Origin of the sequence: Nonomuraea sp. B1E8, from assembly GCF_039871515.1 — a bacterium.
Lineage (GTDB): Bacteria > Actinomycetota > Actinomycetes > Streptosporangiales > Streptosporangiaceae > Nonomuraea.
The window spans coordinates 1,520,379-1,578,049 of the sequence record NZ_JBDPLS010000001.1; the positions used below are offsets into that span (position 1 = coordinate 1,520,379).

Consider the following 57,671-nt stretch of genomic DNA (forward strand, 5'->3'; position numbering starts at 1 on the left):
GCACCGAGTGATGCGGCAGCCCCGGCGTGCGCCCCTCCACCCCGGCCAGCAGCAGCAGCGCGGACGACGAGCGTCCCAGCCGCGCGATGCGGCGCAGCCGCCGGCGGTCCGGCAGCAGGCGCGCGTACAGGGCGGCGGCGTCGGTGTTCGCCACCACGACGTCGGAGCGCACGCGCTCCCCGCTCGCCAGCCGTACCCCCGTGACGCGGGAACCGCCGGCCTCGACGGCGGCGACCGGCTCCGACAGGAACACCTGCACACCTGCCGTCTTCAGCAGCAGGGCCAGGTCGTCGGCCAGCCGGGCCAGGCCACCGGGCGTGTACCAGACACCCTGCCCGTGCTCCAGCGCCGGCACGCACCCCAGCGCGGCGGGCGCGAGGTAGGGGCTCGACCCGGCGTAGGTGGCGTAGCGGCCGGTGTACTGGCGCAGGCGGGCGTCACGGAAGTAGCGGCGGGCCAGCCCGTCCAGCGTACGCGCGGGCGCCACGGCCAGCAGGTCGGACAGCCTGGCCTGGCCGGGCGGGCGGATCAGCGGCCCGGCGAACACCGTCCGGTGCGCGGCCCGCAGGCAGCCCCGCGCCCAGCCGTGGAAGGCGCGCCAGCTCGGTCCCTCCCCCGGGGCCAGCCGCTCCACCTCGGCTGCCATCCGTTCCGGGTCCCGCGGCGCGTCCAGCACCGTGCCGTCGGCGAACCGGTAGCGGCACAGCAGCTCCGGTTCGACGAGCTCGCGCCGCAGCCCCAGCTCGCGGAACAGCTCCGGCATGGTGAGCAGCGAAGGCCCGAGGGAGAAGGCGAACCCGTCCCGGCGGTGCTCGGCCAGCTTGCCGCCCAGCCGCGCGGACCGCTCGTACAGCCGGACCTCGTGCCCCTGCCTGGCCAGCAGCAGCGCGCACACCATGCCGCCGACGCCGCCGCCGATCACCGTCACCTCTGCCATGACCGCCTCCAGGCCAGCGCGGCGAACGCGCCCATCGTGATCCCTCCGGTCGCCGCCACCAGCGGGTCGGTGGGCTCGAACACCGCCGCGAAGGCGACCGTCTCCATCACCGCCATGACCGTGTAGAGCGCGAGCAGCCCCCGCCCTGGCCCGGCGTCGCCGCACACGCGTCCGACGACCAGCATGACCAGCGCCGACACCAGCAGCCAGCCCGCGAAGTTGCTCAGCGGGATGCCGCGGTACGAGCCGCCGTCGGCCCACGTCCACATCCCGAGCCGGACCATCTGCGGGTCGAGGAACAGGTCCCACGCGGTCAGCGCGCCCGCGCCCGCGACGGCCCGCGCCCACCTCCCCGCCGGCGCGACGGCGGCCGCCACCGCGTACGCCGCCAGCCCCATGCCGCCCCAGGCCAGCGCCACCACGACGGGGACGCCGCCGACCTGCGGCCACAGCACGTCGCTGTAGCGGTAGACGCCGAACGGGAATCCGGTCAGCACCCCGGCCACCTCGGCCGCGTACCCGGTGAGCACCGCCGCGCCGAACGCGGCCACCGCCCTGGCCGTCCCCCACGTGCCGGCCGCGAAGGCCACGGCACACGCCGCCAGCAGCACCACGATCAGCCCGGTGTACCGCTCCGGCCGCGCGTCCAGCCCGGACGCCACCTGCATGGTCATCATGGCGAGCAGCGACAGCACGCCGAGCGCGCGTGCCGGCCGCAGGGCCGCACCCGTCACCCGTTCGCCTGACGTCTGTTCCACACGCTGTCTTCCGGAGCGGCCGCATTCACGATGCACGTGCCCGGACGCGTGCCAAGCGAGCCTCATGGCCGTGCGAGCTTCAGGGCAAGATTCGCTCCCCCCGCGGTGGGTGTCAGCCGGTCGTGGTGGGGGCGGGCTTTCCCGGGCACGTGGTGGTGCGCCTGCCGGTCTCGAAGTAGGCGACGATCTTCTCGGCACAGCCGGGCACCTGCGGGGCCGAGCCGTGGACGTCGTCGTCGATGGTCACCAGGGTTCCGCCGATGGCCGCGCGCATGGCGCGCGCCCACTCGTACGGTGTCACGGTCTCGTAGCGGTGACCCGACAGCATCAGCGAGCCGCCGGTGGGCCGCACCTTCGGCGTCTTCGCGGGCAACGGCCACCCCGCGCAGCTGTGCACGAAGTTGCCCGTCCGGCCGGTCACCGGATAGTGCTTGAGACGCTGCTGGTAGGCCTTCCAGTTCGGCTGGAACGTGCTCGCGGTCGGATCCTCGTTGCAGTGGAACGCGCGGCCGGCCGTCCTGTCAGTCCCCCCGTCCCCGCCCCCGTCCTTGCCCGGCTTGCCGAACGCCTCCTTGACCGCCGGGGGCGCGGCCTGGCCCTTGGCGTCGGCGAGTTCCTTGAGCACCTGGGCCATCCTGGGCCACTGGCCGCTGGGCCGGCCCGCGGCCCGGGAGATCAGCCCGCCGTCCACGGTGAGGTCGATGTCGGTGAAGGTCAGCGGTTCGGCGTCGTACCGCTTGACCATGTTCTCCACCGCGGAGACCACCTGCCGTTTCGACGTGCCGAGCCCGTAGGTGTCGTCGCGTTCGGCCATCCAGGCGGCCATGCGCTCGAAGTTGCGGTCGACGGCGTCGGTGTGGGTCTTCGTCCAGAAGCCCTTCCAGATGTCGGGCGGGGTCACGCTGTCCAGCCACATCCGGCCCACCCTGGTGGGGTACATGGTCCGCATGACGGCGCCGAGCCACGTGCCCCAGGAGACGCCGAAGAAGTTGATCTTCCGCTCGCCCAGGGCGGCGCGGATCCGGTCGATGTCACGGGCCACGTTGGGGGTGGTGAGCTGCCTGAGGAACGCGGGATCCCGCTGGACGCACTGCTTGCTCCAGGCGACCATGTCGGCGTAGGCCTTCTTGGCGTGCTCCTTGGTGATCGGTCCCGGCGCGGGCGTGCCGCGCGGGATGTCGGGACAGGAGACCTTGGTGCTGCGGTCGATGCCGCGCGGGTCGATCCCTATCAGGTCGTAGCGCTCGTTGAGCGCTTTGGCGCCCCTCATGGCGAGGTTGATGGACATCAGGTAGCCGGAGCCGCCCGGCCCTCCCGGGTTGAGCGCGATGCTGCCCAGGCGGTTCTTCTGGTCGGAGGCCTTCAGCCTGGTCAGGGCCACGGTGATCTGCTTGCCGTCCGGGTCGCCGTAGTCCTGGGGGACGCGGATCGTGCCGCAGTCCGTACGGGCGAGCAGCCGCCTGAACTCGGCGAACTGATCCTCCTTGAGGCCCTGCTTGCGGAGGTCCTCGTCCGAGAATTCCTGACATTTCTGCCAGGTGATGGATGAGGGCTTGGGCTTGGAGTCGGCGGCGGCGGGCACGCCGACCGTGAGGGAGCTCATCAGCAGGGCTCCCGAGAACAGCCCGCGGGCCGCTGTCGCACGGTTCACTGATCGAGGTCCTTTCGGCGGAGGGACGACCTGGCGGGGCCCGCGAAGGCCGCACATGCCGGATCTTCGGCGGTTCCGCTCCTTTATGCACCACCGGCTGTTTCCCCGGCGTTTCCGTCTGCGGGCACGTCAGTCGTCGAGCTCGCGGAGCTCGCGGCGCAGCCGGTGCAACCGCAGCGCCAGCTGCACTTCCAGCGTGTGGTCCGGGCTGTTCCAGTCCATGCCGAGCAGGCGCCTGACCCGGTCGAGGCGCTGGGTGACGGTGTTCGGGTGGATGTGCAGCCGTTTGGCGCTGGCGACCAGGCTCTGCCCGGTGGCGAAGTAGGTTCCGAGCGTCTCCATCAGCGCGGTGGACCGCTGCTCGTCGTGCCGGATGACCGGCCCGAGGGTGCGTTCCACGAAGCGCGCCGCCGACGCGCCGTCGCCGAGCAGCAGTCCGGCGTACCCGAGGTCGTCGGCCGTGGCGGCGGCTCCCACCCGTTCGAGCCGGAGCAGGGCCTGTACGCAGGCCAGCGCCTCCGCGTACGCGCTGGGCAGGTCGGCCGGGTCGTCGACCGGTCCCGCGGCGCCGGCGGTGACCGGCGAGCCCAGCCGCGTGGTCAGCGACCGTGCTATCTGGCGGCCGGTCAGCGACGGGTCGTCGGACGGGACGACCAGGATCGCCTGGCCGTCCCGCACCGTGCTCAGGCCGTCGCGGGCGGCCGCGAGGTCGGACGCCACGGAGGCGAGGCTCTGCCGGTTCTCCGCCCGGATGTGCGCGACGACGACGGCATGCCGCTTCTGGGGCTGGTAGCCGATCCGCAGGGCCCGCTCGGCCAGCGACGAGTACGTGCGCGGGGTGGGCGTGAGGAGGTCGTCCAGCAACTCGCCGCGCACCCTGGCCTCCGCGGCGGCGAGGTTGCGGCTGAACAGCTGGAGCAACGACGCGACGACGGCCGCCCGGGCGAGCAGCCGCCTGTCCAGGTCGCCGACCTCGGACGGTGCGCCCGGCGGCCCCCACACCAGGGTGCCGAGGTTCTCGGTGCCGGCGACGAGGCCGGTGACCCAGTACGTCCCGTCGTGGGCGACGGCGGAGCGGCCCGCGGCCCCGCCCGCGGCGGCGGACATCGCCCGCAGCACCTCATGGGAGGCCCCGGGGGTCCAGGCGACGGGCGTCTCGAACTCGTCGAAGATGGCGAGCACGCCGCCGAGCTGGTCGCCCGCCGCGGCCACGACCTCCTGCACGCCGCCGCCCCGGAGCACGATGGCCATGCTCTGGTCGTGCGCGGCGACCGCCCTTTCCTGGTCGACCGTACGTTGCCGCAGAGCCTCGTTCTCCCGCCGGAGCGCCGCCAGGGTCTGCTCCTGCTCGTGTCTCGACCGCGCCTGCTCGATGGCGGTCGCGGCGAGGGTGGCGAAGGAGCCGAGCAGAGCGATGGCGTCGTGGGAGAACCACCCCGGCGTGCGGTTGGAGGCGAACAGCACCCCGATGACGGCGCTGGTGCGCAGCGGCACGCCGACGATCGACACCTGCCGCTCCGCCCTGACCGAGGTGTCGACCGCCGGGTCGTGCGTCAGCCGTTCGTCGCTGAAGTAGTCGGGCGTCGAGAACGGCGTGCCCGTGGCGGCGACCCTGCCGCCGATGCCGATCCCGAACGGGATCCTGACGTCCTTCCACGCCGAGGAGGTCGCGCCGACCATCACCTGCATGCAGGTCGCCCGGCCCTCGTTGTCGTTGAGGCTGAGGTAGGCCATGTCGCAGCCGAGCAGCCGCTGTGCCTGGCTCACGATCAGGCTGAGGATCGTGTCGGGGTCGCTGCGGTCCTCCGCCAGCTCCTTCGCGCACTCGACCAGCGCACGCTGCTGTTCGTGGCGGCTGCGCCGCTTCTCCAGCGTGTCGCGGAGCTGGAGCGCGAGCGTGTGCTCGGCGTGCAGATCCGCTATCTCGGCGGGTGAGGCGGCGCCGGCCACCGCGTCGTGCAGGACCTCGTCGTAGTGGGGCAGCGGGGCCCCGTCCACGAGAAGCTGGAGGAAACTGCGCCTGTTCACACCCTTGCCCATCGTTGTAGCACTCGCGCTTCCACAATGGGCACTAGTCAAGTCCCGCGGATCGCCAATTACCAGGCTGCTGCGGAGATAGGTGATTTCACGGGGCGCTCACCCATGCAACGGGCAGGCTTTCACGGTCAGGCCGGGGTGTCGACCGACTTCCTGGGCTCGGCGGGCACGTCCGCGGGCGCGTCGGGCGTACGCCGGGAGGCCAGCAGGTGGCGGGCCGTTCCCCAGATGCCACGGCGGAACAGCAGCACGACCACGATGAAGATCGTGCCGGTGATGATCCCGGTCTCGGCGAACCCGGCGGTGGCCAGGAAGTCCTGGAGCTGGACGATCAGAGCCGCGCCGACGGCGCCGCCCCACAGCGTGCCGATCCCGCCGAGGATCACCATCATCACGGCCTGCCCGGAGGTGGTCCAGTAGACGCCTTCGAGCGAGGCGAAGCCGTGGCCGATGGCGAAGACTCCCCCGGCCGTCCCGGCGAGCGCGGCGGACAGGACGAACGCCTGCAGCTTGTAGCGGTCGACCGGGTAGCCGAGGGCGCGGGCCCGGTCCGGGTTGGCGCGGATGGACACCAGCACCCGGCCGAACGGCGAGCGTACGATGCGCCAGGCGACGAACAACCCGGCCAGCACGAACGGCAGGCCCGCGTAGTAGAAGAAGAACGAGTCGGACAGGTCGAGCCCGAACAACTCCCGGGGGATCCCCTGCAGGCCGTTCTCCCCGCCCGTGACGTCCCGCCACTGGTTGGCCACGAAATAGATCATCTGGGCGAAGGCCAGGGTGACCATGGCGAAATAGATGCCGCTGAGCCGTACGGACAGGAATCCGATCGGGAGCGCCAGCAGTGCCGTGAACGCCGCGCCGCCCGCGATCGCGACCGGGAACGGCAGCCCGCTGTGCAGCGCGATCAGGCCCGTGCAGTACGCCGACCCGCCCCAGAACGCGGCGTGCCCGAACGACAGCAGCCCGGTGAAGCCCAGCAGCAGGTCCACCGACGCGGCGAACAGCGCCCAGCAGGCGATGTCGAGCGCCACCGGCGGGTAGATCAGCCAGGGCAGGGCGAAGGCGGCGACGAGCCCGGCCGCCAGGAGCAGCCATCCGCCCCGGCCCGAGCGGGCCAGCCTGGTCAGGATCACCGGAACGCCTCCTCGCGTCCGAACAGCCCGGCCGGGCGCCACAACAGCACGACGGCCATGAGGATGAACACCAGGATCTGGGAGAGCGCCGGCACGTACAGGTTGCCGAGGGCCGACACCAGCCCGACGGCGAAGCCCGCGGCGACCGAGCCGAACACCGAGCCGAGACCGCCGATCACCACGACCGCGAAGACGGTGATGATGAGGTCGGCGCCCATGAGCGGGTTGACCGCCCGCATCGGCGCGGCCAGCACCCCGGCGAACGCGGCCAGCGCGATGCCGAAGCCGAACACCGGGGTCACCCACCGGCCGACGTCGATGCCGAGCGCCCGGGTCAGCTCGGGCCGCTCGGTCGCGGCCCGCACGATCATCCCGACGCGGGTACGGGTGAGCACCAGCCACACCGCGACGCACATCAGCACCGACACGGCCAGCACGAACACCTGGTAGGCGGGGTAGGTGAACAGCCCCAGGTCGACCGTGCCGTCCAGGGCCCGCGGCCTCGGGTACGGCTGCGAGCTCACCCCGTACTCCCGTTTCACCAGGTCCTGCAGGATGAGCGCGAGACCGAAGGTGAACAGGAAGCCGTAGAGCGGGTCGAGCGGCGTCAGCCGCCGGATGAACAGCCGTTCCAGCACGATCCCCGCGACGCCCAGCAGCGGCGGCACCAGCAGCAGGGACACCCAGAAGTTCAGGCCGAACGCGTCGAGCGCGACGAACGCCCCGAAGGCGCCGAGCATGTAGAACGCGCCGTGGGCCAGGTTGACCACGCCGAGCATGCCGAAGATGACGGACAGGCCGAGGGCGAGCAGAGCGTAGAAGGCTCCGCCCACCAGCCCGTTGAACGCCTGCTGGAGCACGCCGGCCGCCTACAGCTTGCAGGCGGGGTCGGGCTGCGGCTGGAACGCCTCCGACGCCGGGATGGTCTTGAGCACCTTCACGTAGTCGTACGGCTCCTTGACCTCGCTGGACGGCTTGACCTGCGACAGGTACGCGTCGTGCAGCAGCAGGTGGTCCTGGGCGCGGATGGTGGCGTTGCGGGCGAACATGTCCTCGATCTTGTGGCCTTCGAGCTGCTTGACCACCTCGTCGGAGTTGTCGGTGCCGCCGCGCTGCACGGCCTCGAGGTACTGCAGGGCGGCCGAATAGTTGGCCGCCATGTTGGCGGTGGGCCGTTTGCCGGTCTTGGCGTGGAACTTGTCGGCCCAGGCGCGGGACTGCTCGTCGGCGTTCCAGTACCACATGTCGGTGTAGCGGGTCCCGGCCAGGGCGTCCGCGCCGAGCGAGTGGATGTCGCTGAGGGCCAGCAGCCCGACCGCGAGCCCGACACCCTTGTCGCGCAGTTTGTACTCGTTGTACTGCTTCACCAGGTTGACCAGGTCACCGCCGGCCTGCATCGTGCCGATCACCTGCGGCTTGGGGTCCAGATTCGGCGCCTTGAGCAGGAACGTGGAGAAGTTGTCGTTGGGGAACGGCGTCGGGTCGGACTCGACCACGGTGCCGCCGGCCGCGTTGATCGCCGTGCTGAAGGTCTTCTGCATGTCCTGCCCGAACGCGTAGTCGGGGTAGACGATGTACCAGTTCTTGGAGCCGTCCTTGGTGACCTCGGTGCCGGTGCCGTGGGCCAGCATGTAGCTGTTGTAGCCGTAGTGGAAGGTGTACTTGTTGCACTGCTTGCCCTCCAGCTCGGTGCTGGCGGCGCCGACGTCGATGAACACCTTCTTCTTGTTCTTGGCGATGGTGGCGACGGCGAACGCGGCCGAGGAGGTCGGCACGTCGAGGATCACGTCGGCCTGCTGCCGGTCGTAGAGCTCCTGCGCCTTGGAGTTGGCGATCTCCGGCTTGTTCTGGTGGTCGGCGTCCTTCACCTCGATGCTCTTGGCCACCGCCTTGTCCCCATATTTCGCCTGATGGTCGGCCACCGCCATCTTGACGGCCTCGATCGTCAGGCGCCCGGAGGTGTCGGCGTAGATGCCCGACTGGTCGTTCAGCACGGCCAGCACCACCTTGCCGTCACTGATCTTCTCGTCACCACCGCCAGGACCGCCTCCGCACCCGGCCAGCAGCAGCCCCGTGGCGGCCAGGCAGCCGCTCCAGCCCGTGACTCTCATTCAGGGTCTCCTCTGTCTCCCAGCGGGGTGGTCGTCAGATTCCGAGGTATTCGAGCAGCTCGTGCTCGCGCTCGCGGACCTGGTCGTTGTCCAGCGACTCGACGATCCGGCCCTCGGCGAGCAGGTAGTGGCGGTCGGCGACGGTGGCGGCGAAGTGCACGTTCTGCTCGATCAGCAGCACGGTCACCCCGGCCGCCTTGACCTCGCGCAGGATCTCGCCGATCTGCTGGACGATCAGCGGCGACAGGCCCTCGGTCGGCTCGTCGCACAACAGCAGCCTGGCGCCCGTCCGCAACACGCGGGCCAGCGCGAGCATCTGCTGCTCGCCGCCCGACAACTTCGTCCCTGGGAAGCGGCGCCGCTCGCGCAGCGGCGGGAACGTCTCGTACACCCGCTTCAGCGACCACGGCTCCCGGCTCCCCTTGGTCACGGGCGGGAGCAGCAGGTTCTCCTCCACCGACAAGGTGGCGTACACGCCCCGGTCGTCGGGGACGAAGCCCAGGCCGCGGCGGGCCCTGCGGTGCGGGGCCAGGCCCGTGATGTCCTCGCCGGACAACGAGATCGTGCCCGCGGTCCTGCCGTACGCGCCGTGCAGCCCCATCAGGCAGCGCAGCAGCGTGGTCTTGCCGGCGCCGTTGCGGCCGACCAGCGTGACGATCTCACCCTCGTCGACCCGCATCGACACCTCGCGCAGGGCCTGCGCCTCGCCGTACCAGGCCGACAGCCCGTCAACGCGCAGCATGAGAGTCTCCGAGGTAGGCGGTGATGACCCGCGGGTCGTGGCGGATCTCGGCGTAGGGGCCTTCGGCCAGCACCTTGCCGTGCTGCAGGACGGTCACCCGGTCGGCGAGGCTGGCCACCACGTTCATGTTGTGCTCGACCAGGACCACGGTGCGGCCCGCACGAATCTTGCGGACGAGCTCGCACGTACGGTCGACGTCCTCCACGCCCATCCCGGCGGTCGGCTCGTCGAGCAGGAGCACCTTGGGATCGAGGGCCAGGGCGAGCGCCAGCTCCAGCGCGCGTTTGCTCCCGTACGGCAGCGAACCCGCCGGGACGTCGCCGTGGCCGGACAACCCGACCTGGTCGAGCAGCTCCTCCGCGCGCTCCGCGAAGCGGGCCAGCGCCCGGTCGGAACGCCAGAACCGCCAGCCGAGACCGGTGGGACTCGCCAGCGCCAGCTCCACGTGCTGGTGCGGGGTCAGCTCGGCGAACAGGCTGGTGATCTGGAACGAGCGCGCCACGCCCAGCCGGGTGATCGCCTCGGGGCTGCGCCCGGCCAACTCCCGGCCGCCCGCCAGCAGCACGCTGCCCGCGGTCGGCTTCAGGAAGCCGGTGAGCAGGTTGAACAGGGTGGTCTTGCCGGCGCCGTTGGGTCCCACCAGCGCGTGCACGCTGCCCTCGGCCACGTCCAGGTCCACGCCGTCCACGGCGAGGAAGCCGCGGAACTCCCTGCTCAGCCCGCGCACCTTCAGGACGGGGACGGATCCGCCCGGGGCGGCACCGTGCCCGCTCCCCACCGGATCTGCTCCCATGCGCCCTCCTCGCGCGTCAGGACGTGACCCGAGTCACGCTCAGGCCGCCGTAACCGTGAACGCTAAGTGGGAGCCGGGCCGGTGGACCAGGTGAGACGGACACACATTCCGGCAGCCCGCTATGAGCTGGCGCACACCCCATGGGGAGACCGCGGGCCGCGTCCGTGTCTCACGCCGGTTGCGGTTCGCTCTCCCGGCTCCTGACCGGTCTCGTCACCTGCTTGGCCACGCAGGAAGGCAGCCCCGCCACGGCACCCGCCGCGCGGCGCTGGTAGTCGCTGGGCGGCACGCCGACCAGCTCGGTGAAGCGGGTGCTGAAGGTGCCCAGCGACGTGCAGCCGACCGCGAAGCAGACCTCGGTGACGCTGAGATCGCCACGGCGCAGCAGCGCCATCGCGCGCTCGATGCGACGCGTCATCAGATAGGCGTACGGGGACTCGCCGTAGGCGAGCCGGAACTGGCGGCTGAGGTGCCCGGCCGACATGTGCGCGTCGCGGGCCAGCGCCTCGACGTTCAGCGGCTGCGCGTAGTCCCTGTCGATGCGGTCGCGGACGCGGCGCAGTCGCGCGAGGTCCTTCAGGCGCGCCGCCGCGGTGAGAGCGCGCCCCCATGCGGGATGGCACATGAGCAAACCCCTTTCGTCGAGCGGCTCAGCGCACCTGCTGGATGCGGACCAGGTTGCCCGCGGGATCGCGGAAGGCGCAGTCGCGGACACCGTACGACTGCTCCGTCGGCTCCTGGACGACCTCGGCGGCGCCGGCCTGCACCTTCTCGAAGACGCCGTCGAGGTCACGGGTGGCCAGCAGGATCCAGCCGTAGGTGCCCTTGGCCATCATCTCGAGGATGGTGCGGCGCTCGTCCTCGGTGATGCCGGGGTCGGCGGCCGGCGGCGCCAGCAGGATGGACGTGCCGGGCTGGCCGGGCGGGCCGACCGTGATCCAGCGCATCTTGCCCTGCCCGACGTCGCTGCGCACCTCGAAGCCGAGAGTGTCGCGGTAGAAGGCCAGGGAGGCCTCCGGGTCGTCGTGCGGAAGAAAGGTCGTGTGAATGGTGACGTCCATGGCGCCACGTTAACCACGGCCGGGCGACCTGCGCTTCTCCAATCCTGACCGGGCGTCCGGCCTCAGGGCGCGGTGCGCAGGCGTACGGGGCCGAACAGGCCCGTGACGCGCTGGCCGGCGAAGACGAAGTGCGTGGGGCTGACCTCGTCGAAATAGGGGGCCAGCGTGCCCAGCACCAGCACCTCGACGACATTGTCGCCGTCGTCCAGCTCGACGTCGAAGACGTACGGCGAGCACACCCTGATCCCGCACGGGCGGCCGTTCACCGTGACCTCCGCCGTGCCCCTGACGCGGCCGAGGTCGAGCTCGCCCGGCCCGGCCTGGGCGGTGACGGTGGCGCGGTAGCGCACGCCGCCGCTGTAGCCGGCCAGGCCGCGCTCCTCCCAGTCGCCGAGCCGCATCCGGCCAGGACCGCAGGTGAAGCGCACGGGGCCGGTGAACGCGGCGCCCGACTGGCGCCCGGGGACCGTGGTCACGCGCAGCTCGCCGCCGTCCACGACGCACTCGACGCCGTCCGCGACGTCCACGGAGACGCCGGTCATGCCCGGGGGCGGGTCGAGGAGGAAACGTTCGGTCCTGGGTCGGGCGCCTGGCGCGGTGAACGCGGCGGCGGGGGCGGAGGGGCGGCCGTCGAGCCAGCCCGCCTCCGGCAGCGGATGCGGGCGGACCCGCGACCACAGGGCTGCGGGGTCACCCTGCTGGCGGCGGCGTACCCGGGGGCGGGGCGTCCAGCCGGGGCCGGAGACGGCCAGGCCGTCGGCCAGCACCCAGCCGTCCGACTCGATCCTGATCGTGTTGTCGCCGGGGCGCAGCAGGCGGGCCACGTCGTAGCGGCGTACGCGCGGGATGTCGGCCTCCGCGTACGGGTCGAAGCCGCCCTGGCGCCCCGCCTCCACACCGTTCACCAGCACCCGGCAGAACGCGGTCGAGGAGACCTGGAGCGGCGACCCGCCTCCCTCCTGGACGTGCACCGTGGTCTCCAGGGGCGTGCCGGCGATCCACTCGGGTCGTGCGGCGTCGCCGGGGTCGTCCACCAGGCAGGCGTAGGCCCGCAGGTCGTGCTCCTCGTCCGGGACGAGCGCCAGCTCCAGCAGGTGGTCGCCGGGCGCGACGGGTGAGAGCGTGACGGCGGCGTAACCGGCGTCGTCGAGCGGCCGCTCCTCGCCGTCGAGCCGGAGGGTCTTGGCGGCGCCCGCGCCGATCGCGAGCCAGACGGGAGCACCCTCCGGCACGGTGAGTACGCTGCGGAAGCGCGCCTCGGCGCCGGCCGCGACCCGGCCGAACGCGAGGAACTCCACCGGCACGTGCCCCTTGGGGCCCAGGGTCTCCCGGTGGACGGGGTCCTTGTGCAGGCCCCGCGACGTCGACCACACCGAGGGCGTCCACGGGCCGTCGCCGACGCGCTGCTCCCCGCGCGGGCCGAACGTCACGTGCACAGGCTCCCCGCCGGGCCTGCGCAACGACCAGCGTTCAACGCAGGCACCGGTGCCACCGCCGACGTCGGCGGCGGACGCGGCGGCGGTTGCCGTGGTGAGACCGAAGTCCGACCAGGTGTCGTCCATGGTCGGGACGAGCTCGACGTCCCACTCGTCCCCGAGGTCCACCTCCACCGGGTACGCGGGCCGCGGCGGCGCCGGCTCGGCGTGCGTGCCGTCGAACACCAGCAGCGCGGCGGGCCCGTCGTCGAACGGCACGACCACCTCCACCGCGTCGCCGTCGCGCGTGTGCGGCAGCGCGACGGGATCGCCGCCGGCGAAGGGCCGGGCCAGCCGCGGCGTCCCCGACACGCCCCTGACGGTGACGCGCATCTCGCGGGCGTACCTGGCGGGGTCGAAGTCGATGTCGGCGTCCAGCCAGCCGAGCTCGACGCCGCGCCGCTCGGGCCGTCCGACGCCGATCCTGCTGGCCATCGGGAAAGTCGCCGTCAGGAACACCAGCGTGGTGTCACCGGCCTCGCGCACCAGCGCGGGCACCGGAGCCTCCACCCGGCGCGGCAGCCCGGCCAGCGCGTCACCCAGGCGGTCCGGGGACGGGACGAAGCGGGCCGCCCCGCCCAGCGGATCCGTGCCGACGGAGACGACCAGCCCGCCGTCCGCGGCGAACGCGGCGAGCCGGGCGGCGACGTCCTCGTCGAGCACGGTGACGGCGGGCAGCACGACGGCCCGGTACGCCTCGCTGGACACGGCGAGCCGCCCGTCCTCGACCGTCGCCCGCCGTACGGAGTCCTCGTCGATGACGTCGGCGTCGAAGCCGAGCCGGTCCAGAACGCCCGGCCTGGTGGCGAACCACGCCATGTCGCCGACGATCTCCCGGTACACCTCCTGCGCCCGCTCGGCCGGAGCCCGTGCCCCCGGACCGGCGGCCTGGACGGTGGCCGTGGGGAGGAGGACGGCGACGTCGCAGGCGTGGCGGCCCTGCGACAGGGCGGCGCACAACCGGGTGACGGCGTCGGCGAAGACCCGGTGGTGCCGCCAGTACGGCTGCCGCCAGTCCGTGGCCGGCGGCGCCCACTCCCACCAGCCGCGCCTGGTCGTGTAGTAGACCGCGTGCGGGTTGTACAGCGTGGCCCCGGCCCGCAGCCACGGCAGCAGCCAGTCGAAGGTCTCCTCCAGCGTGCCGCCCCAGCCGCTGGAGTGGAACGCCTCGATCCAGGTGCGCGGCCGGCCGTAGAGGTGGGCGAGCGAGGCGTGCAGGCGGGCGTCGCCGTGGTGGTCGGATCCGGGCGCGCCGAACCAGCGGTGGGTGCGGGCGTAGTCGGCGTACAGCTCCACCCCGGCCACCGGGTGCCCGGCGCGGGCCGGGTCCTGCTGGTCACAACCGTTGAGCAGCCCGTGCCGCGCGTGCCACTCGCCCAGCGGCCGGAAGAACGCCTCCTCGGCCAGCTCGGCGCGGGTGCGCTGGTACGCCTGCCAGTCCGGATCGGCCGGCGAGAACTCCGCGCCCCGCCTGACGCGGTACTCCTCGGCGAAGCGGGCGGACCAGGTGGGCAGGGTCGGCAGCTCGTCCTGGAACGACCCGGCGATCACCCGGCCGAACCAGTGCCCGGCGCGCCGCTCGAACTCGCCGTGCACCCGGTCGAGCAGCACCGCGCACGCCTCGCGCGACAGGTAGTCGAAGCCGCGCAGCGTGACCGACCCGTCGGGGTTCAGCCACTGCCCGGCGAACGACGGATGTTCCTGGACCAGCCGGGCCTGCAGGTCGGCGCCGGAGAAGCCGAGCTGGTCGTAGAACCACAGGTACGCCCCCAGCTCGTACGCGTCGGCGCACACCTGGTCGAACAACTCCCACCACGGCTCCGACAGGAACGGCGGGTCGTCGGCGTCGGCGCCGAAGGCAGGCCCCGACGGGGCGAGGTTGAGGATGACGAGGTTGTGCACTCCCCCGTCCACCAGGCGTTCCATCTGCATGCGGAGCCGGTCGCGGCGCAGCGGCTCGCCGCTCCACCACCAGATGGCCGCCGGGGAGTACTCCCTGGGAGGCGGGTCGCCGTTCATCCTTTGAGCCCGCTGGCGAAGCCCTTGATGACGTACCGCTGCAGCGCCAGGAAGACCACCACGATCGGCACCGCGCCGAGCACGAGCCCGGCGAAGACGAGGCCGTGCTGGGAGACGTACTGGCCGACGAAGGCGAAGACACTGACCGGGACGGTCTCGTAGCCGGAGCCGCCGAGGTAGACGAGCGGCGTGAAGAAGTCGTTCCAGATGAAGACGGCGTTGAGGATCAGCACGGTGCCGGTGATGGGCCGCAGCAGGGGGAAGACGACGCGGGTGAACGCCGTCAGGTGGGAGGCGCCGTCGATCTGCGCGGCGGCGGCGTACTCGCGGGGCAGGGCCCGGATGAAGCCGGTGTAGAGGAAGACGGTGAACGGCAGCTGGATGCCGGTGTAGAAGAGGATCATCCCGGCGTGCGTGCCGATCAGCCCGAGGTCGTTCACCAGCTCATAGAGCGGGATCATGCCGAGCTGGAAGGGCAGCACGATGCCGAGCAGGAAGAGCACGTAGAGGCCGTAGCCGAGGCGGGTCCGCACCCGGGCCAGGAAATAGGCGGCGAACGAGCCGAGCGCGATGAGCGCGACCAGGCTGGCCACGGTGACGACGGTGCTGTTGACGAGGGACGGGCCGAGGGCGGCGGCCGTCCACGCGGAGCCGTAGTTGTCGAACGTGGGCGGGTCGGGCAGCGCCAGCGGCGAGCGCGAGATCTGCCCGGGGTCCTTCAACGACAGCGAGACCAGGGTGTAGACGGGGAACAGGAACGCCACCGCCACGGCGATCATGACGATTTCCAGCAGGAACGTCTTCCTCACGCGGTCACCTCCCGGCGGCGCAGGTAATAGACCTGGACGAGCGAGACGGCGGCCACGAACAGTGCGAGCACGAGGGCGACCGCGGTGCTGTAGCCGAACTTGCCGAACACGAACGCCTGCTTGTACAGCACGGTCGACAGGGTCTCGGTGGCGTAGCCGGGGCCGCCGTTGGTGGCGGCGAAGACCTGGTCGAAGAGCTTGAGCCCGCCGATCGTGGACAACATCAGGTTGATCGTCACGGCGGGGGCCAGCAGCGGCCAGGTGACGTAGCGGAAACGCTGGAGGGAGCCCGCGCCGTCGATCATGGCGGCCTCGTGCAGCTCCTTGGGCACGCCCTCCAGCCCGGCCAGGAAGATGACCATGGAATATCCGGCGTACTGCCACACGACCATGCCGGCGATCGACCACAACGCCATCGACGGGTCGCCCAGCCAGTCGACGTGCAGGCCGAGCAGCCCGTTGAGGCCGGCGGACGGGTCGGGGTTGTAGATGTACTTCCACAGGAACGCCACCATGACCGGGCTGACCACGACCGGCGCGAAGAAGATCACGCGGAGCAGGGCCCGGCTTCTGAGCTTGGCGTGCACGCCGAGCGCCAGCAGCAGCCCGACGCCGTTCTGCACGGCCACGGTGGCCACGGTCAGCAGCAGCGTGTTGCCGATCGAGCCCATGGCCTGGTCGTCGCCGAGCAACGTGCGGAAGTTGGCCAGGCCGACGAAGGACATGTCCTGGCCGATGCCGCTCCAGTCCGTGAACGCGTACACCACGCCGCTGACCGCCGGGTAGAGCACGACCAGCGCGTAGACCGCGAGCGCGGGCGCGGCGAACAACCACGACGGGGCGGACGCGGTGAAACGGCGGCGGGAGGAACTCGCGGTCACTTCCGGTACGCCTCGTCCATCTTCTTCAGCGCCTCGTCGATGGTCGACTCGCCGGCCAGCAGCTCCTGGACGACGGCGAAGTGCACCGGCTGCACCTCGGCGTTGGGCCAGCGCTGGTCCATGAACGGCACCGCGCGGTCCTTGGTGAACGGCAGGAACGACTCGACGGCCGGGTCGATGGTCGAGGAGTCGTCCTGCGTGAGCGGGATGGCGGAGATCGCCTTGGCCCAGGCGTTGATGTTCTCCTGCTTGCCGAGGAAGTCGATGAACGCCTTGGCCTCCTCGACGTTCCTGCCCTTGGCGGCGGCTCCGAGGCCGACGACGACGCCGGCGGGGATCCACACGGAGCCGGCGTCGTCGGCGCCCGGCACGGGGAACATCGACAGGTCGTCGGGCGAGGAGGCCGCCTTGCGGAAGTCGGGCAGGACGGCGGAGACCTGGACGGCCATGCCCGCCTTGCCGCCGGCCACCATGGAGGTCTGCTGCTCGAACGTGGTGCCGTTGGGGTTGTCGTTGAAGTAGCCGCGTTTCTGCAGCTCCAGGTACATCTCCATGGCGTCCTGCCAGCCGGATCCGGCGAAGGTCGCCTGCCCGGCGAGCTGCTTGTCGTCGAACGTCGGGTCCTTGGCGTAGACGGTCGAGGGCACCAGCGCGTACGTGATGAGCTGGGTGACCCACGGCGTCTGCGCGCCCAGCGCGATCGGCACCACGCCGGCCTTCTTCAGCTTGTCGCAGGCGGCGAGGAACTCGTTCCACGTGGTGGGCGGGGCGTCGATGCCCGCCTTGTCGAAGGCCTTCTTGTTGTAGACGGCGCCGATGACCGACGAGCCGGCGGAGTAGATGTAGGTCTTGCCGTCGAGCTGGAAGGCGGGCTTGAACCCGGCGGGGACGGTCGCCGCCCACGGCTGGGCGGACAGGTCGGCCAGCAGCCCGGCCTCGGCGATCTGGCTCATCGACATCGCGCTGCCGTTGCCGGGGTAGACGACGTGCAGGTCGGGGGCGTTGCCGGCGCCGAGTTGGGTGCGCAGGGAGGTCTGCACCTGGTCGGTGGGAGCGTAGGAGGCGGTGATGCGCACCGCGGGCTTGGCCTTCTGGTAGGCGCCGACGAGTTCGTCCATCGGCGTTTTCTGGTCGGCCACGCCGATGAACTTCAGCTCCGTCGTGGCGCCGCCGCCGGTCGTCGCCGTGGTCTCTGGCCTGGTGGAGCACGCGGTGGCCGTGGCGGCCACGGCCAGGCCGCCCATCATGCGCAGGAACTGCCCGCGGCTCACCCTGGCGTCGTGCAGAAGGCCGGTCATGTCCCGCCCACCTCCATGACCTGGCTGTTAACTTAACAGCCATATTTGTTAAAAGTGATAGATGTGGGGAGGGTACGAGTCGCCCAAGTTGGGTGTCAAGGTTAGGATTCGCAGCCGTCGAAAGGGTGAGAGGGCTCCCGGTGGATTCGCGTCAGCACACCTCAAGCAAGTCCGCCCGGTGGCGGGGCATGGCCGAGCAGATCGTGCGCCAGGGCTCGGCCTCGGTGACGGAGCTCGCCGAGAGCTTCGGCGTCAGCGTGATGACCGTGCACCGCGACCTCGACGAGCTGGAGCGCCAGGGCATGGTGCGCAAGGTCAGAGGCGGGGTCACCGCCCAGGCCAGCAACGTGTGGGAGAGCAACATCGCCTACCGGCTCCAGGCCCACACCGCCGAGAAGGACGCGATCGCCCGGGTGGTGGCGGGGATGATCGAGCCCGGCGGGTCCGTCATGCTCGACGACTCGACGACGGCGCTGGCCGTGGCCCGCCATCTCGGCGACCTGGCGCCGCTGACCGTGGTGACGAACTTCCTCGAGGCGATCAGGCTGCTGGCCGGCAGCCCCGACATCCGGCTCATCGCGCTGGGCGGGGAATACCGTGCCACCCACGACTCCTTCCTCGGCCTGGGCTGCGTCGACGCCGTCGAGGCGGTGAGCGTCGACGTGGTCGTGGTCTCCACCTCCGCCGTCTCCGACGAGTACGCCTTCCACCAGGAGCAGGAGATCGTCCTGGTGAAGCGGGCGATGTTGCGCGCGGGCGCCCGCCGCATCCTGGCGGTCGACGGCTCCAAGCTCGCCCGGGTGGCGCTGCACCGGGTCGCGCCGCTGGACGACTTCGACGCGATCGTCGTCGACTCGGCCGCCCCTGCCGACCTGCTCCAGCGGCTGCGCGACCGGCACGCCAACGTCCAGGTGGCGCAAATATAACGCGATCGCGCGTTATTTATCACTTGAGTCTTGTTAAGAAGTGCGGTTGCTTGTTACAAAGTGAGGGCTTTCACCCCCCAGCTCAGGAAGCGGCATGGATCATCCCTCACGTCGATCCTTCCTCGGCCTCGGCGGCGCCGCGTTCGCCCTGGCCTTCACCACGAACCTGGCCGACCCCTCCACCGCGCAGACGACCACCGTCCGCGGTGACTACCCCTTCAAGCTCGGCGTCGCCTCGGGCGACCCCCTGCCCGACCGGGTCATCCTCTGGACGCGGCTGGCGCCCGAGCCGCTGGAGCCGCTCGGCGGGCTGCCGTACAACAAGATCAGGGTTGACTGGGAGATCGCGGAGGACGAGGCGTTCACCCGGCCCGCCCGCCGCGGCTCCACCTGGGCCACCCCCGAATACGGTCACTCGGTCCACGTGGACGCCAAGGGCCTGCGCCCCGGCCGCGACTACTTCTACCGCTTCCGCGCCGGCGGCGAGATCAGCCCGGTGGGCCGGACCAGGACCGCGCCCGCGCCCGGCGGCGACCCGGAGTCGCTGCGGCTGGCCTTCGCCTCGTGCGCGCTGTGGCAGGACGGCTACTACACCGCCTACCGCCACCTCGCCGACGAGAACCCCGACGTGGTCTTCCACCTGGGCGACTACATCTACGAGTACGGCATCGTGCCGACCGGCGGCAACCGCCGGGTCCCGGTGCCCGAGCAGTACCGCGTGCAGTGCGACACCCTCGACCGCTTCCGCATCCAGTACGGCCTCTACAAGAGCGACCCCGACCTGCAGGCCGCCCACCACCGGGCGCCGTGGATCGTCACCTGGGACGACCACGAGGTGCTCGACAACTGGGCCGGCCCGCACGGCCCCGGCGGCGAGGTGACCGAGCAGGACTACCTGGTGATCCGCGCCAACGCCTTCCGTGCCTTCTGGGAGAACCTGCCCGTCCGCGTGCCCGCCGTGCAGGGCCCGGACGCCCGCATCTACCGCAGGTACACCTTCGGCGACCTGGCCGAGTTCAACGTGCTCGACACCCGTCAATACCGCGACGACCAGGTGTGCGGCGACGGGCAGCAGGTCGACTGCGCCGACCGCCTCGAACCGGCCAGGCAGATGCTCGGCGCCGAGCAGGAGCGGTGGTTACTCGACGGCATGGGCGCCTCCCGCGCCCGGTGGAACGTGCTCGCCCAGCAGATCGCCATGATGCGGCTCGACTTCGACCCGGGCCCCGCCCAGAAGCTCAGCATGGACCTGTGGGACGGCTACAAGGCCGCCAAGGACCGCCTGATCAACGGCATGATCGAGCGCGAGGTCAGCAACCCGGTGGTGCTGACCGGCGACATCCACTACAACCTGGCCGGCGAGCTCAAGCAGAACTTCGACGACCCCTCCTCCCCCACGGCCGGGGTGGAGTTCGTCTGCACCTCCGTCAGCAGCGGCGGCAACGGCAACCCTGACACCGGCCTGCCGCCGGGCGGCACCGACCCGATCAACCCGCACCTGCGCTTCTCCAGCTACCAGCGCGGCTACGTCTCCTGCGAGGTCACCCGCGACCAGTGGCGGGCCGACTTCAAGGTCGTCCCGTACGTCGACCGCCCCGGCGCCCCCGTCTCCACCAGGGCGAGCCTCGTCACGCTCGACGGCGCCCCCGGCCTGCAGGCGCTCTAGGAAGGAACGATCATGCGTCATCTCGCCGCCGCGCTCACCGTCGCCACCGCCGCCGTCACGCTCACCACGGGAGCCGCCTGGAACCCCGCCACAACCGCCGGGAAGCCCTCCGCGACCGCTGGCAAGCCCTCCGCGACCGCCGGGAAGCCCTCCGCGACCGGTGGTGAGCCCTCCGCCGACCTCACCCCCGTCGCGGGCGCCGACCGGCTCGTCGCCGCGCTCGGCGTGGACCCGGCCTGCCCCGCCAAGATCGAGATCGGCATGCGCAGCGACGCGAGGAAACCCGCGTACGCCACGATGGACGTCGAGATCGACCCGCCGCTGACCGCCTCCCGCACGATGCTGACCAGCTACCTGCCACCCGGGTACGAGCTCGGCGCGAAACTGCTGGTCGCCGTCCCGCCCGAAACCAAGGAGGGCACGTACGAGCTGCGGCTGCGCACCCGCGCCGAGACGCTGGAGGTGCCGGTCGACGTCGTGCCCCTCGACAGGCTCGACAACGGCGGCAACCTCGCGCTGCACCGCCCCGTCACCGCCTCCTCCCAGCACACCAACGCCAACTACCCGCCGTGCAGCGTCGCCGACGGCGACACCTCCTCCAACGGCTGGGCCGGCGGCAACGGCTGGAACGACGCCACCGGCCGGGCCTGGCCCGACACCATCGCGGTCGCGCTGGGCGGGCCGAAGCAGGTCTCCCGCGTCGACCTGTACACCCTCGACACCGAGCGTTACCCGGCATCGCGCAACGGGCTGCGCGACTGGGACGTCCAGGCCCAGGTGGACGGCGAGTGGCGGACGGTCGCGCAGGTGCGCGGCAACACCGCCGGCAACGTGCGCTCGGACTTCGCGCCCGTCACCGCGGACGCCGTCCGCATCGTCGCGCTCGCCTCCAACGGCGCCAACGACTACACGCGCATCATCGAGGTCGAGGTCCGCTGACGACCTCCTCCTATGGCGCCTCGGCGGGGGTGGCGGGCACGACCTGGCACGCCGGCCACCTCGACACGATCCGCGAGCTGCTCGACGGGAAGAAGGGCTGCTACTAGAGGCCGAGGGCCTCGGCCGGCTCGGCGATGATGCGCTGGATGATCATCCCGGCCGCCCCCAGCACCGCCGCGTCCGGGCCGGTCTGCGAGACCACGAGGGCGGGCGGGTCGTCGCGCATGTGCGCCAGCCTGGCCCCCAGCCCGTCGGCCACGGGCCCCTCCAGCCACCGGAACAGCGGCGCGAAGACGCCGCCGAGCACGATCATGCCCGGGTCGAGGAGGTGCACGGCCGAGGTGAGCGCCACGCCGAGGGCGTGCCCGGCCCGCTCGCACGTCTCCAGCGCCCGCGGGTCGCCCGACTCCAGCCGCGACACCAGCGCGGCGACCGAGTCCAGCTCCCCGAGCAGCGTGTCCTGACCGGCGTAGACCTCCAGGCAGCCGCGGCCGCCGCACCGGCACGCGGGCCCGTCGGGCACGACGACGACGTGGCCCAGCTCGCCCGCCAGCCCGAACGTGCCCCTGAACAGGCTGCCGGCCACCACGAGCCCGGCGCCGACGCCGATCTCGCCCGAGACGTAGAGGAAGTCCGTCTCCCGCGCGCCGAACCACAACTCGCCGAGCGCCGCCAGGTTGGCCTCGTTGTCGATGGCGAACGGCAGGTCGACCACGTCGGTCACCCGTACGTCCCGCCAGCCGAGGTGCGGCGCGCTGCGCAGCGTCTCGCCCTCGACGGTGCCGGGCACGGCGAGCGCGGCGCCGATGACCCGCAGCCCGGCCGCCTCGGCCTCGCCGATGGTCTCCTTGGCCAGGTCGCGCAGTTCCTGCAGGATGCGCGCGGGGTCGGAGTTGCGGTTGTCGGCCGGGAGGGTGCGGCGCAGGCGTACGGTGCGGGTGAGGTCGACCACGCAGGCCGCCAGATAGTCGATGTTGATCTCCAGCCCCAGCGTGGCCACCCGGTGGCCGCTCAGGCTCACGGCGACCCCCGGGCGGCCTCGCTCGCCGCCCCTGACGGCGCCGCGTTCGGTCACCACCCCCGCCTCCAGCAGGTCGGCGACGAGGCTGGACACGGTGGTCTTGGTGAGCCCGGTCAGCTCGGCGAGCGCGGCGCGGGTGTGCGGCCCCGACCGGTGGATCTCCCCGAGTACGACGGCCAGGTTCCGGGCACGCATGGAATCATGCCGGACCCCTCTTGACGCCACCATGCTCACCTCCTCAGGATTATGTACAGATTATGGACTAAAGGCCAAAGGACGCACCATGACCGCATTCACGCCCACCCCCGACGACCGCTTCACCTTCGGCCTCTGGACCGTCGGATGGCAGGCCCGCGACCCGTTCGGCGACGCCTCCAGGCCGCCGCTCGACCCGGTCGAGAGCGTGCACCGCCTGGCCGAGCTCGGCGCGCACGGCGTCACCTTCCACGACGACGACCTCCTCGCGGTCGAACCCGACCGGGAGAAGGCCATCGCGGCGTTCAGGAAGGCCCTCGACGAGACCGGCATGAAGGTGCCGATGGCCACCACCAACCTGTTCACGCACCCGGTCTTCAAGGACGGCGCCTTCACCAGCAACGACCGCGACGTGCGGCGCTACGCCCTGCGCAAGGTCATGCGCAACATCGACCTGGCCGCCTCGCTGGGCGCGAAGACGTACGTGTGCTGGGGCGGCCGCGAGGGTGCCGAGTCCGACGCCGCCAAGGACGTCAAGGCGGCCATGGAGCGCTACAAGGAGGGCCTGGACCTGCTCTGCTCGTACGTCCGCGACCGCGGCTACGACCTGCGCTTCGCCCTGGAGCCCAAGCCCAACGAGCCCCGCGGCGACATCCTGCTGCCCACGATCGGCCACGCCCTGGCGCTGATCAACGAGCTGGAGCACCCCGAGATGGTGGGCCTCAACCCCGAGGTCGGCCACGAGCAGATGGCCGGGCTCAACTTCGTGCACGGCATCGCCCAGGCGCTGTGGCACGGCAAGCTGTTCCACATCGACCTCAACGGCCAGCACGGGCCGAAGTACGACCAGGACCTGATCTTCGGCCACGGCGACCTCAAGAGCGCGTTCTTCCTGGTCGACCTGCTGGAGAACGGCGGCTACGACGGCCCCCGGCACTTCGACTACAAGCCGCTGCGCACCGAGGACCGCGAGGACGTGTGGGTCTCGGCGGCGGCGAACATGCGGACCTACCTCATCCTCAAGGAGAAGTCCCGCGCCTACCGGGCCGACCCCGAGGTGCAGGAGGCCCTGCGCGCCTCCCGCGTGGACGAGCTCGCCCAGCCCACCCTCGCGCCCGGCGAGACGTGGGCCGACCTGGCCAAGGACGACTTCGACCCCGAGGCCGCGGCCGAGCGCGGCTTCCACTTCACCCGGCTGAACCAGCTCGCGCTCGAGCACCTCATGGGGGTACGCGGATGACGAGACCCATCAGCGTCCAGCTCTACACCGTCAGGGAGCCGCTGACCGCGGACCGCGACGACGTGCTCCGCCGGATCGCGGAGATCGGCTACACCGCGGTCGAGCCGTACGACCCCACCTCCGACCCCAAGGGTTTCCGCCAGGTCGCCGACGATCTGGGGCTGCGCGTGTCGAGCACGCACGCGGGCGCGCTGCTCCGCCAGGAGCCCGCCGAGGTCTTCGACGCGGTCGCCACGCTCGGCACCGACCTGGTGATCATCCCCGCCGGGATCGCACACGAGGAGTTCACCACCGCCGACGGCATCGCCCGTACGGCCGACCTGCTGAACGGCCTGGCCGAGCAGGCGGCCGGGCACGGGATGCGGGTCGGCTACCACAACCACTGGTGGGAGATCGAGCCGAAGATCGACGGCCGGCACGCCATCGAGGTGCTGGCCGACCGGCTGGCTCCCGGGGTGTTCCTGCAGATCGACACCTACTGGGCGGCGGTGGGCGGCGCCGACGCGCCCGCCCTGCTCGGCCGCCTCGGGGAGCGCGTGATCGCGCTGCACGTCAAGGACGGCCCGGCGGTCAAGGGCGAGCCGCACACCGCGGTCGGCAGGGGTGTCATGCCCGTGCCCGAGATCCTCGCCGCCGCCCCTGACGCCTGGCGCGTCGTCGAGCTCGACGAGTGCGCCACCGACATCTTCGCCGCTCTGGCGGACAGCCACGCCTATCTCACCTCCTTGGAGAGCCTTTGAGCAACGGCCCCGTCGGCGTCGCCCTGGTCGGCGCCGGAGTCATCAGTGGCCAGTACCTCCGCAACCTCACCGCCTTCCCCGACGTCCGCGTGCTCGCCGTCGCGGACCTCGACGCCGACCGGGCCGCGACCGTCGCCCGCGAAAACCGCGTTCCCGTCTCCGGCGACCTCGGCACGGCGCTCGCGCTGCCCGAGGTGGAGATCGTGGTCAACCTCACGGTCCCGTCCGCGCACGCGGCCGTCGCGCTGGAGGCCCTGCGCGCCGGCAAGCACGTGTACGGCGAGAAGCCCTTCGCCATGGACATGGACGAGGGGGCGAAGGTCATGGCCGAGGCCGCCAACCGGGGCCTGCGCCTCGGTTGCGCCCCCGACACCTTCCTGGGCGCCGGGCTCCAGTCGGCCCTGCACGCCCTGCGTTCCGGTCTCATCGGCACGCCGGTCGCCGTCGCGGCGGCCACCCAGAGCCTCGGCCCCGAGTCGTGGCACCCCAACCCCGAGTTCTTCTACCAGCCCGGCGGCGGTCCGCTCTTCGACCTCGGCCCCTACTACCTGACCGCCCTCGTGTCCCTGTTCGGCCCGGTCAAGCAGGTCGCGGCCGGCACCCGCAAGGCCCGCGAGCAGCGCGTCGTCGGGTCAGGGCCCAAGGCGGGCACGGCTTTCCCCGTCGATGTCCCCACCCACGTCAACGCCCTCCTGGACTTCCCCGGCGCCGCCACGGCGACGGCGACGTTCAGCTTCGACTCGCCCATCAACCGCAGGATGATCGAGGTCATCGGCACCGAGGGCGCGCTGTCGCTTCCCGACCCCAACACGTTCGAGGGCCCGCTGCTGGCCCGCGGCCCGCGCGACACGGACTGGCGCGAGCTGCCCGTGTCGGGCACGACGGTGAGCCGCGGCATCGGCGTGCTGGACCTCGCCAGATCGTTGCGCGCGGGCACGCCGCACCGGGCGTCGGGCGAGCTGGCCTACCACGTGCTGGAGCTCATGTCGTCGATCGCGCAGTCGGGCGAGCGTTCGGAGTTCCGTCCCATCTCCTCCACCACGACCGCGCCGGAGCCCCTTCCGGCAGACTGGGATCCGTACGCGGCCACCCTGTCCTGATCCGGCGGCGACCGTGCTCCGGGCGGGACGGAGTACGGTCGCCGAGCCGGCGGACCCGTACGGCATCGCGTTGGCTTCAACCGGCCGGACCCGCAAGAATGGCGCGATGGCGGAAAGTGCCGAGACCGACTGGGTCTCCAGGTTCGCGGACGAGGTGATCTCCGAGGCGGAGCGACGTGCTCCGGGCAAACCGATCGTCTGCGCGTCGGGGTTGAGCCCGTCCGGCCCGATCCACCTGGGCAACTTGCGCGAGGTCATGACCCCCCACCTGGTCGCCGACGAGATCCGCCGGCGCGGCCTCGACTGCGTGCACCTGCTGTCGTGGGACGACTACGACCGCTTCCGCCGGGTCCCCGCGGGCGTCGACCCGTCGTGGGCCGAGCACATCGGCAAGCCGCTGACCTCGGTGCCCGCCCCTCCCGGCAGCGTGCACGCCAACTGGGCCGAGCACTTCAAGGCGCCGATGGCCGAGGCCCTCAAGGAGCTGGGCGTCGACTACCGCGGCATCAGCCAGACGGAGCAGTACACCTCGGGCGCCTACCGCGAGCAGATCCTGCGGGCGGTGCGCGAGCGGGCGGCGATCGACGCCGTGTTGTCGCGCTACCGCTCGAAGCAGGTCGAAGACTATTTTCCGTACAAACCCTACTGTGATCTGTGCGGGCGCGACCTGACGACGGTCACCGCCTACGACGACGAGACCACCGAACTGGCCTACACCTGTGAGTGCGGCTTCGGCGAGACGGTCCGGCTGGCCGAGCACGACCACGGCAAGCTGGTGTGGAAGGTCGACTGGCCGATGCGCTGGGCCCACGAGGGCGTGATCTTCGAGCCGTCCGGGGTCGACCACCACTCTCCCGGCTCCGCCTGGATCGTCGGAGGGCAGATCGTGGGCGAGGTGTTCGGCGGTCGGCAGCCGATCGGCCCCATGTACGCGTTCGTCGGCATCACCGGCATGGCCAAGATGAGCAGTTCCAAGGGCGACGTGCCGACCCCGGCCGACGCTCTGGAGATCATGGAGGCGCCGGTGCTGCGCTGGCTGTACGCCCGCCGCAAGCCCGCACAGTCCTTCAAGATCGCCTTCGACCAGGAGATCCAGCGCCTCTACGACGAGTGGGACGCCCTGGGCCGCAAGGTCTCCGCCGGGCAGGCCCAGCCCGCCGAGCTGGCCGCGTACAGGCGCGCGGTCAGCACCGACGCGGGCCCGCTGCCCGCCACGCCGCACCCGATCCCCTACCGCACGCTGGCCTCCGTCCTCGACATCACGACCGGGCACGCCGGGCAGACCATCCGCATCCTGCGCGACCTCGACGGGGTCGGCTCGCTCGACGACGCCCGCCCGCGCCTGGACAAGGCGCAGAGCTGGGTCGACGACCACCTGCCCGCCGACCTGCGCACCCGCGTGCGCGGGACGCCCGACTATGAGCTGCTCGACTCGCTCGGCCCCGGCGCGCGCGAGTCGTTGCGGCTGCTGGCCGACGGCCTCGACGACTGGTCGATCGAGGGCCTCACCGCGCTGGTGTACGGCGTGCCGAAGGTCCAGGCCGGGCTGCCGGCCGACGCCCAGGCGACACCGGAGCTGAAGGCGGCGCAGCGGGCGTTCTTCGCCCTGCTCTACAAGCTGCTCGTCGGCCGCGAGACCGGCCCCAGGCTGCCCACGCTGCTGATGGCCGTCGGCGCCGACCGGGTGCGCAAGCTCGTCGGCGCATGAGGGGCGTCGTCCTCATCACCGGCATCTCGGCCGCCGGCAAGTCCACCGTGGCGCAGGCCCTGGCCGAGCGGCTGCCGCGCTCCGCCCACGTGCGGGGCGACGCGTTCCGGCGCATGGTGGTCGGCGGCCGCGCCGAGATGACGCCGGAGGAGACGGGCGAGGCGCGACGCCAGCTCCACCTTCGTTACCGCATTGCGGCGAATACTGCGGACATGTATTGCGAAGCGGGATTCACATCAATTGTTCAGGACGTCGTTATTGGCGGGGATTTGGAGCGGTTTACGAAAATGGTCCGTTCTCGACCCCTGCAGGTCGTCGTTCTCGCTCCCGACCCGGCGGCCGTGGAGCGCCGGGAGCGTGCGCGCGGCAAGCGCGGCTACGCGGGCGGATGGACGATAGCCCAGCTGGACGCCGTGTTGCGCGACGAGACGCCGCGCCTCGGCCTGTGGCTCGACACCTCCCGGCAGAGCCCGGAAGAAACCGTGAACGAGATTATCTCTCGGGTCGGAGAGGCTCAAATAGGAGGCGATGGATAAGAACCCTGACCCATGCAAGGAATCGTCAAGTGAGCTGCATGCGAAAGGGGGGATTTTCCTGCCATGAACAACCAGCCTTTCGCCGCCAGCGTCAGCGTCATCGTTCCCGCGATGAACGAGGCCGACAACCTCCCTCACGTGTTCGCCACGCTGCCCGAGTGGATCGACGAGGTGATCCTGGTCGACGGCAACTCGACCGACGACACCGTCGCCGTGGCGCGCGGGCTGCGCCCCGACCTCCGGGTCGTCACGCAGACGCGGCGCGGCAAGGGCAACGCCCTCATCGAGGGTTTCCAGGCCGCACGCGGCGACATCATCGTCATGATCGACGCCGACGGCTCCACCAACGGCCGGGAGATCCGCTCGTTCGTCGCCACGCTCGTCAACGGCGCCGACTTCGCCAAGGGCTCCAGGTACGCCCCCGGTGGCGGCTCGGACGACCTCAGCCCGATCCGCTCGCTCGGCAACAAGGTCCTCACCGGGCTGACGAACCTCCTCTACGGCACCCGCTACACCGACCTCTGCTACGGCTACAACGCCTTCTGGACCCGCCACCTCGACGCCCTCGACCTCGACTGCGACGGCTTCGAGATCGAGACCCTGATGAACGTCCGGGCCGCCCAGGCCGGCCTCGTCATCCGCGAGGTCCCCAGCCACGAGCGCTCCCGCATCCACGGCGAGAGCAACCTGCACGCGCTGCGCGACGGCTGGCGCGTGCTCAGAACGATCCTGCGGGAGCGCGGTCGCGGTAGCGCCGTCACGGCCCAGGCGCAGGTGGCCCTCGCGAAGTGAGCCGGTGGCGCCGGCCGCGTGAATAGTGACATTCTCTGGCAATGCGCTACATAGTGATCGGAGCGGGAGCAGTCGGGGGAACCATCGGGGCCCGCCTCTTCCAGGGCGGCCACGACGTCCTGCTCATCGCGAGAGGCGCTCACCACGACGCGCTCAAACGTGACGGCCTGCGCCTGATCACCCCGGAATCCACCGAAACCCTCGACATCCCCACCGCCGACGGCCCCGTGCCCACCCGCGACGGCGACGTGCTGGTCCTGGCCACCAAAACGCAGGACACCATCGCCGCACTCGACCCGTGGCCGGCCGGCCTGCCCGTGGTCTGCGCCCAGAACGGCGTCGCCAACGAGCGTATGGCCCTGCGGCGGTTCGAGCACGTCTACGGCATGTGCGTGTGGTTGCCCGCCGAACATCTGCAGCCCGGCGTGGTGACCGCGAACGGCCACCCGTACTCCGGCATGTTGCACGTCGGCCGCTATCCACAGGGTGTGGACGAACTCGCCGAGCAGATGGCCACCGACCTCGGCAAGCACGGACTCGTCGGGCGGGCCGTCCCCGACGTGATGCGCTGGAAGCACGGCAAGCTGATCGGCAACCTGGGCAACGCCGTCGAGGCGCTGCTCGGCCGCGTGGACGGACTCGTCGAGGTGGTCACGCGGGCCAGGGTGGAGGCCATGACCGTGCTCGACACGGCCGGCATCGCGTACTCGACGAACGAGGAGGAGGCCGAGGTGCGCGGCCGGCGGGTCGACATCCGCCCGGTCGAGGGCGCCCAGCGCGGCGGCGGGTCGTCGTGGCAGAGCCTGGCCAGGGGCAGCGGCTCGATCGAGGCCGACTATCTCAACGGCGAGATCGTCCTGCTCGGCCGGCTGCACGGCGTGCCCACCCCCGTCAACGAGGTGCTGCGGAGCGAGGCCAACAGGGCCGCCCGCGAGAAGCTGCCGCCCGGCTCGATGCGGCTGGAGACGCTGCGAGCGCTCATCGACGAGCGTTGCGCATCCTGATCCCGCTGAACTCCAGCGTGCTCGCCGTCACCTCGTTCCAGAACGGCCACAGGTCGGCCATCACCCTGAGCTGGATGCCGGCCTCCTCGTGCAGCTCGAACAGGTCGGAGACCGGCTCGGGCGGGCCCAGCGGCACCACGGGAACCGTCGCGACCACGGCGTGCGGCGGATCGCCGATGGGCTTGAAGTCGTCGGCCGGGAGCCGGTAGGCGTAGAGCCGGACGTCCATGATGGCCCGCAGCCAGCCGTACTCGACGGCGTGGACCCGATCGCCGCAGCCCGAGCCGACGATCCGGTCGAGGTCCTCCTGGGTGGTGCGCGGGCCGGCCCAGGCCATCGCCCTGGGGCAGTCGCGGGGGAACCAGTAGTCGGGGCACCGGTCGTGGCCGACCGCCCACACGTAGGGCTCGGTTCGTACGGACGTCGGCGCGACATGCGGCACGAACCGCTCGATGGTCGGGTCCTCGGAGAAGTGCAGCACCTCGCCCGGTCCAGGTCTCATGATGACCATCATGGCGCATATCCCGCCGCCGCCAGGGCAGGGGAAACCCACTCTGACGACAAGGGGTGAGTTTGGGTGATCTTTTTAGGTGTGCTTCTGGTCCTGCTCGCCGGCGCCGCCGCCGCACTGGTCCTCACCGAGGAGAGCGCCAGGTACATCCTGTTCGGATACACCTTCGAGCCCGATCGCCTGGAGATGTTCCTCGCGGGGGCGGCCGTCGCGGCCGTCCTGCTCGCGGGGTTCTGGCTGATCGGCTCGTGGTCCCGCAGGACCGCAAGGCAGCGCCGCAGGCTCCGCAACGCCAAGGCCGAGGCCTCCAGCAAGGTGGCCCGGCTGGAGGACGAGAAACGCGACCTGGAACGCAAGCTCGAACGCGACGGCACCTCCGGTGACCGCCTCGTGTCGCGCGGACCCCAGGACACGCGTCCGTGACGCTGGTCAGGCGTTCGCGCTCTGGCGTGCGGGCAGCAGGTTGCCCTCACGCCAGAGCGCGAACCCCGTGATCAGCGCGCCGAGCCCTTCCCAGAGCCCGACGCCGAAGAACTTGCCCGGCGCCGCGCCCGTCAGCACCAGCGTGGTGAACACCGCGAACGTCACCAGCCGGAACGGCACCGTCCAGCGGAAGAACGGGGTGTAGTTCGCCGAGGCCGCGAAGACGTAGTAGACGCCCATGTTGACCGCCGCCATCGACGAAGCGGCCATGTAGACCAGCGTGTAGTCCCCCGGCGGCCTGGTGTCGAGCACCTCGAAACCCAGCATGACCAGCAGAGTGTCAGGAGAGATCAGACCGAGCAGGCCGAGGGCGAAGGCGAGGAAGCCGAAGACCGCGATGGTCCAGCCCGAAAAAGAACGCGGGAGACGCACAGAAATCCTTCCAAAGGGGGGTGTACTCTGCGAGGCGATCTCATCATGCACCCGGAGGTCGCATGCCCCCCACGCGTGGCCGCCCCATCGCGCTGAAAATCCTCATCCTCCTCCTCGTCCCGTTGTTGTCCCTCGTGGGCCTGTGGGCGTTCGCCGCGGGGCTGACCGGCGGCGACGGCGTCCGGCTGCTGGCGATCAACGACCTGGCGGGCAACCTGGCCATCCCGTCGGAGCAGGTCAACATCCACCTGCAGAAGGAGCGGCTCGTCTCGACGCAGTTCCTGGCCACGGGCAAGGGCGCCGGCAAGGTGGCCCAGCAGCGCAGGTCCACCGACCAGGCCATGGCCACGTTCCGCAGGCTGGCCAGGGCCCAGCAGGACCTGACGCCCGCCATGAGCACGCAGCTCAGCGCGCTGAACGCCAAGCTCGGCGGGCTCACCGACCTCCGGCGCGCCGTCGACGCCGGCACGACCGCGCCGCTCGACATCGTCGAGGGCTACAGCCAGATCGTCGACGCGTCCTTCCGCATGTACGACGCCATGGTGCTGGTGCCCGACATGTCCCTCTACAAGCAGGCCAGGGCGGTCACGATGCTCGGCGAGGCCAAGGACATGTTGTCCAGGGAGCAGGCCGTGATCGCGGTGGTGCTCGCCAAGGGCAAGGTGGAGCCCAGGGAGCGGGGGGCGTTCACGGCCATGGTCGCCACCAGGCGGCTGCTCTACTCCCAGGCGCTCTCCCACCTCGACGACGAGCTGCGCGGCCCATACGAGCGGCTGTCCGCGTCGCCGGTCTACCGGGAGTTCGTCCGCACCGAGGACGCCATCCGCACGCGGACCGCCACCATCGGCCTGCCGCCCACGGCGGCCACCTGGCCCCTCGACGCCCAGAACCTGTGGCAGGCCGTCGAGGACAACCAGAGCGCGGCCGTGCAGGGCATCACCGCCCGGGTCACGCCGACGGCCATCGGCATGCTGGTCAAGCTCGGCGTGGCGGGCGGCGTGGGCCTGATCGCCGTCGTCGCCTCGATCGTGCTCTCGCTGCGCTTCCGCAGGCGCCTGGTGAGCGAGCTGGCCGGGCTCCGCGACGCGGCCACGGAGCTGGCCGAGGTGCGGCTGGCCGAGCTGGTCAGGCGGCTGCGCAAGAACGTCGACCCGCCCACGGCCGAGGAGGTGGCGCCGCTGAAGGTCAGGACCAGCACCTCCGAGGTGAGCGACATCGTCCAGGCGTTCAACGAGGTGCAGTCCACGGCCGTCGAGGCCGCGCTGGGCCAGGCCAAGCTGCGGCACGGCGTCAGCCAGGTCTTCGTCAACCTGGCCAGGCGCAACCAGTCGCTGCTGCACCGGCAGCTGCTGCAGCTCGACAGCATGGAGCGGGCCACCGAGGAGCCGGAGACGCTGGCGGACCTGTTCAAGCTCGACCACCTCACCACCCGCATGCGCCGGCACGCGGAGAGCCTCATCATCCTGTCCGACCAGACGCCGGGGCGCGGCTGGCGCAACCCGGTGCCAGTGCACGACGTGCTGCGCGCGGCCGTCGCGGAGGTCGAGGAGTACGAGCGGGTCGAAGTGCTCCAGCCGCCGCCGGTCTCCCTGCTGGGCTCGGTGGTCACGGACGTGGCCCACCTGGTGGCCGAGCTGGTGGAGAACGCCACTCTCTTCTCGCCGCCGCAGACCAAGGTCGACGTGCGCAGCTCCAGCACCGCGCACGGCCTCATGATCGAGATCGAGGACCGCGGCCTCGGCCTGCCCCGCGTCGAGCTCGACGAGCTCAACGATCGGCTGTCGACGGTGCCGGAGTTCGACCTGGCGCAGAGCGACCGGCTCGGCCTGTTCGTGGTCGGCAGGCTCGCGTCCAGGCACGGCATCAAGGTCACCCTGGCGCCCTCGCCGTACGGCGGGCTGACCGCGATGGTCGCCCTGCCGTCGTCGCTGCTGGCCGACCAGCCGGTGCTCAGCGGCCGGTGACGGGCCCAGTAGTCGGCCCAGTAGTCGGCCCGGCGGCAGGGCCGGTGAGAGAGCCGGTGACAGGCGTCGCGCCGGCCGGTGTCAGGCGCAGGAACGGCTCGCTGAAGTGCGCGGTGGCGAGGATCGCCCGCTCGGCGCGGAGCGCGGCGAGGGTCTCCGCGCGGGTGCGCGCGGCGGCCTCCTGGTCGCCGTCGTAGAGGTAGCGCAGGCGCGGATCGTCCAGCTGCACCGGGTGGAGGACGAGGTCGCCGGTCATGGCCACGTCGCCGGCCCTGGCGATCTGGTGTCCGGGGGTGTGGCCGGGCGCGAGGTGCACGCGCACGCCCGGCGCGACGTCCGCGTCGCCCTCGACGACGTGCAGCTGATCCTTGATCGTGGTGACGACGTCGTCGAGCATCGGGCCGGCGGCGGCGTCGAGCTCGGCCCGCTGGAGCACGTAGCGGGCGTTCTCGAACGCGGGCCTGCCGTCCGCGACCGAGCCCGAGGCGTGGTCGCCGTGCAGGTGGGTCAGGATGACGGTGCCGATGTCGGCGGGCGACACCCCCACGGCGGCGAGCTCTCCGGCCAGCGTGCCGGGGACCGGCGCCCAGGTGGCCGCCGGTGAGTCGATGCCGCCGATGCCGGTGTCGACCAGCGTCAGGCGGCCGGCCGCGTCACGCAGCAGGTAGCAGTGGAAGTGCAGGACCCAGGGCTCGTCGGGCAGGCCTGAGCCGGCGAACATCTCGTCGAGCGGGCGTCGGATGGCGGGGCCCATGGGGCCGACGGCGTCGCAGAGCGGGGTCACGTCGACGCCGGACACGGTGATCGATCGGTGCGGCACCCGGTAAGGCTACGCCCTCTCTCAGGCGGCGACCGGCTCGTGCGGGACGTACTCGTTCTCGACGTCGGCGGCGAAGACGGCGCGGCGGCAGTGGGCGCACCTGTACATGATCGGGCCTTCGTCGAGCTCGTTGTGGCACCGCGGGCAGGTGACGGTCTTCATGATGCTCCCCCAGAGTCTCTCTTCGTCTTCATGGAACCCCCACCGAGTTGCAGGGATCCTGCATGCCACTGGATATGACGCCGCTACGCCGATGGGAGTTGTGTCCTTCGGTACACCGAGCGCGGTAATTTTCCTCGCCCCGCGGTGTCGAGAAGAACATTGTCACGTGTCTACCCGGCGTTCGCCGGTCAAGACACGGGAACGGCCCGGGAATAGTCCAAGCGGGCTAGGCGTTACATGGGCCAGATGGTGTGGTATGTTCCAACTAGCGTCGAGCCCAGGCTCCGCTGATCTTCACCTCACAGCCCTGCCCCGCTTCATGAGGGCCCGGCTTGTGTTCCTTTCTCTGCCCACCCGTTACGGGTTCGGCGCATTCCCCTGAGGGGTCCATCATGTCTGTGCAAACCATTCCGCGGCAGCGTGCCTCCACGTCCGTCCGGCATGTGACCGGCCTTCTGGACGTACGCGACAAATCCGCATTTCTCCGGGCCGGCCATCTGCCGGGACCCGGCGACGTACGCCTCACACCCGACAAGCTCCGCCAGTACGACCTGCGCCCCGGCGACCACGTGACCGCCGCCCTCGCCGGCAACAAGCTGGTCGGCGTCGAGTCCGTCAACGGCGCCGCACAATGGCGGGACCGCCCCCGCTTCGCCGACCTGACGCCGATCCACCCGACAGAACGGCTCAGCATCGAGACAGAGTCGCTCAGCACGCGCGTCATCGACCTGTTCGCCCCCATCGGCAAGGGGCAGCGCGGCCTCATCGTGGCGCCGCCCAAGGCCGGCAAGACCATGGCGATGCAGGCGCTGGCCGCAGGGATCTCCCGCAACCACCCCGAGGTGCACCTCATGGTCCTCCTGGTGGGCGAGCGGCCCGAGGAGGTCACCGAGATGCGCGCCACCATCGACGGCGAGGTCTTCTCCTCCACCTTCGACCATCCCGACCGCGACCACGCCGCCCTCGCCGAGCTGGCCATCGAACGGGCCAAGCGGCTCGTCGAGGCGGGGCGGGACGTGGTGCTGCTGCTCGACTCGCTGACGCGGCTCGGGCGCGCGTACAACAACCTGGCGCCCGGCGGGGGGCGCGTGCTCACCGGCGGCATCGACGCCACCGCTCTCTACCCGCCCAAACGCTTCTTCGGCGCCGCCCGTAACGTCGAGGGCGGCGGCTCCCTCACCATCCTCGCCACCGCGCTGGTGGACACCGGCTCGCGGATGGACAACAGCCTGTACGAGGAGTTCAAGGGCACGGGCAATATGGAGGTGCACCTGACCCGCGAGCTGGCCGAGCGGCGGTTGTTCCCTGCCGTCGACCTGGACGCCTCGGGCACCCGGCGCGAGGAGATCCTGCTGCACCCGCAGGAGCGGCAGGTCATCTGGCGGCTGCGCCGGATGCTCACCACGCAGGAGAAGCAGCAAGGGCTCGAGATGCTCGTCGGCAAGCTCCGCTCCACCCCCTCCAACGCCGCGTTCCTCCTGGAAGCGAGCGCGTGACGTGCGTGCACCAGAATGGGCGCATGCTGGCTGACATCGTCGACTATCTGAGCTGTCCCGTGTGCCGTGCGGGGCTGCGGATCGACGCGGCGACGGTGCGGTGCGCGCAGGGGCACACGTTCGACATGGCCAGGCAGGGATACGTCAGCCTTCTGGTCGGCTCCAGGCCGCCGGGCACCGCCGACACCGCCGCGATGGTGGCCGCGCGGGCCGCTTTCCTGGACGCGGGGCACTATGCCCCCTTGGCCGACGCCGTGGCGCAAACGGTGCGGGCGCACGTCACCCGGCGGGGAGAACTTGAGTCCTCCGCGGAAAAGAGTGACGACGCCGAGCTGAGGGCGTACCGTGGGGCGCAACTGGAGGCCGGTGACGGCCCGGGGCCGGCTGGTCGCGGGCAGGGGCCGGGGATCGTCGAGGGTCGTCGCGCGGAGGGCAGGGCCGCGCCGGTGATCGTCGACGCAGGAGCGGGCACCGGGCACTACCTGGCGGCCACGCTCAACGCGGTGACCGATGGCATCGGGATGGCGTTCGATGTGTCGAAGCACGCTGTGCGCCGGGCGGCGCGGGTGCATCCGAGGGCGGGAGCGTTCGTGGCCGACGTGTGGCGGCCTCTCCCGATCCGGGATGGGGTGGCCGATGTGGTGATCGACGTGTTCGCGCCCAGGAACGGGCCGGAGTTCGGCAGGATTCTGCGGCCCGGCGGCGTCGCGGTGGTCGTCACTCCCGCGAGGGCGCATCTGAGCCCGCTGGTCGAGGAGCTGGGCCTGCTCTCCGTGGACGACGAGAAGGAGCGCAGGGTGGCTCGGAGCCTGGAGGGGCTCGCCGAACGCGAGCGGCGTTCGGTGGGGTTCGAGATGGAGTTGGGGCACGATGACATCGCCCAGGTGATCGGGATGGGCCCAAGCGCATGGCATACCGACGCGACTACGCTCGATGAGCGAATTGCCTCATTTATCTCCCATAATGTCGCGAAAGGACGTCATAAAGTGACGACCCGCGCGGCGTTTCACCTGTCTATCTATGAACCCACTCCCCGATCAAGTCCCGTTCCTTGACGGGCCCGCGTGACCGATGTTACTGATGGGGCATTTAGTCCGAAATTCCCCCACATTTCCTGAGTATTTCCCCGGCACAGGCGCAATACTGGACGACATCCATCGCCCCGAGGCGAAGGACTTCAGGGAGGGAGCGCGCCGGATGAAGGCGGAGGAACGCTGGCAGGCCAGGTTCCGGGCCTCGCGCATGACGCTGCCGTCCTGGGCCCGCCAGGCCCCCAACCGCTCCATCTACCGTTCCAACGCCACCGGCATCTGGCAGGTCTACGCGTGGGACCGCGTGTCGGGCACCACCCGCCAGGTCACCGACCGGCCCAGGGGCGCGGTGTACGCCGCCATCGACCCGACCGGCCAGTGGATCTACTGGTTCGCCGACACCGAGGGCGACGAGTTCGGCTCGTGGTGGCGCCAGCCGTTCAACGGCGGCCCCGACGAGCCGGTCGCGCCCGGCATCCCGCCGGGCCAGCCCGGCGGCATCGCGCTGTCCGCGACGGGCGTCGCGGCGATCAGCCTGGCCAGCGGCGGAGCGTTCCGCATCCACCTGGTACGCGCCGGCGAGCCTGCCACGCTCCTGTACGAGCACCCCGAGGCCAACTGGGTGACCGACATGTCACTCGACGGCTCCCTGATCGCCATCAACCACGGCGAGTACGCCGACTACCGGCACCCGGCGCTGCGCGTCGTCCGCCACAACGGCGACACGGTCGGCGAGCTCTACGACGGCCCCGGCAAGGGGGTCCTCGGCCTCACCTTCGCCCCGGTCCTGGGCGACCGCCGCCTGCTCGCCCTGCACGAGCGCCGCCGGCGCCACGAGCCCCTGGTGTGGGATCCGGTGACCGGCGAGCAGCGCGAGATCTGGCTGAGGGACCCCGGCGACCTGGCGGCCGAGTGGTACGACGACGGCCGCGGCCTGCTCATCCTGCGCGACGACCGCGCCCGCAGCCACCTGCACCGCTACGACCTGGCCGGCGGTGTGCTGAAACCCATCGAGACGCCGCACGGCGTGATCGACGACGCCGCCCCGCGGCCCGGCGGCCATGTCGAATACTCCTGGTCGAGCGCCTCCCACCCGCCGGTCATCCGGTCGAGCAACGATCAGGTCGTGGTCAACTCCAGCGGCCCGCCCGCCCCTCCGAGCGTCCCCGTGGAGGACCTCGACGTCGATGGCGAGGGCGGCCGCATCCACGCGCTGGTCAGCAGGCCCGAGGCCGGCACCTCACCCTACCCGACGATCTTCCTGCTGCACGGCGGGCCGGCGGCACACGACCGCGACGCCTTCTCACCCGAGGTCGCGGCCTGGGTGGACGCCGGGTTCGCGGTGGTGCGGGTCAACTACCGCGGCTCGACCGGCTACGGGTCGGCCTGGCGTGACGCGCTCCGCGGCGACGTCGGGCACACCGAGCTGGCCGACGTGGCCGCCGTGCACCGGTGCGTGGTCGAGCGCGGCATCTCCGACCCCGGCCGGATGGTGCTCGCGGGCTCGGGCTGGGGCGGCTATCTCACGCTGCTCGGCCTCGGCACCCAGCCCGACCTGTGGACGGCCGGCATCGCGGCGGTGCCGCTGGCCTGCCACCAGACGTCGTACGAGGACGAGGCGGAGAGCCTGCGGGCCTACCACCGGGCGCTGTTCGGCGGCTCACCCGACGAGCAGCCGGAGCGGTACGCGGCCAGCTCCCCCATCACCTATGTCGAGCAGGTCCAGAGCCCGCTGCTGATCCTGGCGGGCGAGAACGACGCCCGCTGCCCGATGCGCCAGATCGAGAAGTACGTGGCCAAGCTGGCCGAGCACGGGCGCGATCACGAGGTCTACACCTACGACGCCGCCGCGAGCTCGCTCCTGATCTCGGAGCGCATCACCCAGATCGCGCACCAGCTCGATTTCGCCCGAAAGCACGTCAAACTGCACTAAGCACTGACATGTCGTAAGAACTTGGGCGACTCCGTCGCTTGATCGTCGGGCTTTCCGGCTGCCACCATCACGCCACCGCCGACCCGGAAGGGCGTACTTGGAACACGATCGCCACGTTGTGGTGCCAGCGGACGCGCGCCACGGCCGCCGGCCTGTCGTGCCGGCAGCCGCGCAGCACCAAACCGGCGGCCTGTCGTGCTAGCGGGCGCGCAGCACCACGATCGCCAGGTCGTCGGCGCTCGGCTCGGAGGCGAACTCGGCCGCACCCCTGCGGATGCGCTCGGCCACCGCCCTGGCCGACAGCCCCACGCACTCGGCCAGCAGCTTGGCCAGGCCGCCGTCGTCGTCGAGCAGCCGCCCGCCGGAGCGCCGCTCGGTCACCCCGTCGGTCACCGCCAGCAGCACGTCGCCGTGGTCGAGGCGGATCGTGTCGGCCTCGAACATCACCTCGTGGAAGACCCCCAGCAGCGACTGCGGGGTCGTCACCGCCTCGACCTCACCACTCGGCTTGAGCCGCAGCGCCTCCGGGTGCCCCGCCGACACCAGGCGCAACTCCAGCCCGGTCTCCACCGGCGTGATCTCGCCGTGCAGCAACGTGAGGAACCTGGCCCGCTCGCCCTCCTCGAGGATCGCCTGGTTGAGCCGGCCGAGCACGGCCGCGACGCCGTACCCCTCCCTGGCGAGCAGCCGCAGCGTGTGGCGGGCGAGGCCGGTCACGGCGGCGGCCTCGGGGCCGGTGCCGCAGACGTCGCCGATCGCGAAGCGCCACGACCCGTCGCCCGCCTTGAACAGGTCGTAGAAGTCGCCGCCGACCTCGTTGGCCTCGCCGGCGGGTTCGTAGATGACGCCGTAGTCGAGGCCGGGGACCTCGGGCTCGTTGGGCGGCAGCAGGCTACGCTGGAGCGCGCGGTTGGCGGCCGCCTGCTGGGCGTAGAGCCTGGCGTTGTCCATGGCGAGCGCGGCGCGCCTGCCGATGTCCTCGGCGAACTGGATGACCTCGTCGGGGAAGCGGTCGGGGCGGCCCAGGCACATCATGCCGAGGCTGCGGCCGCGCGCGGTGAGCGGCACCGCGAGGACGTGCGAGTCGTTCACGTGCAACGCGGAGGTGGCCCTGGTGTCGGCGCCGTCGACGTCCATGCCGTCGAGCTGCTCGCGCAGGCCGTCGATCCTGGCCTCGTCGGCGTGCCAGAGGTAGACCAGCCGCAGCGGGCCCACGGCGTTGTCGGAGGTGTAGACGGCGCACCAGCTGGACAACCTCGGCACCACGACCTGGGCGACGATCGCGGGGACCATGTCGGGATCGAGCGTGCCCGCCAGCAGGTCACTCGCGTCGGCCAGGAACCCCAGCCAGTGGGGACCTCTGGAACTTTCCTCCAGCCATTCGGCTGCCACTCTGTCCGCCGAGCCGGGTACCGTGATCCTAGCCCAGTGGACACGGGAATCACCCGCGAAGGTGACTCCCCACTCTTCGACATTCGCGGAAGGAGCCTTTGGATCACTCTGGGAGAGGTTTTGCTGCCGCAACTCGACCTGCACGGCGTCCCCAAAATGCTTCCAAATCACCTCAAACGGCTCGTCGGCGACTTGCTCCGCCAAGTCTCCCGCGACCTGCTCTGCGGTGTGGAGCACGCCACTGGTGGCCCACGCGGTCATCACCTCGCGCGTGAACCTCATCGCAGCGGTCACAGCGGTCCCGCCCGGCGCGAAAGTCGCAGCGAGCACCGCATGGGGAGAAGCAGTCATCCCAACGTGCCTACCACACTTCCCGTTGACTTGGGGTAAATCCAAGGACAGGACTACGAGCTACTCATCGTGACAGACTTGAATCACTCGCCGGAGCACGCCGCGAGTGAAGGAGGCCCCATGACCACGGCCAAAGCCACGCTAACCCCGGAGGAGAGGACGTACACCGAGTCGGATCTCGTTCCCATCCTGGAGACCCTGTTCTCCTGGCGGGACGGCGACTTCCGGCGACGGGTTCCTCATGCCCCTCCCGGGATACTCAGCGAGGTGCGGCTGCTGCTCAACGAAGTGGCCGACCGGCGCGAGCATCTCTCCAACGAGCTCGTACGCGTACGCAAGGAAGTCGTCAAGGAAGGCCGCTTCGGAGAGCGGCTGACCCCCGGTCCCGGCGTCGGCGCCTGGGCGGAGAGCGTCGAGTCGGTCAACATCCTGATCGACGCGCTGGTCAGCCCGGTGAGCGGCGCGGCCGACGTCATCGACGCGGTGGCCAAGGGCGATCTGTCACGACGCATCGACCTCGACCGCACGGCGCGCGGCGAGGTCCGGCGGCTGGGCAAGGCCATCAACGGCATGGTCGACCAGCTCGCGCTGTTCAACACCGAGGTGACGAGGGTCGCGCGCGAGGCGGGCACGGAGGGCCGGCTGGGCGGCTCGGCCAACCTGCGGGGCATGTCGGGCAGCTGGCGCGACCTCACCGAGGCCGTCAACACGATGTCGTCCCGCGTGGCCGCGCAGGTGCGCGACATCGCGGTCGTGACCACCGCGGTGGCCAAGGGCGACCTGAGCCGCAAGGTGACGGTCGACGCCGTGGGCGAGATGTTCGAGCTGAAGAACACCGTCAACACGATGGTCGACCAGCTCTCCGGCTTCGCGGAAGAGGTGACGCGAGTCGCCCGCGAGGTGGGCACCGAGGGCCAGCTCGGCGGCCAGGCGCAGGTGCCCGGCGTGTCGGGGGTCTGGGAAGACCTCACCGACAACGTCAACTTCATGGCCAACAACCTCACCTCCCAGGTGCGCAGCATCGCGACCGTGGCGACGGCGGTGGCGCAGGGCAACCTGTCGAAGAAGATCACCGTTGACGCGCAGGGCGAGATCCTCCAGCTGAAGGACACCCTGAACACCATGGTCGACCAGCTGTCGTCGTTCGCCGACGAGGTCACCCGCGTCGCCCGCGAGGTGGGCACCGAGGGCAAGCTGGGCGGCCGCGCCGAGGTGAAGGGCGTGTCGGGCGTCTGGAAAGACCTCACCGACAACGTCAACTCCATGGCCAACAACCTCACCTACCAGGTGCGCAACATCGCCCAGGTGACCACGGCCGTCGCCAACGGCGACCTCACCCGCAAGATCGACGTCGACGCCCAGGGCGAGATCCTCGAGCTCAAGTCGACCATGAACACGATGGTCGAGCAGTTGTCGTTGTTCGCCTCCGAGGTCACCCGAGTCGCCCGCGAGGTGGGCACGGAAGGCCAGCTCGGCGGCCAGGCGCAGGTGCGCGGCGTGTCCGGGGTCTGGAAGGACCTCACCGACAACGTCAACTCGATGGCCAACAACCTGACCTCGCAGGTGCGCCAGATCGCGGCGGTGTCGTCCGCGGTGGCGCAGGGCAACCTGTCCAGGAAGATCACCGTTGACGCGCAGGGCGAGATCCTCCAGCTGAAGGACACCCTGAACACCATGGTCGACCAGCTGTCGTCGTTCGCCGACGAGGTCACCCGCGTGGCCCGTGAGGTGGGCACGCAGGGGCAGTTGGGCGGCCAGGCCCGGGTGCAGGGCGTGTCGGGCGTCTGGAAAGACCTCACCGACAACGTCAACTTCATGGCCAACAACCTGACCTACCAGGTGCGCAACATCGCCGAGGTGACCACCGCGGTCGCCAACGGCGACCTCACCCGCAAGATCGACGTCGACGCCCAGGGCGAGATCCTCGCGCTGAAGACCACCATCAACCGCATGGTCGACCAGCTGTCGTCGTTCGCCTCCGAGGTCACCCGAGTCGCCCGCGAGGTCGGCTCGGAAGGGCAGCTCGGCGGCCAGGCCCGGGTCGAGGGCGTCGAGGGCACGTGGAAGCGGCTCACCGAGAGCGTCAACGAGCTGGCCGGCAACCTCACCACGCAGGTGCGCGCCATCGCCACCGTGACCAGCGCCGTGGCGCGCGGCGACCTGACCCGCTCGATCGCCGTCGAGGCGCAGGGCGAGCTGGCGGAGCTGAAGGACTACATCAACTCGATGGTGGCCAACCTCCGCGAGACCACCCAGGCCAACCAGGAACAGGACTGGCTCAAGTCCAACCTGGCCCGCATCTCCAGGCTCATGCAGGGCCACCGCGACCTCCTCGAGGTCGCCAAGCTCACGATGAGCGAGCTGACCCCGCTGGTGTCGGCCCGCTACGGCGCCTTCTACAGCATCGACCCCGAGGGCGACCACGAGCTGATGCTGATCGGCGGCTACGGCGTGCGCCCCGACCGGGGGCCGCGCCAGCGCTTCGCGATCGGCCAGGGCATCGTCGGCCAGGCGGCGGCCGAGGGCCGGCACATCATCCTCGACGACGTGCCGCCGGAGTTCATCACCATCGACAGCGGGCTCAGCAGGTCCACGCCCGCGCAGATCGTCGTGCTGCCGATCCTGTTCGAAAACCGGGTGCTCGGCGCGCTGGAGCTGGCCTCGTTCACGCCGTTCGGCGAGGTGCACCTCGACTTCCTGACGCAGCTCGTCGAGACCATCGGCGTCACGATGAACACGATCATCGCCAACTCCCGCACCGAAGACCTGCTGACCGAGTCGCAGCGGCTCACCAGAGAGCTGCAGGAGCGCTCCGACGAGCTGCAGCGCCAGCAGGAGGAGTTGCGCAGGTCCAACGCCGAGCTGGAGGACAAGGCGGCGCTGCTGGCCAAGCAGAACCGCGCGATCGAGATCCAGAACTTCCAGATCGAGCAGGCCCGCCGCACTCTGGAGGAGCGCGCCGAGCAGCTCGCGGTGTCCTCGCGCTACAAGTCCGAGTTCCTCGCCAACATGTCGCACGAGCTGCGCACGCCGCTCAACAGCCTGCTGGTGCTGGCCAAACTGCTGACCGAGAACGCCGAGGGCAACCTGACCTCGCAGCAGGTCGAGTTCGCCCGTACGATCCACAGCGCGGGCTCGGCGCTGCTCCAGCTCATCAACGACATGCTCGACCTGTCGAAGGTCGAGGCGGGCCGGATGGACATCCACCCCATCCAGGTGTCGCTGCCCAAGATGGTCGACCTGCTGGAGGCGGCGTTCGCGCCGCTGGCACAGGACAAGGGGCTGTCGTTCAGCGTCGAGGTCGCGCCCGACGTGCCGCAGGAGCTGCGCGCCGACGAGCAGCGCCTGCAGCAGGTGCTGCGCAACCTGCTCTCCAACGCGGTGAAGTTCACGCCGCGGGGCGAGGTGAAGCTGCGCATCTCCACCCCGCCCACCGGGGTGCAGTTCGACGACGACACCCTGCACGACGCCGACGACCTGCTCGCCTTCCAGGTGATCGACACCGGCATCGGCATCGCCCCCGACAAGCGGGACGTCATCTTCGAGGCGTTCCGGCAGGCCGACGGCACCACGAGCCGCAAATACGGCGGCACGGGCCTGGGCCTGGCCATCTGCCGCGACATCGCCCGGCTGCTCGGCGGCGAGATCCACGTCGACAGCGAGCTCGGCAAGGGCAGCACGTTCACCCTCTACCTGCCGGCCTCCTACACCGGCCCGCTGGCCGTGACCGACGGCGGCGCCGCGCGCAGGCAGCTCATGACCAAGCCGGCGGAGGAGCCCACCGCGCCGGCGCCCGAGCCGCCGATGCCGCTCGACCTGCCGATGCCCGAGCTGGTCGAGACGCCGACCGAGACGCCCGCGCAGTGGCAGGGCGACGATCCGCTCGCCGGCGCGAAGATCCTCATCGTCGACGACGACATCCGCAACGTCTTCGCGCTGACGAGCGTGCTGGAGCGACATGGTTCCACGGTCGTCTACGCTGAAAACGGTCGCGAGGGGATCGAGCAGCTCGAACGGAACGAGGACGTCGCGCTCGTGCTGATGGACATCATGATGCCGGAGATGGACGGCTGGGCAACGACGTCGGCGATCCGGCGCATGCCCCAGTTCGCCGATCTGCCGATCATCGCGCTCACGGCCAAGGTCATGCGCGGCGACCGGGAGAAGAGCATCGCCTCGGGCGCGTCCGACTACGTGCCCAAGCCGGTCGACGTGGACCGCCTGCTCGAACGCCTGCGCGGCTGGCTCAGCCGGGGACGCGGCGCCGCGTCCGACTCACCAGCCGAAGGGTCGTGATCGGTGACAGACCGTGCGAAGATCCTCCTGGTAGATGACCGCGAGGAAAACCTGATCGCCCTCGAGGCCATCCTCAGCTCCCTCGACCTGGTGCCCGTACGCGCCAGGTCCGGCGAGGAAGCTCTCAAGGCGCTGCTCAACACGGAGTTCGCGCTCATCCTGCTCGACGTGCGCATGCCCGGCATGGACGGCTTCGAGACGGCCGCGCACATCAAGCGGCGCGAACGCACCAGGAACATCCCGATCATCTTCCTGACCGTCGTCGACAGCGCCCCCGACTACGCCTTCCGCGGCTACGCGGCGGGCGCGGTCGACTATCTCACCAAACCGTTCGATCCGTGGGTGCTGCGGGCGAAGGTGTCGGTGTTCACCGAGCTGTACAACATGAACAAGCGCCTGGCGGAGCAGGCCTCCTTGCTCAGGGATCGCCTGACCGGCGAGCTGCCGCCCGGCGCCGGCGACCACGCGGCGGTGTTGCCCGAGCTGTCGCGGCGGCTCACGGCCGTGGAGGACGAGCTGGCCAGGGTGCGCGAGCTGGCCCGCAAGTCCCAGGACCCCGCGCTGGCCGCGCCGCTGGCCGACCTGACGGACCGGGTGAACAGCCTGCGCGCGGGCTTCGACGCCCTGTCCTGACGCCAGGGCCCGCACGCTTCCCGGCATGCCGAGGGGTCATTGGCGGGCGCGTTCGAGCGCGTCCCAGAAGCCGCGGCGCAGGGCGTGGCGCACCTCGTCGTGCAGCAGGAAGTCGATCGGCAGCGACGACCCCTGCAGCAACCGCGCCTCCAGGTCGGAAGGCATGCGCGGCTTGCGGGCCAGCACCGCCTCCAGCCAGAGCGCGGGCGCGTCCCGCGCGACCGACTCGCCGAAGTCGTGCCCTTCCCGGTGCGCGGCCTTGACCGCGTCGGACAGCGTGGTGGCGCCGGCCGTCGAGGCCGACGGCGTGATCGGCGCGGGCTGCGGACCGGTGTAGGGGCCGTGCTGCGACTGCTGGTAGCCGCCGCTGGTCGGCGAGGAGAACTGGCTGGTGCCGCCACTCGCCGGCGAGGAGAACTGGCCGGTGCTGGGCTGCTGCGGCTGCGCGGGCGCTGAGGGCGGCGGCGTGGCCGGCTGCTGCGGTTGTGGTTGCGGCTCGGGCTGGTAGTTGGTGTACGTGGGCAGCACCGGAGGCGGGGACGACTGGCCCTGCCCCGACGGCGAGGGCCCGTTGGACGACGGCTGGCTCGCCGCGGTGGAACCGCCGGCGGCGTGACTGCCGGAGTGGCTCCCGGTGGCATGACTTCCCGATGCGTGGCTGCCCGCCGCATGCCCGCCGGTGGCGTGGCCTCCCGACGCATGGCCACCCGTGGCGTGACCGCCCGACGCATTGCCACCCGTGGCGTGACCGCCCGAGGCATGGCCACCCGTGGCGTGACCGCCCGAACCGCCCGTGGCGTGGCCGCCGCCGGCATGGCTGCCGGACGGCGGCGCCTGCGGCAACGAGGGCAGCGACGGCGAGGAGCTCTGCCCGGGCGGCAGCGAGTGGGTGGCCTGCCCGTTGCTGATCGGCTGGTGGTGCCCGTTGGCCGCCTCGGCGGCGCCGCTGACCAGGCTGACGTACGGCCGCAGGTGGACGGCGCCCAGCTCGACCAGGTCGTCACACTCCTGCCGCAGCGAGCGCGACACGGCCCAGCTGCCTTCGACCGCGATGTGGATGACGCTCACCCTGATGCCGAGATCCTGGGCGTCGCACACGACCTGCGTGAGGTCCTCGTCGCCGCTCAGGACCACGGCGTCGCAGATGGCGTTGTTGCGGGCGAGGGTCATGAGATCGCGATGCACCTGGGCGTCCACGCCCTCGCGCCGGCCCGGCCGGATGCGGGACAGCCTGAGCTTGAGACCCGGTATGTCGGCCAGCGCGTCGTGCTCCGGTGTACGGCGGCCTTCGACGGTCGCTTCGTACCAGTAGCACCGCAGCAGCGGCAGGCCGGTGCGCTCGCGTGACAGGCCGGTCATCAGCTGGAGCAGACCCGGATAATCCCAGGAAACCGCTTCACGATGACGCGTGCCGTGCACGGCCATCGCGCCATCAGCCAGCAGATAGCCGGCGTCCACGAACAGCGCACAGCGATCCACTGACACCGCCCCTTTCCTGGTGGTCCGACCTTGCTGGCTCTGCACCGTCAGAGACCGGACTCGGCGGCCCTCTCTCAGGGTAATGAAAGCGGGTGATCGTGCGAAGGTTAATCTCGACGATTCGCCCCTCAGCCGCCATCGCGCCGGACCACTCAGGCCGACGGTACCATTTTGTCCTGATTATGGTCACGACCGTGCTCGCACGCTTATGGCCGCGGCTCCGAACAGCACGGCGTCCTTGCCCGTCGCGATCGTCAGCCAGGGATCCGCTCCGAGCTCGGCGCTGACCGTGTCGACGTCGACGCCGAACGTCATCTCCGCCACACCACCCGACGACCCGTCGAAGACGTTCGCGAGATCGCGGTCGCCGCCCGCCGGCCGCAGCGCGCCGGACCCGAGCGAGACCTTGTCACCCTCCAGATCGGCGTCGCCCTCCCACGTCACCAGCGCGGCCCTCGCGGGGGTGGCGGCGGGGCGCAGCCCACCCAGCGGGAGGCGCACCCGGCGGACGGGCCCGCCGACCACGGTGGCCGCGTCGAGCACCATGGCCTGGCTGTACGGCTGCGCCGGATCGGTCACGACCAGCACGAGGCTCCAGCCCGCGTGGCGCGAGGCCCCTTCCTCCATGGGAGCGTCGGCCGCCCACCACACGCCGGTCCTGCGCGCCCCCGCCGCCAGCCCTGTGACGTCGGCGAACGCGTGGTAGGCCGGGCCCTGAGGCAGCTCGCGCACGGCCACGTGGCTGGGCCGGATCGTCGCATATTTGCGCCGCCCCGGCGGCCTGAACTTGATGGGCCCGGTGCTCGCGCCACCGGCCGACCAGTAGAGCCCGGCCCACACGACCCTGCCGCCCTCCGGCAACGACAACCTCGCCCCGCTGGAGGCGCCGGTGCCGAGGGTGTCGTCCCGGTCCACCGCGACCATCGGCCAGAGGTCGTTGTCGCGCCTGCCGCCCTCGCGACGCCGGGCCTGCTCGCAGCCGGGGCTCTCCTCGTGGCAGCTCAGAAGCGCGTTGCCCACCGCCCTGACCGTCACCTTCCCGTCGGCGGCGAACCTGGCCGGCGCGCCCGTCGCGCGCACCCCCTTGCCGGCCCGCGTTCTGACCCGCAGCGGGCCCGCGTCGACCCGCGCGGCGGGGCCCGTGCTCAGCGGAGCCCGTTGGGCCACCGTCACCCGCAGGAAGACGGCCGTCGCCCGCCCTGCCCCCAGCGGCTGCCTGGTGCAGCGGGCGCCGCCCACCGAGGGACGGCATTCCCAGCCGTCCGCGGGCCCCACGACGGCCGGAAGTCCACGGCGCGGGGGCGGCATGAGCGTCACACCCGGCGGCAGGGTCACGTACGCCGTCAGCTTCTCGCTCGGCCGCCCTCCGTAGTTGCGCAGCCGCAGGCCGACGATGCCGGGTTGGGCGCGTACGAGTGTGCCGAGCACGTCGATGGTGGCGCGTAGCCGCGCCTGGCCCGCGGGCTCCTGCTCCACAGGGGGTGGCGGCACCCGTTCTGGCTCCCCGCCCCGCCGCGGCGCCTGATCGGGGTTCTCCTGCGGCGGCATCCGCTCGGGGTCGTCGCCGTGCGGCGGCACGCGCACCGCGTGTACGGGCTCCGACGGCTGTGCGGCCACCGTCGCGGTCGCCGGTGTGCCGTCGGGCGCCCTGCCGGAGGTCTGCCACAACGACGCCGCCGCGGCCACTGTGAGGGCCACGCCGGCGGCCAGCACGACGGGCTGCCGACGGCGTGCCCGCCAGAGCCGCCGGACCGCGAGGGGCGGCCCGCTCTCGGCAGCGTCGGGCCTGGCCAGCGCCGCCGCGTACCTGCCGAACATGGGCCCCGCGATCAACGGCCCCACCAGCACCCGCAGCCCGCGGTTGACGTCGGTGAGCTCCAGGATCACCCCGTGGCACTCCTCGCAGCCGTCCACGTGCCGCTCGACTGCCCTCGCCTCGCGCCTGGCCAGCCCTCCCCTGACGTAGGCGCCCATCTTGCCGAGCACGGGCCGGCAGTCGTGCGGCGGCGCGGCGCCGAGGTGCATCTGCAGGTACGCGCGCCGCAGCCCCTCCCTGGCCCGGTACGCCAGCGCGGCCACGCCGTTGGCCGACAACCCGAGCAGCGGAGCCACCGCGGCCGGCTTGCATTTCTCCACCTGCGTGTGCCAGAGCACCGCTCGCCAGCGCTCGGGCAGCGACAGGTACGCCCTGGCGATCAGGGACCGTTCCAGCCCGGCGAGCGCGGGATCGACGAACGACACCGCCGGGTCGTACTCCTCGACCTCGCCCGCCTGGCGGCCCGCCAGCTTGGAACGGTCGTGGACCGTGCGCCGCACCACGGTCAGCAGGTAGGTGCGGAAGCCGGACTCCGGCCCGCCGCCCCTGCCCACGAGATCGAGGATCTTGGTGAACGCCTCGGTGACGACGTCCTCGGCCTCGGCGCGCCGGACGAGCTGCCGGGCCATGGCGCGGGCCGCGGCCACGTGCCGCTCGTAGAGCCGCCCGTAGGCGGTGGCATCGCCCTGTCGGGCGGCCTGTAGCAGGCTTGCATCGCTTTGCGGCAATTCGACACCCATGATCGGCTCCACGATTACGAAGGGTTGCCCCGCGCATACATTCCGCATTACCTGTCACGGCTAAACCGGGTGCGGGGAGGCGATCACGAGCGGGCCATAAGCTTGGGCGCATGACGGATCGCGACAACCTGCTGGCCGAGATCAAGAGCAAGGCCATCGTCCACGGCAAGGTCACGCTCTCCTCCGGCAAGGAGGCCGACTTCTACCTCGACCTGCGGCGCATCACGCTCGACGGGGTGGCCGCGCCGCTCGTCGGCAGGGTGATGCTCGACCTGACCGCCGACCTGGAATACGACGCGGTGGGCGGCCTCACGCTGGGCGCCGACCCGGTGGCGGGCGCGATGATGCACGCGGCGGCGGCGCGCGGGCGCACGCTCGACGCGTTCGTGGTGCGCAAGGCGCAGAAGGCGCACGGCATGCAGCGCAGGATCGAAGGGCCGGAGGTGAAGGGGCGGCGCGTGCTGGCCGTCGAGGACACCTCGACGACGGGCGCCTCGCCGCTGACGGCCGTGGAGGCGCTGCGGGAGGCCGGGGCCGAGGTCGTGGCGGTGGCGACGATCGTCGACAGGGGCGCCACGGAGCGCGTCACCCGTGAGGGCCTCGACTACCGCACCGCCTACACGCTCGACGACCTGGGGCTCTAAGAGCCGGGCTCGCGGACGGTGAACCCCTCTCTCTTTCCGCTCTCGCCCTGCTCGCGCGGCTTGCCGTTCTCGGTGACCCGCACCGTGCCCGCGTCGCTGAGCACCACGTCGAGCTCGGGCTCGAAGTAGTTGAGCTCCTCGCCCCTGGCCATCTCGTGGTGGTAGAGCACGTCACCGCCCGGCACGCGTACGGTGACCAGGGGGCAGGTCTCAGCCAGGCACTCGATGCGCACGGTCGGCACCCGCGCGGTGGCGTCGGAGGCCGGGACGGTGCCGAGGCCGGTGGCCGGAGCGGAGGCGCGCTCGCGTTCAGGGGCCTGCCCGCCCGGCGACACGAGCAGCGCGCGACCGCCGATGACCAGCAGTGTCACCACGGCTCCCGCCGCCAGGACGATGAGGGCTGATCGGGCCATGCCCATCGGATCTGACCTGTGGCGTCCCACAGGGGGAGCGTACAGCGGTTGATCCGCCGTCGCGGCTAGCGCCGGCCGTTGGTCACCCGGTGCCTGCCGCCGGGGACGGCGGCGACCTTCTCACCCCTGCGCTTCTTGATCACCTCGACGATGATCGGGATGATCGAGATGAACACGATGAGGAAGACGCCGGGCAGGATGTACTTGTCGATCTGCTTGGGATCGACCTCTCTGCCGAGGGCGTTGCCGAGCAGGATGAGCCCTTCGGTCCAGACGATGCCACCGATGACGTTCCAGACGAGGAAACGTTTGGCCGGCATCTCCAGCACGCCCGCCACCGGATTCATGAACGTGCGGACGATCGGCACGAACCTCGCCAGCACCACCGCCTTCGCGGGGCCGAACTTCTCGAAGAACTCCTCGGCCCGCAGCACGTGCTCGCGCTTGAACAACCGTGAATCCGGCTTGTCGAACATCCTGCGGCCGAACCGGGCCCCCAGGAAATGCCCGAGCTGGGCGCCCGCGATCGCGCACAGCGGCGTGCCGATCAGCAGCACGGGCAGCGAAAGCGGGGTGATGCCCATTCCCTGGGCCACCGCCGCCGAACTGAAAATTCCCGCCGCCACCAGCAGCGAGTCGCCTGGCAGGAAGAACCCGAGCAGCAAACCGGTTTCGGCGAAGATGATCGCCAGAACGCCGACCGTGGCGAAAGCGCCGAGAATCGTCAGCCACCACGTCGGGTCCAGGAGGTTCCAAAGCCAGTCCACCAGGAGAGCCTACCTGTACTGGAGAGGCGCCAGATGACCAATGAGGTCGCGTTGTCTCTACCACGCGGGGTAGGGAGCCGGGATACTGGGCTCGCGCGAAGCCGTTTACTTCTCAGGGAGATGAATCATGCCTATAGCGACTCCAGAGGTCTACGCTGAGATGCTCGACCGGGCGAAGGCCGGCGGATTCGCCTACCCGGCGATCAACGTGACCTCATCGCAGACGCTGAACGCCGCCCTGCGGGGCTTCGCCGAGGCCGAGAGCGACGGCATCGTGCAGGTCTCCACCGGCGGCGCCGACTTCCTGTCGGGCACCACGGTGAAGGACATGGTCACGGGCGCGACGGCGCTGGCCGAATACGCCAGGGTGGTGGCCGCCAACTATCCGGTCACGGTGGCGCTGCACACCGACCACTGCCCGAAGGACAAGCTCGACGGCTTCATGAGGCCGCTGATCGACATCTCGCTGGAGCGGGTGTCCAAGGGCCTCGACCCGCTGTTCCAGTCGCACATGTGGGACGGCTCGGCCGTGCCCCTCGAGGAGAACCTCGACATCGCCAAGGAGCTCCTGGAGAAGTGCGCCAAGGCGCGGATCATCATGGAGATGGAGATCGGCGTCGTCGGCGGCGAGGAGGACGGCGTCGTCGGCGAGATCAACGAGAAGCTCTACACGACCGCCGGCGACGCGCTGGCCACCGCCGAGGCCGTGGGCATCGGCGACAGGGGCCGCTACATGCTGGCCGCCACGTTCGGCAACGTGCACGGCGTCTACAAGCCCGGCCACGTCAAGCTGCGCCCGAGCGTGCTGAAGGAGATCCAGGACGCGGTCGGCGCGAAGTTCGGCAAGGACAAGCCGTTCGACCTGGTCTTCCACGGCGGCTCCGGCTCGCTGCTCGAGGAGATCCACGAGGCCATCTCGTACGGCGTGGTGAAGATGAACGTCGACACCGACACGCAATACGCCTTCACCAGGCCGATCGCGGACCACATGTTCCGCAACTACGACGGGGTGCTCAAGGTCGACGGCGACGTGGGCAACAAGAAGACCTACGACCCGCGCTCCTACGGCAAGGCCGCCGAGGCCGGGATGGCCGCGCGCATCGTGGAGGCGTGCCAGAGCCTGAAGAGCGCCGGGACAAAGATCTCCTAGCCACTTCGGCGGCCCGGCGGGTATGACTTGTCCTATGGATAACCTTCTCGCCGGGCCGCCCCCGACTCACCTGCCGGACCTGCCCGAGGCCAGGGAGGCGCTCGAATCCGGGGCCAAGGCCTCCGATGTGGCCGCCCGCTTCCCCGCCTTCCCCGCGGCCTGGGCTTCGCTCGCGGAAGAGGCCTTCGCCCAAGGGCACGCCGTCACCTCCTACGCATTCGCCCGCACGGGCTACCACCGCGGGCTCGACCAGTTGCGCCGTAACGGCTGGAAGGGCCACGGGCCCGTTCCTTGGGAGCACGAGCCCAACCGCGGCTTCCTGCGCTGCCTCTACGCGCTGTCCAGGGCCGCTCAGGCGATCGGCGAGAAGGACGAAGCCGAGCGGTGCCTGCAGTTCCTCAAGGACAGCACGGAAACGGGTTACGACGCGCTGACCCAGAGCTAGCCCTTGGGACGAATAACCACGTTCGGGTAGTCTCTCCACGCAAGAGCCCCTGTCGCGCTTGCGCCAGGGGTTTCGTTTTGTGCTCGGGAGACTGAACCATGCCGGCTGCCGTACTCGTTGGTGCCCAGTGGGGCGATGAGGGCAAGGGCAAGGCCACCGATCTGCTCGGTGGCGACGTCGACTACGTCGTCCGTTATCAGGGTGGCAACAACGCGGGTCACACCGTGGTCATCGGAGACCAGAAATACGCGCTGCACCTGCTACCCACGGGGATCCTGTCGCCCGAGGTGGTGCCGGTCATCGGCAACGGCGTGGTCATCGACCCAGGCGTGCTGCTGGGCGAGATCGACGGGCTGGCCGAGCGGGGCATCTCCGCGGAGCGGCTGCTCATCTCGTCCAACGCGCACCTGATCATGCCGCACCACAAGGCGCTCGACAAGGTCACCGAGCGCTACCTCGGCAAGGCCAGGATCGGCACCACGGGGCGCGGCATCGGGCCCGCGTACGGCGACAAGGTCGCCCGCATGGGGGTGCGCGTCCAGGACCTGCTCGACCCCGGCATCCTGGCGAAGAAGATCGAGGTCGCCCTGACCGAGAAGAACCAGGTGCTGACCAAGGTCTACAACCGGCGCGGGATCGACCCGGCGGCGGTCGTGGAGGAATATCTCGCCTTCGCGGAGCGCCTCAAGCCGCACATCGCCGACACCTCGCTGGTGCTCTCCAAGGCGCTGGACGACGGCAAGTTCGTGCTGCTGGAGGGCGGGCAGGGCACGCTGCTCGACCTCGACCACGGCACCTACCCGTTCGTCACGTCGTCGTCGCCCACCTCGGGAGGCGCGTGCGCCGGTGCCGGCATCCCGCCCAACCGCCTCACGAAGATCATCGGGATCCTCAAGGCGTACACCACCCGCGTCGGCTCCGGGCCGTTCCCGACGGAGCTCACCGACGACATGGGCGAGTGGCTGCGCCAGACCGGCGGCGAGTTCGGCGTCACGACCGGCCGCAACCGCCGCTGCGGCTGGTTCGACGCGGTGATCGCCCGGTACGCCACCCGCATCAACGGGATCACCGACTACTTCCTCACCAAGCTGGACGTCCTGTCCGGGCTGGAGCGCGTCCCGGTGTGCGTGGCGTACGACGTGGACGGGGTGCGGCACGACGAGATCCCCATGACGCAGACCGACTTCCACCACGCCAAGCCCATCTACGAGGAGTTCCCCGGCTGGCAGGAGGACATCACGGGGGCCAAGGTCTTCGAGGACCTGCCGCCGAACGCCCAGGCGTACGTCAGGGCGCTGGAGGAGATGAGCGGCGCCCCGATCTCCGCCATCGGCGTCGGCCCCGGCCGCGACCAGACCGTCGTGGTCAGACCGCTCGTCTAACCGCTCCTGCGGCTCGCCGGAAGCGTTATGCCATCCGCTTACGAGTGACGACGGTGGTGTCCGTCCGCAGGGTGTCAGCTTACGGGCCGGTGAGGACCACGGCGGTCATCGGGGTGTGGAGGGTCCAGCCGAGGGTTTCGTACAGGGCCCGGCCCTCTGCCGTGGCCACCAGGATGCCCTGCCGCGCGCCCGCCGAGGCGGCGGCGGAGGCAAGGGTGCGCATGATGACGGTGCCGAGGCCGCGGCGGCGGTGGCGGGCGGCCGTCTCCACCTGGTCCACGACGGCCGTGCTGCCCGCCGGCGCGAACTGGCCCCTGGCGGCGACCTCGCCGGCGTTCGTCAGTACGCGGGCCACCGTGACACCGGCCCTGGTCGTGACGGCCTGCGTGTAGCCGGTGGGGGCGGCGGGCGGAGGCGTGCGGGGCAGGCGGGTCGTGGTCATCATGAACTCGGGCTCCTCGACGCGCCAGGCGGCCGGGAGGTAGGGGACGACGGCCTCGGCGGGCGCGCAGAGTTTGAGCCAGGTGCCGGGGGTCGTGATCCTGCTGGTCAGCTGGTGGAGGATCTCGGGGGTGGGGGCGGCGACGATGTGGCGGGCCACGTGTCCGGGGAGGCCGACGTCGACTCTCCACCCCCACGGTTGGGGTACGGGCCGAGGGGCTCTGCGGGAGATCACCCATCCGTCGACCCATGCCCAGACTGTTGCGGAATGGACCTTTTTGAGAACCTCCGTCATGCAATCCAGCCTATTGTCTGAGGTCTAGTCATCGACCGGGCGTAGCAGGATAAAAAGGACACGGCGTGGCACTGTCTCGTCGCACGCCCGGCCCGGTAGGGTCCGGGTTGTGCGCGTTGAGATTCATGGTCACCGGGGTGCTCGCGGCCTCTGGCCGGAAAACACCCTGCCGGGGATGAGCCGCACGATGGAGCTGGGCGTGCACGCGCTCGAGCTCGACGTCGCGCTCACCGCAGATCGACGCCTCGTGCTCACGCACGACCTCACCGTCTCCGCCGTCACCAGCGCCGACAGGCGGCCCATCCGCGCCGGCGACCCGCTCTTCCCCTATGTCGGCAGGCCGATCAACGCGCTCACCCTCGCGCAGTTGCGCACGCTCGACGTGGGCGTGCGGCTGCCGCGCCATCCCGACGATCCCTTCGCGCTGACCCAGGTGCCGATGCCCGAGACCCGGATGCCGACGCTCGGCGCGGTGCTGGGCCTGGTCAACGCCTACGACGCCGAGAGCGTACGCCTGCACGTCGAGCTGAAGTCCGACCCGACCAGGCCCGAGCTGACGCCCGACCCCGAGGCCTTCACCGAGCTGGTCGTGGAGGAGCTCGACCGGCACGGACGGCTGGACAACGTCGCCGTCCTCAGCTTCGACTGGCGGATCATCCGCCACGCCGCCGGGCTCGCCCCGGGCACGCGCAGGTTCGCGCTGATCGAGCCCGACACCCTGCACTGGCACGACGACCTGGGCGACGACGTGCCCGCCGCCGCGCGCGAGGCCGGGGCGACCACGCTCTCGCCCAAGCACCCCATGGTCGACGAGGCCCTGATGGCGCAGGCGGGGGCGGCCGGTCTCGACGTGGCCGTGTGGACGGTCAACGACGCCGCGCTGGCGGGCCGGATGCTGGATCTGGGGGTGGCCGGGATCGTGACCGACTATCCCGACCGGATGCGGGAGTTGTGGCGCGAGCGCGGCCTGGAGCTGCCCGAGCCGGTGGGCCCGCTCAAGCCGGTCGGCGTCTAGAGCCAGCCGTTGCGGCGGAAGCCGCGATGGAGCAGCAGGCAGGCCGTGATCATGACGCCCAGCACCGCCGGATAGCCCCAGACCTGCTCGGTCTCCGGCATGAAGTCGAAGTTCATGCCGTAAATTCCGGCGATCATGGTGGGCACCGCGAGGATGGCCACCCACGAGGAGATCTTGCGCATGTCCTCGTTGGCCAGCGCGTTGGAGCGGGCGAGCGCGGCCTGCAGGATGGAGCTGCACAGCTCGTTGGACGACTCCACCTGCTCGCACACCCGCGACAGGTGGTCGCCGACGTCGCGGAAGTATTCGCGCATCTCCGACGGGACGACCCGGCGCTGGGGCAGCGCCGACAGCGGCGCCTGCAGCGGGGTGACGGCCCGCTTCATCTCCAGCATCTCGCGCTTGAGCTGGTAGATCCGGTTGATGTCGCGGGAGCTGACGTCGGCGAACACGGTCGCCTCGACCTCCTCCAGCTCGAGCTGCATGAGGTCGGACACCTGGAGGTACTGGTCGACCACGTGGTCGGCGATGGCGTGCAGGACGCCGGCCGGACCGCGGCTCATCAGCGTGGGCTTGTCCTCGAGGCGCTCGCGGACCGCGGTGAGCGGGCAGTGCTCGCCGTGCCGCACGGTCACCACGAAGTCGGCGCCGAGGAACACCATGATCTCGCCGGTGGCGATGATCTCGCTGGTGCCCGACGCCCGGACGGGGTCGAGGTAGGCGATGGTCTTGAGCACCATGAACAGCGAGTCGCCGTACCGCTCGATCTTGGGGCGCTGGTGGGCCTTGACCGCGTCCTCGACGGAGAGCGGGTGCAGGTCGAACACCTCGGCCAGCCACTCCACCTCGGGCGCCTCGGGCTCGTGCAGCCCGACCCAGACGAACGCGTTGGCGCCCTCGGCGCTCTTGTTGTGCTCGCGTACGAGGTCGAGTGCCTCGACGATGGCCGGGGCGGCGACCTTCTCGCCGTGGACGTAGGCGCCGAACTCGACGACCGAGTCAACGGGAGGGACGCGGACCTCGCGCACCGTGCCGCCCGCCGGAACGGTGTGCTGGCGCGCGACGTGCTGGCGCACAGGGTGACGGTTGATGCGACGGAAAAGTGTGGACGAGCGCATGGCAGGCCCTTTCCGCCCGACCTGGCACGCTCCACGCGCGACGAGAAGTCACCTCAATCAAGAGAAAGCAGGCGTGGAGGCACGATCAGGCTGCCGGATTGGAGTGGTCGGGGATACGCACGGAGTACGTGAAGAAGCACGTACTGCTGGGATCACCAGGTTTCATCCCGGACCACCTCCAATCACACAGGGACGCCGCAAAGCCGCCTCAACCTACCACAGGCGGGTGAACCAATCTGACGATACTCGCCTGAGAGCACGCGTCTTCGGTAGAACTCACCAAAGATTGTCGCCTATTCCGGCACGTGGCGGGCGCGGTGGACCTGTGGGTACGCATGGCGGCGGGCCTGCGACAATGAGCGGGTGCGCGTTCTAGTCATTGGTTCCGGTGGGCGTGAGCACGCCCTGTGCCGTTCCCTCAAGCTCGATCCCCAGGTCAGCGAGCTCCACTGCGCTCCGGGCAACCCGGGCATCGAGCAGGTCGCGATCGTCCACGCGGTCGATCCGCTCGACCCGGGCCAGGTGGCCGGCCTGGCGACGCGGCTGCGGGTCGATCTCGTCGTCGTCGGGCCCGAGGCGCCGCTCGTGGCGGGGGTGTCCGACGCGGTGCGCGAGGCCGGCATCGCCTGCTTCGGGCCGTCCAGCCAGGCGGCCATGATCGAGGGCAGCAAGGCGTTCGCCAAGGAGATCATGCAGGCCGCCGACGTGCCCACCGCGCGGTCGCGGACCTGCGACAGCGAGGAGCAGGCCGCTGCCGCGCTCGACGAGTTCGGCCCTCCCTACGTGGTCAAGGACGACGGGCTGGCGGCGGGCAAGGGCGTCGTCGTCACCGATGACAGGAGGGCCGCGCTCGACCACGCGCGGTCGTGCGGGCGGGTGGTGATCGAGGAGTTCCTCGACGGGCCCGAGGTGTCGCTGTTCGCGTTGTGCGACGGCAGCACCGCCGT

The 57,671-nt window shown here is 70.9% G+C and carries 50 protein-coding genes (2 of these 50 cut by a window edge); 23 read left to right on the top strand and 27 right to left on the bottom strand.

Annotation, left to right across the window (positions count from 1 at the left end; genetic code table 11):
- From crtI to ABGA98_RS07430, 15 genes are all read right to left on the bottom strand, one after another.
- On the bottom strand, positions 1 to 937 hold the 5' portion of the coding sequence (gene crtI, locus ABGA98_RS07360; protein ID WP_347617380.1) for a phytoene desaturase family protein. It extends 503 nt beyond the left edge of the window; only the first 937 of its 1,440 coding nucleotides appear in the window; it begins with the start codon at positions 935 to 937; its stop codon lies off the left edge, out of view.
- Entirely contained in the window at positions 925 to 1,695 is a 771-nt protein-coding gene (locus tag ABGA98_RS07365) for a carotenoid biosynthesis protein (protein WP_347617381.1), read from the bottom strand. Before ABGA98_RS07365 ends, crtI begins: the two co-directional genes overlap by 13 nt.
- Before the next feature lie 112 nt (positions 1,696 to 1,807).
- Positions 1,808 to 3,346, bottom strand: coding sequence for an alpha/beta fold hydrolase (locus ABGA98_RS07370; RefSeq protein WP_347617382.1), 1,539 nt, complete (start codon positions 3,344 to 3,346; stop codon positions 1,808 to 1,810).
- 129 nt (positions 3,347 to 3,475) lie between these two features.
- Complete coding sequence (locus ABGA98_RS07375; protein WP_347617383.1) at positions 3,476 to 5,374, bottom strand: helix-turn-helix domain-containing protein; 1,899 nt, start codon at positions 5,372 to 5,374, stop codon at positions 3,476 to 3,478.
- A 137-nt stretch (positions 5,375 to 5,511) separates the two neighbouring features.
- Positions 5,512 to 6,519, bottom strand: coding sequence for a branched-chain amino acid ABC transporter permease (locus tag ABGA98_RS07380; protein ID WP_347617384.1), 1,008 nt, complete (start codon positions 6,517 to 6,519; stop codon positions 5,512 to 5,514).
- Complete coding sequence (locus ABGA98_RS07385; protein ID WP_347617385.1) at positions 6,516 to 7,379, bottom strand: branched-chain amino acid ABC transporter permease; 864 nt, start codon at positions 7,377 to 7,379, stop codon at positions 6,516 to 6,518. The genes ABGA98_RS07380 and ABGA98_RS07385 overlap by 4 nt, the downstream gene beginning before the upstream one ends.
- 9 nt (positions 7,380 to 7,388) lie before the next feature.
- Positions 7,389 to 8,630, bottom strand: a complete 1,242-nt coding sequence (locus ABGA98_RS07390; RefSeq protein ID WP_347617386.1) for an ABC transporter substrate-binding protein — start codon at positions 8,628 to 8,630, stop codon at positions 7,389 to 7,391.
- Between the two features lie 34 nt (positions 8,631 to 8,664).
- Complete coding sequence (locus ABGA98_RS07395; RefSeq protein WP_347617387.1) at positions 8,665 to 9,372, bottom strand: ABC transporter ATP-binding protein; 708 nt, start codon at positions 9,370 to 9,372, stop codon at positions 8,665 to 8,667.
- Complete coding sequence (locus tag ABGA98_RS07400; protein WP_347617388.1) at positions 9,359 to 10,165, bottom strand: ABC transporter ATP-binding protein; 807 nt, start codon at positions 10,163 to 10,165, stop codon at positions 9,359 to 9,361. Before ABGA98_RS07400 ends, ABGA98_RS07395 begins: the two co-directional genes overlap by 14 nt.
- A 169-nt stretch (positions 10,166 to 10,334) precedes the next feature.
- Positions 10,335 to 10,790 (bottom strand): helix-turn-helix transcriptional regulator, encoded by a 456-nt coding sequence (locus tag ABGA98_RS07405; protein ID WP_347617389.1) that lies wholly within the window; start codon positions 10,788 to 10,790, stop codon positions 10,335 to 10,337.
- A gap of 25 nt (positions 10,791 to 10,815) precedes the next feature.
- Positions 10,816 to 11,226, bottom strand: coding sequence for a VOC family protein (locus tag ABGA98_RS07410; RefSeq protein WP_347617390.1), 411 nt, complete (start codon positions 11,224 to 11,226; stop codon positions 10,816 to 10,818).
- Between the two features lie 62 nt (positions 11,227 to 11,288).
- Entirely contained in the window at positions 11,289 to 14,720 is a 3,432-nt protein-coding gene (locus ABGA98_RS07415) for a hypothetical protein (protein WP_347617391.1), read from the bottom strand.
- A complete protein-coding gene (locus ABGA98_RS07420; protein WP_347617392.1) occupies positions 14,717 to 15,529 on the bottom strand; it encodes a carbohydrate ABC transporter permease in 813 nt (270 codons plus the stop codon). The genes ABGA98_RS07415 and ABGA98_RS07420 overlap by 4 nt, the downstream gene beginning before the upstream one ends.
- Complete coding sequence (locus tag ABGA98_RS07425; protein ID WP_347617393.1) at positions 15,526 to 16,410, bottom strand: sugar ABC transporter permease; 885 nt, start codon at positions 16,408 to 16,410, stop codon at positions 15,526 to 15,528. The genes ABGA98_RS07420 and ABGA98_RS07425 overlap by 4 nt, the downstream gene beginning before the upstream one ends.
- A complete protein-coding gene (locus ABGA98_RS07430) occupies positions 16,407 to 17,708 on the bottom strand; it encodes an extracellular solute-binding protein (protein WP_347617394.1) in 1,302 nt (433 codons plus the stop codon). Before ABGA98_RS07430 ends, ABGA98_RS07425 begins: the two co-directional genes overlap by 4 nt.
- Positions 17,709 to 17,896: 188 nt before the next feature.
- Here ABGA98_RS07430 and ABGA98_RS07435 point away from each other — a divergent pair, with 188 nt between their 5' ends.
- The 3 genes from ABGA98_RS07435 to ABGA98_RS07445 all read left to right on the top strand — a co-directional run bounded on the left by ABGA98_RS07435 (position 17,897) and on the right by ABGA98_RS07445 (position 21,239).
- Positions 17,897 to 18,634 carry a DeoR/GlpR family DNA-binding transcription regulator gene (locus ABGA98_RS07435; protein ID WP_347617395.1) on the top strand — a complete coding sequence of 246 codons (738 nt, stop codon included), beginning with the start codon at positions 17,897 to 17,899 and terminating at the stop codon, positions 18,632 to 18,634.
- Positions 18,635 to 18,728: 94 nt separating this feature from the next.
- On the top strand, positions 18,729 to 20,300 hold the full coding sequence (locus ABGA98_RS07440) for an alkaline phosphatase D family protein (RefSeq protein WP_347617396.1): 1,572 nt from the start codon (positions 18,729 to 18,731) through the stop codon (positions 20,298 to 20,300).
- A 12-nt stretch (positions 20,301 to 20,312) separates the two neighbouring features.
- The gene (locus tag ABGA98_RS07445; protein ID WP_347617397.1) at positions 20,313 to 21,239 is read left to right on the top strand and encodes a discoidin domain-containing protein; all 927 of its coding nucleotides are present in this window, start codon (positions 20,313 to 20,315) and stop codon (positions 21,237 to 21,239) included.
- A 103-nt stretch (positions 21,240 to 21,342) separates the two neighbouring features.
- Here the strand turns inward: ABGA98_RS07445 and ABGA98_RS07450 are convergent, their stop codons facing one another.
- Positions 21,343 to 22,455: an ROK family transcriptional regulator gene (locus tag ABGA98_RS07450; RefSeq protein WP_347617398.1), complete on the bottom strand. Its 1,113-nt coding sequence runs from the start codon at positions 22,453 to 22,455 to the stop codon at positions 21,343 to 21,345.
- A gap of 88 nt (positions 22,456 to 22,543) precedes the next feature.
- Between ABGA98_RS07450 and xylA the strand changes: the two genes are divergently transcribed.
- The 7 genes from xylA to ABGA98_RS07485 all read left to right on the top strand — a co-directional run bounded on the left by xylA (position 22,544) and on the right by ABGA98_RS07485 (position 29,575).
- Positions 22,544 to 23,695 carry a xylose isomerase gene (xylA, locus tag ABGA98_RS07455; RefSeq protein WP_347617399.1) on the top strand — a complete coding sequence of 384 codons (1,152 nt, stop codon included), beginning with the start codon at positions 22,544 to 22,546 and terminating at the stop codon, positions 23,693 to 23,695.
- Positions 23,692 to 24,435, top strand: a complete 744-nt coding sequence (locus ABGA98_RS07460) for a sugar phosphate isomerase/epimerase (protein WP_347617400.1) — start codon at positions 23,692 to 23,694, stop codon at positions 24,433 to 24,435. Before xylA ends, ABGA98_RS07460 begins: the two co-directional genes overlap by 4 nt.
- On the top strand, positions 24,432 to 25,535 hold the full coding sequence (locus ABGA98_RS07465; protein ID WP_347617401.1) for a Gfo/Idh/MocA family oxidoreductase: 1,104 nt from the start codon (positions 24,432 to 24,434) through the stop codon (positions 25,533 to 25,535). The genes ABGA98_RS07460 and ABGA98_RS07465 overlap by 4 nt, the downstream gene beginning before the upstream one ends.
- A gap of 106 nt (positions 25,536 to 25,641) precedes the next feature.
- Positions 25,642 to 27,243, top strand: a complete 1,602-nt coding sequence (lysS, locus tag ABGA98_RS07470) for a lysine--tRNA ligase (protein WP_347617402.1) — start codon at positions 25,642 to 25,644, stop codon at positions 27,241 to 27,243.
- The gene (locus tag ABGA98_RS07475) at positions 27,240 to 27,779 is read left to right on the top strand and encodes an AAA family ATPase (protein WP_347617403.1); all 540 of its coding nucleotides are present in this window, start codon (positions 27,240 to 27,242) and stop codon (positions 27,777 to 27,779) included. The genes lysS and ABGA98_RS07475 overlap by 4 nt, the downstream gene beginning before the upstream one ends.
- 63 nt (positions 27,780 to 27,842) lie before the next feature.
- Positions 27,843 to 28,571, top strand: coding sequence for a glycosyltransferase family 2 protein (locus ABGA98_RS07480; RefSeq protein ID WP_347617404.1), 729 nt, complete (start codon positions 27,843 to 27,845; stop codon positions 28,569 to 28,571).
- Between the two features lie 41 nt (positions 28,572 to 28,612).
- Positions 28,613 to 29,575, top strand: a complete 963-nt coding sequence (locus ABGA98_RS07485) for a 2-dehydropantoate 2-reductase N-terminal domain-containing protein (protein ID WP_347617405.1) — start codon at positions 28,613 to 28,615, stop codon at positions 29,573 to 29,575.
- Here the strand turns inward: ABGA98_RS07485 and ABGA98_RS07490 are convergent.
- Positions 29,550 to 30,077: a DUF6886 family protein gene (locus ABGA98_RS07490; RefSeq protein WP_347617406.1), complete on the bottom strand. Its 528-nt coding sequence runs from the start codon at positions 30,075 to 30,077 to the stop codon at positions 29,550 to 29,552. The genes ABGA98_RS07485 and ABGA98_RS07490 overlap by 26 nt on opposite strands.
- A gap of 90 nt (positions 30,078 to 30,167) precedes the next feature.
- Between ABGA98_RS07490 and ABGA98_RS07495 the strand changes: the two genes are divergently transcribed.
- Positions 30,168 to 30,509, top strand: a complete 342-nt coding sequence (locus ABGA98_RS07495; RefSeq protein WP_347617407.1) for a hypothetical protein — start codon at positions 30,168 to 30,170, stop codon at positions 30,507 to 30,509.
- Between the two features lie 6 nt (positions 30,510 to 30,515).
- Here ABGA98_RS07495 and ABGA98_RS07500 read toward each other — a convergent pair whose 3' ends face one another.
- Positions 30,516 to 30,941: a hypothetical protein gene (locus ABGA98_RS07500; RefSeq protein ID WP_347617408.1), complete on the bottom strand. Its 426-nt coding sequence runs from the start codon at positions 30,939 to 30,941 to the stop codon at positions 30,516 to 30,518.
- Positions 30,942 to 31,003: 62 nt separating this feature from the next.
- On the opposite strand from ABGA98_RS07500, the gene ABGA98_RS07505 reads away from it, so the two are divergent.
- Entirely contained in the window at positions 31,004 to 32,905 is a 1,902-nt protein-coding gene (locus ABGA98_RS07505) for a nitrate- and nitrite sensing domain-containing protein (RefSeq protein WP_347617409.1), read from the top strand.
- Here the strand turns inward: ABGA98_RS07505 and ABGA98_RS07510 are convergent.
- Positions 32,892 to 33,725, bottom strand: coding sequence for an MBL fold metallo-hydrolase (locus tag ABGA98_RS07510; protein ID WP_347617410.1), 834 nt, complete (start codon positions 33,723 to 33,725; stop codon positions 32,892 to 32,894). The genes ABGA98_RS07505 and ABGA98_RS07510 overlap by 14 nt on opposite strands.
- 21 nt (positions 33,726 to 33,746) lie before the next feature.
- Positions 33,747 to 33,887, bottom strand: a complete 141-nt coding sequence (locus ABGA98_RS07515; protein WP_347617411.1) for a hypothetical protein — start codon at positions 33,885 to 33,887, stop codon at positions 33,747 to 33,749.
- Between the two features lie 392 nt (positions 33,888 to 34,279).
- Between ABGA98_RS07515 and rho the strand changes: the two genes are divergently transcribed.
- The 3 genes from rho (at position 34,280) to ABGA98_RS07530 (ending at position 38,347) form a co-directional block, all read left to right on the top strand.
- Positions 34,280 to 35,383 carry a transcription termination factor Rho gene (gene rho, locus ABGA98_RS07520; RefSeq protein WP_347617412.1) on the top strand — a complete coding sequence of 368 codons (1,104 nt, stop codon included), beginning with the start codon at positions 34,280 to 34,282 and terminating at the stop codon, positions 35,381 to 35,383.
- Positions 35,384 to 35,406: 23 nt separating this feature from the next.
- Positions 35,407 to 36,438, top strand: a complete 1,032-nt coding sequence (locus ABGA98_RS07525) for a putative RNA methyltransferase (RefSeq protein WP_347617413.1) — start codon at positions 35,407 to 35,409, stop codon at positions 36,436 to 36,438.
- 142 nt (positions 36,439 to 36,580) lie between these two features.
- A complete protein-coding gene (locus ABGA98_RS07530; protein WP_347617414.1) occupies positions 36,581 to 38,347 on the top strand; it encodes a prolyl oligopeptidase family serine peptidase in 1,767 nt (588 codons plus the stop codon).
- A gap of 198 nt (positions 38,348 to 38,545) precedes the next feature.
- Here the strand turns inward: ABGA98_RS07530 and ABGA98_RS07535 are convergent, their stop codons facing one another.
- Positions 38,546 to 39,739, bottom strand: coding sequence for a GAF domain-containing SpoIIE family protein phosphatase (locus tag ABGA98_RS07535; RefSeq protein ID WP_347617415.1), 1,194 nt, complete (start codon positions 39,737 to 39,739; stop codon positions 38,546 to 38,548).
- 471 nt (positions 39,740 to 40,210) lie between these two features.
- On the opposite strand from ABGA98_RS07535, the gene ABGA98_RS07540 reads away from it, so the two are divergent.
- Both ABGA98_RS07540 and ABGA98_RS07545 read left to right on the top strand, forming a co-directional pair.
- Positions 40,211 to 44,386 carry a HAMP domain-containing protein gene (locus ABGA98_RS07540; RefSeq protein WP_347617416.1) on the top strand — a complete coding sequence of 1,392 codons (4,176 nt, stop codon included), beginning with the start codon at positions 40,211 to 40,213 and terminating at the stop codon, positions 44,384 to 44,386.
- 3 nt (positions 44,387 to 44,389) lie between these two features.
- Positions 44,390 to 45,019, top strand: coding sequence for a response regulator (locus ABGA98_RS07545; RefSeq protein WP_347617417.1), 630 nt, complete (start codon positions 44,390 to 44,392; stop codon positions 45,017 to 45,019).
- A 36-nt stretch (positions 45,020 to 45,055) separates the two neighbouring features.
- Here the strand turns inward: ABGA98_RS07545 and ABGA98_RS07550 are convergent, their stop codons facing one another.
- Both ABGA98_RS07550 and ABGA98_RS07555 read right to left on the bottom strand, forming a co-directional pair.
- On the bottom strand, positions 45,056 to 46,498 hold the full coding sequence (locus tag ABGA98_RS07550) for an NYN domain-containing protein (RefSeq protein WP_347617725.1): 1,443 nt from the start codon (positions 46,496 to 46,498) through the stop codon (positions 45,056 to 45,058).
- Between the two features lie 186 nt (positions 46,499 to 46,684).
- On the bottom strand, positions 46,685 to 49,054 hold the full coding sequence (locus tag ABGA98_RS07555) for a sigma-70 family RNA polymerase sigma factor (RefSeq protein ID WP_347617418.1): 2,370 nt from the start codon (positions 49,052 to 49,054) through the stop codon (positions 46,685 to 46,687).
- Between the two features lie 110 nt (positions 49,055 to 49,164).
- On the opposite strand from ABGA98_RS07555, the gene pyrE reads away from it, so the two are divergent.
- Entirely contained in the window at positions 49,165 to 49,698 is a 534-nt protein-coding gene (pyrE, locus tag ABGA98_RS07560) for an orotate phosphoribosyltransferase (protein ID WP_347617419.1), read from the top strand.
- Here the strand turns inward: pyrE and ABGA98_RS07565 are convergent.
- Together ABGA98_RS07565 and ABGA98_RS07570 are read right to left on the bottom strand one after the other, a co-directional pair.
- Entirely contained in the window at positions 49,695 to 50,111 is a 417-nt protein-coding gene (locus ABGA98_RS07565) for a hypothetical protein (RefSeq protein ID WP_347617420.1), read from the bottom strand. The genes pyrE and ABGA98_RS07565 overlap by 4 nt on opposite strands.
- 65 nt (positions 50,112 to 50,176) lie before the next feature.
- Entirely contained in the window at positions 50,177 to 50,878 is a 702-nt protein-coding gene (locus tag ABGA98_RS07570) for a DedA family protein (RefSeq protein ID WP_347617421.1), read from the bottom strand.
- 127 nt (positions 50,879 to 51,005) lie between these two features.
- Here ABGA98_RS07570 and fbaA point away from each other — a divergent pair, with 127 nt between their 5' ends.
- From fbaA to ABGA98_RS07585, 3 genes are all read left to right on the top strand, one after another.
- The gene (fbaA, locus tag ABGA98_RS07575; protein ID WP_347617422.1) at positions 51,006 to 52,028 is read left to right on the top strand and encodes a class II fructose-bisphosphate aldolase; all 1,023 of its coding nucleotides are present in this window, start codon (positions 51,006 to 51,008) and stop codon (positions 52,026 to 52,028) included.
- A gap of 34 nt (positions 52,029 to 52,062) precedes the next feature.
- Entirely contained in the window at positions 52,063 to 52,473 is a 411-nt protein-coding gene (locus ABGA98_RS07580) for a DUF3151 domain-containing protein (RefSeq protein WP_347617423.1), read from the top strand.
- 98 nt (positions 52,474 to 52,571) lie between these two features.
- Positions 52,572 to 53,855 (top strand): adenylosuccinate synthase, encoded by a 1,284-nt coding sequence (locus tag ABGA98_RS07585; protein ID WP_347617424.1) that lies wholly within the window; start codon positions 52,572 to 52,574, stop codon positions 53,853 to 53,855.
- Between the two features lie 79 nt (positions 53,856 to 53,934).
- Here the strand turns inward: ABGA98_RS07585 and ABGA98_RS07590 are convergent, their stop codons facing one another.
- Positions 53,935 to 54,456: a GNAT family N-acetyltransferase gene (locus ABGA98_RS07590; RefSeq protein ID WP_347617425.1), complete on the bottom strand. Its 522-nt coding sequence runs from the start codon at positions 54,454 to 54,456 to the stop codon at positions 53,935 to 53,937.
- Positions 54,457 to 54,700: 244 nt separating this feature from the next.
- On the opposite strand from ABGA98_RS07590, the gene ABGA98_RS07595 reads away from it, so the two are divergent.
- Entirely contained in the window at positions 54,701 to 55,606 is a 906-nt protein-coding gene (locus ABGA98_RS07595; RefSeq protein WP_347617426.1) for a glycerophosphodiester phosphodiesterase family protein, read from the top strand.
- Here ABGA98_RS07595 and corA read toward each other — a convergent pair.
- Positions 55,603 to 56,682, bottom strand: coding sequence for a magnesium/cobalt transporter CorA (corA, locus tag ABGA98_RS07600; RefSeq protein WP_347617427.1), 1,080 nt, complete (start codon positions 56,680 to 56,682; stop codon positions 55,603 to 55,605). The genes ABGA98_RS07595 and corA overlap by 4 nt on opposite strands.
- 405 nt (positions 56,683 to 57,087) lie before the next feature.
- On the opposite strand from corA, the gene purD reads away from it, so the two are divergent.
- A protein-coding gene (gene purD, locus ABGA98_RS07605; protein ID WP_347617428.1) for a phosphoribosylamine--glycine ligase crosses the window boundary here: on the top strand, positions 57,088 to 57,671 show its start. It continues 631 nt past the right edge of the window; only the first 584 of its 1,215 coding nucleotides appear in the window; the start codon lies at positions 57,088 to 57,090; its stop codon lies beyond the right edge, outside the window.

Coding starts and splice junctions, on each gene's coding strand:
- ABGA98_RS07490 (WP_347617406.1), bottom strand. CDS start 30,077: ATGAGACCTGGACCGGGCGAGGTGCTGCACTTCTCCGAGGACCCGACC.
- ABGA98_RS07530 (WP_347617414.1), top strand. CDS start 36,581: ATGAAGGCGGAGGAACGCTGGCAGGCCAGGTTCCGGGCCTCGCGCATG.
- ABGA98_RS07580 (WP_347617423.1), top strand. CDS start 52,063: ATGGATAACCTTCTCGCCGGGCCGCCCCCGACTCACCTGCCGGACCTG.
- ABGA98_RS07585 (WP_347617424.1), top strand. CDS start 52,572: ATGCCGGCTGCCGTACTCGTTGGTGCCCAGTGGGGCGATGAGGGCAAG.
- pyrE (WP_347617419.1), top strand. CDS start 49,165: ATGACGGATCGCGACAACCTGCTGGCCGAGATCAAGAGCAAGGCCATC.
- ABGA98_RS07505 (WP_347617409.1), top strand. CDS start 31,004: ATGCCCCCCACGCGTGGCCGCCCCATCGCGCTGAAAATCCTCATCCTC.
- ABGA98_RS07555 (WP_347617418.1), bottom strand. CDS start 49,054: ATGGGTGTCGAATTGCCGCAAAGCGATGCAAGCCTGCTACAGGCCGCC.
- ABGA98_RS07475 (WP_347617403.1), top strand. CDS start 27,240: ATGAGGGGCGTCGTCCTCATCACCGGCATCTCGGCCGCCGGCAAGTCC.
- ABGA98_RS07395 (WP_347617387.1), bottom strand. CDS start 9,372: ATGCTGCGCGTTGACGGGCTGTCGGCCTGGTACGGCGAGGCGCAGGCC.
- rho (WP_347617412.1), top strand. CDS start 34,280: ATGTCTGTGCAAACCATTCCGCGGCAGCGTGCCTCCACGTCCGTCCGG.
- lysS (WP_347617402.1), top strand. CDS start 25,642: ATGGCGGAAAGTGCCGAGACCGACTGGGTCTCCAGGTTCGCGGACGAG.
- ABGA98_RS07515 (WP_347617411.1), bottom strand. CDS start 33,887: ATGAAGACCGTCACCTGCCCGCGGTGCCACAACGAGCTCGACGAAGGC.
- ABGA98_RS07435 (WP_347617395.1), top strand. CDS start 17,897: ATGGCCGAGCAGATCGTGCGCCAGGGCTCGGCCTCGGTGACGGAGCTC.
- ABGA98_RS07415 (WP_347617391.1), bottom strand. CDS start 14,720: ATGAACGGCGACCCGCCTCCCAGGGAGTACTCCCCGGCGGCCATCTGG.
- fbaA (WP_347617422.1), top strand. CDS start 51,006: ATGCCTATAGCGACTCCAGAGGTCTACGCTGAGATGCTCGACCGGGCG.
- ABGA98_RS07450 (WP_347617398.1), bottom strand. CDS start 22,455: ATGCGTGCCCGGAACCTGGCCGTCGTACTCGGGGAGATCCACCGGTCG.
- ABGA98_RS07390 (WP_347617386.1), bottom strand. CDS start 8,630: ATGAGAGTCACGGGCTGGAGCGGCTGCCTGGCCGCCACGGGGCTGCTG.
- xylA (WP_347617399.1), top strand. CDS start 22,544: ATGACCGCATTCACGCCCACCCCCGACGACCGCTTCACCTTCGGCCTC.
- ABGA98_RS07400 (WP_347617388.1), bottom strand. CDS start 10,165: ATGGGAGCAGATCCGGTGGGGAGCGGGCACGGTGCCGCCCCGGGCGGA.
- ABGA98_RS07525 (WP_347617413.1), top strand. CDS start 35,407: ATGCTGGCTGACATCGTCGACTATCTGAGCTGTCCCGTGTGCCGTGCG.
- ABGA98_RS07485 (WP_347617405.1), top strand. CDS start 28,613: ATGCGCTACATAGTGATCGGAGCGGGAGCAGTCGGGGGAACCATCGGG.
- ABGA98_RS07440 (WP_347617396.1), top strand. CDS start 18,729: ATGGATCATCCCTCACGTCGATCCTTCCTCGGCCTCGGCGGCGCCGCG.
- ABGA98_RS07445 (WP_347617397.1), top strand. CDS start 20,313: ATGCGTCATCTCGCCGCCGCGCTCACCGTCGCCACCGCCGCCGTCACG.
- ABGA98_RS07565 (WP_347617420.1), bottom strand. CDS start 50,111: ATGGCCCGATCAGCCCTCATCGTCCTGGCGGCGGGAGCCGTGGTGACA.
- ABGA98_RS07410 (WP_347617390.1), bottom strand. CDS start 11,226: ATGGACGTCACCATTCACACGACCTTTCTTCCGCACGACGACCCGGAG.
- ABGA98_RS07540 (WP_347617416.1), top strand. CDS start 40,211: ATGACCACGGCCAAAGCCACGCTAACCCCGGAGGAGAGGACGTACACC.
- ABGA98_RS07430 (WP_347617394.1), bottom strand. CDS start 17,708: ATGACCGGCCTTCTGCACGACGCCAGGGTGAGCCGCGGGCAGTTCCTG.
- ABGA98_RS07480 (WP_347617404.1), top strand. CDS start 27,843: ATGAACAACCAGCCTTTCGCCGCCAGCGTCAGCGTCATCGTTCCCGCG.
- ABGA98_RS07460 (WP_347617400.1), top strand. CDS start 23,692: ATGACGAGACCCATCAGCGTCCAGCTCTACACCGTCAGGGAGCCGCTG.
- ABGA98_RS07405 (WP_347617389.1), bottom strand. CDS start 10,790: ATGTGCCATCCCGCATGGGGGCGCGCTCTCACCGCGGCGGCGCGCCTG.